The sequence below is a fragment of the Devosia honganensis genome (assembly GCF_042648785.1).
Taxonomy (GTDB): domain Bacteria; phylum Pseudomonadota; class Alphaproteobacteria; order Rhizobiales; family Devosiaceae; genus Devosia; species Devosia honganensis.
This window is the reverse complement of record NZ_JBHRYD010000001.1, coordinates 450,831-507,572: the sequence shown is the minus strand read 5'-3', so window position 1 is coordinate 507,572 and position 56,742 is coordinate 450,831. Positions and strand designations below refer to the sequence as shown.

The window sequence follows — 56,742 nt, the reverse complement described above, 5'->3', positions numbered from 1 at the left end:
GTCGATTACCGCATCACCGAGATCGATACGGCCAGGTCCAATGCCAGTGCCCAGGCGCGGATCAACAACCAGAACGGAGATCTGGTCGCCGTCGGCATCAACATCCTGCACTTCACCTGAGACTGCTTATCCAGCGAATCGTCCATATATCTGGGAGGAAAAAAATGACGAGACGGACGTTGAAAATATCTATCATGGGGGCGCTTGCCGCCTTGCTGGTTTCGGGAAGCGCCCTTGCGGCCGATTACAGCATCAAGCTGGGTTGGGTGACCCCCGATAGCGAGGTCGACCCCTATGCCATCGGGGCCAATGCCTTCAAGCGCCTGGTCGAGGAGCGCTCGGAAGGGCGCATCGAGGTCATCACCTATCCCAATCGCCAACTCGGCGACGAGCGCCAGCTTCTCGAAGGGCTGCGTTTCGGCACGGTGGATGCCGGCGTCATCGTCAATGCCGTGGTGTCCCAGCTCGAGCCGGCGTTCCAGATCAACGACCTGCCATTCCTTTATGGCACCGAGGAGCAGGCCTATGCCGTGCTCGACGGTCATCCGGGCGAAATGCTGGCCGAGAAGCTCGACGCCAAGGGTGTGGTCGTCCTCGGCTACATGGAGGGTGGCTATCGCAGCATGGTCAACAATATCCGTCCCGTCGATACGCCCGACGACGTGACCGGGGTCAAATATCGCGTCATGCAGAACCCGGTTTATATCGACATGTTCTCCATGCTCGGCGGCAATGCCATTCCCATGGAATGGGGTGAAACCTTCATGGCGGTGCAGCAGGGAACTATCGACGGTCTCGAAATGCCCGTGGCTCTTGCCGACGCCGCTAAGTATTACGAAGTGGCCGATTATCTGTCGCTGACCAACCACACCTATTCGGTGGCCAATCTCCTGATGTCCAAACGCAGTTTCGAGCGCCTGCCCGAGGAACTGCAGCAGATCGTGCGCGAGGCGGCAATCGCCGCGGTGGCCGAGCAGCGCATCCGCCAGCAGGAAGTGGAAGCCGAAACGGTCAAGGAACTCGAAGCCAAGGGCATGCAGGTCAACCAGATCACCGACGTCGCTCCCTTCCGCGAGGCGGTGCGGCCCATCTATGAGAAGTACCGCGATGCCATAGGCAGCGAGCTGATGGACGAAGTCTTCGCCATCATCCAGTAGCGGGAGCATCCGGGAGAGGGGCATGATGCGCATCATTGCAGCCATCAGCGATGGTCTGGCGCGGCTGCTGGCGGCGGCGGTCGTCGTTATGACCGGCGTCATGCTCCTCGCCCTGGGCCTGCAGGTGGTGCTTCGCTATGCCTTTTCCATCACGCTGCCCTGGCCCGATGAACTGGCCCTGGCCATGTTCAGCTGGTCGGTGCTGCTCATCGCTCCATTGGGAGTGAAGGAAGGCTTCCATGCCCGGCTGGTCGTGGTGCCGGACAATCTCCCCGAACGCTGGAAGCCGGTGCAGCAGCGTGGCGTCGATCTGCTTTGCGCGATCCTGGGCGTGGCGCTGGCCGTGGCGGGCAGCCGCTATGTGCTCGAATCCTCGGTCATGCGCTCGGCCGCCATAGGCTATCCGCTGGTCTGGCTCTACGCCGCCCTGCCGGTCTCGGGAGCGCTGATGGTGCTGTTCGCCCTGGAGCGCTTGATCTGGGGACCACGCGCCCAGCCCGCCGAGATGCTCGATGTCTGAGGTTTCGCTGGTCCTGACAGGCGGCTTTGCGCTGCTGCTGGTGCTGGGCGTGCCCTTTGCCGTGGCCCTGGGCCTGTGCACCCTCGCCGCGCTGCTGGTCGCCGATATCGACCTCATGGTGCTGCCCCAGATGATGCTGGGCGGCACCCAATCCTTCAGTCTGCTGGCGATCCCCTTCTTCATGCTGGCCGGCGAGATCATGACTCGGGGCGGGCTGTCGCAGCGCATCATCAACGTGGCCGACGTCCTGGTCCGGCATTTGCGGGGCGGGCTCGGTCATGTCACCATCCTGGCCGCCGCCATCTTTGCGGCGATTTCCGGTTCGGCTCCCGCCACCACCGCTGCGGTGGGCTCGATCCTCATCCCCGCCATGGTCGAACGCGGCTTTTCCAAGCCCTTCGCCACCGCGCTCGCCGTCAGTGCCGGGGTGCTGGGCCCCATCATCCCGCCTTCGATCGCCGCCGTCATCTGGGCGGTGATCGCCGAAACGTCGATCGCCCAGCTTTTCGTCGCCGGCGTCGTTCCCGGCCTGCTGATGATCTCAGGCTTCATGGCGATCACCTGGTGGTATGCCAAGCGCCATAATATTCCTGCCCAGCCGAGGGCGGGTTGGAATGAAATCGCCGCTGCCTTCAAGCAGGGCATCTGGGCGCTGCTTGCGCCGCTCCTGGTGCTGGGGGGCATCTATACCGGCGTCTTCACCCCCACCGAGGCCGGCGTTGTGAGCTGCTTTTACGCCATCGTCGTCGGCGTCTTCATCGAGCGGCGCATTCGCCTCGGCGATCTTGGCGGCATCATCATCTCGGCAGCCCGGACCTCGGGGATGATCATGTTCATTATCGCCGCCTCATCCGGTTTCGGCTGGCTGATCGCCCAGGAACGCCTTGCGGTCCGCGCCGCCGAATTCCTGGTCACCGGTATCAGCGAGCCCTGGATGGTGCTCATCGTGCTCAATGTGGCCATTGTCATCGCCTGCGCCGTCATGGACGAGATCGCCATCATGGTCATCCTGGGGCCGATGTTCATCGCCATCGCCCAGCGCATCGGCATGGACCCCATCCAGTTCGGGACCATCATCGTCACCAATGTCGCCATGGGCATGGCCATACCGCCCATCGGCTATTGCCTCTTCGTGGGGATGGCGATTTCCAAACTGTCGCTCGGTGCCATTTCCAAGGCGATCTGGCCGCTATTGGTGGTGATGTTTATCGTGCTGGGGCTGGTGAGCTTCGTGCCCGCCATATCGCTGGCATTACCCACCTGGCTCTATAGATAACGGCGGCGGCCATATCCGCCAGCGCTTGTGCGCAAACCTCGCCTCATCCCAAGCCCGTGGACACGGCGTCCGATCGCTTGACAAAGCCCGGCCAAATCCTGTTAATACGCATAACTTCGCTAATACGTATTAGCAAAATTTGGGGAGGAGAGTGTCGATTGGCAGCGGTCAAGCGCCTGACACAGAGGGATATCGCAAGGCTTGCCGGCGTCAGCCAGGCGACGGTGTCGCTGGTTCTCAACAGCTCGCCCGCCGCCCTGGGCCGCATTCCCGCCGAGACGCGCGAGCGCGTCGGCAGGGTGATCCGCGAGACCGGCTATGTCGCCGATCCGGTCGCCCGCCGCATGGTCAAGGGGCTCAACCGCATCCTGGGCGTCTTCACCTATGAGCCGGCTTTTCCATCCGAGCAGGCGGATTTCTTCACCCCTTTCCTTTTCGGCATCGAGGAGGCGGCGCAGGAACTGGGCTACGACCTGCTGCTGATGACCGGCGCCGGCAGCCGGCGCAAGATTTTCGGCGACAATGCGCGCCTGCGGCTTTCTGATGGCTGCGTCATTCTCGGGCGCCAGTTCGACAGCGCCGAACTGGCGCGGCTGGTGGCAGGGGACTTCCCCTTCGTCGCCGTGGGGCGCCGCGACGATGCGGGCGGGCCCGTGCCCTATGTGGGGGGCGATTATGCCCCGGCGACCGCCGCCCTGGTCGAGCGGGCGCGGGCGCTCGGACATCAGCGCATCGCCTATGTAGGGCTCACCGAAGGGGCCGAATCCACCATCGACCGCTGGCAGGGTTTCGAGCGCGCCATTGCCGGCGCCGATCTCGTCCTCACCGTTCCCGAAGTCGACCGGCCTTCCGGCGAAGTGCTCGATGCGCTGCTCGGCGCCGGGGCCAGTTGCGTGGTCTTCACCGAACTGGCCGACGCCATCGGGCTCGAAGCGCTGGCGCGCCAGCGCGGCGTTTCCATTCCCGGCGATCTCTCCATCGTCGTGCTGGGCAATCACATCAGGGCCGAGCAGACCGGCATACGCTTCACCTCCTTCGTCATCCCGCGCGAGGCCATGGCGCGCGGCGCCACCGAGATGCTGGTGCGCCGCGTCGAGGACGATGCGCCGGTCGAACAGGTGCTGCTGCCCTGCAAGCCGGTCGAGGGGGAAACCCTCGGCCCCGTCAATTCCAAGACCAAGCGGACCAAATGACCAAAGAACTGCAAGCGGATATCCTCATTGTCGGTGGCGGGCTGGGCGGCGTCGCCGCGGCCCTGGGCGCGCTACGCGCCGGGCGCACCGTCATCATGAGCGAGGAATTTGACTGGCTCGGCGGCCAGCTCACCAGCCAGGCCGTGCCGCCCGACGAACATTCCTGGGTGGAGCAGTTCGGCGTCACCCGCTCCTATCGCCAGTTGCGCAACGGCATCCGCCAATATTACCGCGATCATTATCCGCTCACCGCCGCCAGCCGCGCCTGGGGCGATCTCAATCCCGGCGCCGGCTGGGTGAGCCGGCTCTGCGCCGAGCCCCGCGTCGGCGTGGCCGTCATCGAAGCCATGCTGGCGCCCTGGCGCGGCGGCGGCAAGCTCACCGTGTTGCAGCCCTATCGTCCGGTCGCCGCCGATGTCGCGGGCGATCTGGTGCGCTCGGTCACCCTGCAGCACCGCGACAGCGGCGAGCGCATCGAAATCGCCGCGCCTTATGTGATCGACGCCACCGAACTGGGCGACCTGCTGCCGCTCACCGGCACCGAATACGTCACCGGCTTCGAGGCCCAGTCCGATACCGGCGAGCCGAGCGCCCCTGCCGAGGCGCAGCCGGACAATGTGCAGGCCGTCTCCTTCTGCTTCGCTATCGACCATGTCGATGGCAACCACGTCATCGACAAGCCGGACAATTACGATTTCTGGCGCCGGTACCAGCCCGATTTCTGGGGCGGCCCGCTGCTCGGCTTCAAGGCGCCGCATCCGCGCACGCTCGAAATCGTCGAGCGCAGCTTCACCCCCAATCCCGATGACGATCCGCTCCTGGTCGATGCCGACCAGCGCCGCAATCCGGGTGACGGCAATCTGTGGACCTTCCGCCGCATCGCCGCCCGCCGCAATTTCGTGCCCGGTGCCTACCAGTCCGATATCTGCCTCGTGAATTGGCCGATGATCGACTATATGGAAGGCTCGATCATCGACGTTTCCGAGGAAGAAAAGGCCCGCCACCTCAAGGGCGCGGCCGAGCTCTCCCATGCGGTCTTCTACTGGCTCCAGACCGAGGCGCCGCGCGTCGATGGCGGTGTGGGATTCCCCGGCCTGCGGCTGCGCGGCGACGTCACCGGCACCGATCACGGCCTGGCCATGGCCCCCTATATCCGGGAAAGCCGCCGCATCCTGCCGGTGACCCGCATCGTCGAGCAGGACGTGTCGATGACCATTCACGGCAATGCGCTGTCGAAAAGCTACCGCGACAGCGTCGGCATCGGCATGTACCGGATCGACCTGCACCCTTCCACGGGCGGCGACAATTATGTCGACGTGGAATCGGCGCCTTTCGAAATCCCGCTCGGGGCGCTGCTACCGCGCCGGATGCGGAACCTGCTGCCCGCCGGCAAGAATATCGGCACCACCCATATCACCAATGGCTGCTACCGCCTGCATCCGGTGGAGTGGAACATTGGCGAAGTGGCCGGGATGCTGGCCGGACACTGTCTCAATAACGGGCTCACACCGCACCAGGTGCAGGAAAACGATGCCCGGCTCACCGACTTCCAGGCACGTCTCTATGGCGAGGGGATCGAGATCCGCTGGCCGGACGTGCGTGGGTATTGAAGCACATCAAAGGAGGAACCAAGCAATGAAACTCTCTCATCTCAGGACCACGGCGGCGCTGGCCGGCGTTCTCCTGCCGCTCGCCTGGAGCGGCGTCGCCTGGGCCCAGGACGCGGTCAATTTGCGCATGGCCTTGTGGAGCGCCAACGAGGCGCACCTGGCGCTCTTCAACGAGATCGCCGAAGGCTTCACCGCCACCCATCCCAATGTGACGGTGACTTTCGAGCCAATTCCGTTCGACAGCTACACCACGACGCTTACCACCCAGATTGCCGGCGGCAATGCACCGGACCTGGCCTGGATCTTCGAGACCAGCGCCGCCGACTTCGTCAATTCCGGCGCCCTGGCGCCCCTCACCGACGCCTTTGCCGCGACCGAGGGCTATGAACTCGAGGACGTGACCGAGTCGGCGATGGGCCTGTGGAAGCGGGACGGGCAGCTCTATGCCTATCCCTTCTCCACCTCGCCCTTCGCGCTCTTCGTCAATGACGACCTCATCACTGCCGCGGGCGCCAGGACCCCGGCCGAGCTGATCGCCGCCGGCGAATGGAACTGGGACAATGCCCTGGCCAGTGCCAAGACCGTTGCCGATACGGGCGACGCCGACGGCCTCGTCGTGCGCGACTTCAACTTCCAGAACTGGCAGAACCTGACCGCCATGTGGCGCGGCTGGGGCGCCGATTCCTGGAGCGCCGATGGCAAGACCTGCGGCTTCACCAGCCCGGAAATGGTCGATGCCATGAGCCGCATCCATGAGGCGATCTTCGTCGACGGCTCCATGCCGGGGCCGGGCGAGAATGTCGATTTCTTCACCGGCGATGCGGCCATGACCATCACGCAGATTTCGCGCGCTTCGCTGCTGCCGCAGGAAGACCCGTTCGCCTGGGATCTGGTGCCGCTGCCCGAAGGTCCGGCCGGGGCCTATGCCGTGGTCGGCCAGGCCGGGGTGGGCGCCTTCGCCAATCGTCCCAATACCGACGTGGCAGTCGAATTCCTGGCCCATTTCACCAATCCGGAAAATAGCCGCAAGCTGGCCCAGTTCTTCCCGCCGGCCCGCGCCAGCCTGCTCAATACCGAGACGCTGGCCGCCACCAATCCCCTGCTCACGCCCGAGCAGATCGAGAACGTGGTCGTCGACGGCATCACCAATGGGCAGGTGATCTCGGGCCATACCAACTTCGCCCAGATTCAGCAGACCGTCCGCTCCAGCCTCGACGCGCTCTGGGTCGCCGATGCCGACGTGCCGGCGGTGATGCAGTCGGTCTGCGACAGCGTCGCCCCGCTTCTGGCGCGCTGATCGGCAAAGCAAGTCCCGCCCCGTCCGGGAGCGCGCCAGCGCCGCTCGGGCGGGGACCTCAGGAAAAGCCATGACCCAGCCACGCCCTTTCTGGACCATTGAGCGCCGCGACGCGGCGGCCGGCTATCTGTTCATCGCGCCGCAATTCGTGGGCATCGTCACCTTCGTGCTGGTCCCGCTCGGGCTGGTGTTCTGGTATTCGCTGCATGAATGGAACGTGCTGGCTTCGACCTTCAATTTCGTCGGCACGGCCAATTACCGGATGCTGCTCGAGGACAGGAACCTGCCTGCGGTGCTGGCCTCCTCTGCCATCTTCTCGGCGGGCCTCGTCGTCCTCAACATGTCCCTGGCGCTGCTGCTCGCCGTGCTGCTCGACCAGAAGCTCAAGGGCATCGTGGTCTTCCGCACGCTGTTCTTCTCGCCCGTCGTCGTCTCGCTCGTGGCCTGGACCATCGTGTGGAGCTTCCTCCTCCAGAACAATGGCGGCATCAATGGCCTGCTGGCCATGTTCGGCATCGAGGGGCCCAATTGGCTGCGCACCCCCACCACCGCCATGCTTTCGGTCATCGTGGTGCAGGTGTTCAAGAATGTCGGGCTCAACATGATCCTGTTCCTCGCCGCGCTTCAGGGCGTGCCCAAGGAACTCTACGAGGCCGCGCGGGTCGACGGGGCAGGGCGCTTCAAGCAGTTCCGCCGCATCACTCTGCCGCTGATCTCGCCCACCATGCTCCTGACCTCGATCATCACCATTGTCGGTTCGCTCCAGGTCTTTGCCCAGATCGCCGTGCTCACCCAGGGCGGGCCAGGCATGTCCACCACCGTTCTGGTCTATTACCTCTATCAGCAGGCGTTCCAGTTCCACTTCTTCGGCTATGGCTCGACCCTGTCGATCCTGCTCTTTCTCATCGTCGCCGTCCTGACCTTCGCCCAGTGGCAATTGCGCAAGCGGATCGTCTTTTATGAAAACTGAGCTTTCCCCCCGCATGAAGGTCGGCCTTTACGGGCTGATGTGCGTGTTGCTCGTCCCCTTCGTCTTTCCCACCTGGTGGATGGTGACCTCGTCGGTCAAGCCGATCAGCGACATCTTCGCCTTCCCGCCGGACCTCTGGCCGCGCCGTTTCGATTTTTCCACCTATGCCCAGGTGTTCGACCTGCAGCCCTTTGGCCGGCAATATTGGAACTCGGCCTATATCGCGGCGCTGGTCACCATCGGCACCATGATCGTCTCGTCCATGGCCGGCTATGCCTTCGCCCGGATCCGCTTTCCCTTCGCCAATACCCTCTTCATGGTGGTGCTGCTGGGCCTGCTCATCCCCTCCGAAGTCACCATTGTGCCGCTGTTCCAGATCTTCCTCAAATGGGGGATGATCAATACCCACTGGCCGCTGATCCTGGTGCCGATCTTCGGCGCGCCTTCGGTTTTCGCCACCTTCGTCATGCGGCAATTCTTCATCGCGCTGCCCAATGAATTGGAGGAGGCGGCGCGCGTGGACGGGCTGGGGCGCTTCAAGATCTTCTGGACCATTGCCCTGCCTTTGGCCAAGCCGGCGCTGGGGGCGGTGGCGATCTTCACGTTCCTCCATTCCTGGAATCTTTATCTCGAACCCATCGTCTTCCTCTCCTCGACGCAGATGTTCACCCTGCCGCAGGCGCTGACCCAGTTCACCGATGCCTATGGCGGGGCCATGTGGAACATCCAGTTGGCGGCCGCGACCATGACCGCCATTCCGGTGTTGCTGGTCTTCATCGTGGCGCAGAAGCAATTCGTCGAAGGACTTGCCCATACCGGGCTGAAAGGCTGAACCCATGGCACAAGTCACGCTCAGGACCGTCGCCAAGAGCTATGGCGCCACGCAGGTGCTGCACGGCATCGACATCGACATCGCCGATGGCGAATTCGTCGTGCTGGTCGGACCTTCGGGCTGCGGCAAATCAACCCTTTTGCGTATGGTTGCCGGTCTCGAGACCATTTCGGGCGGCGCTGTCGAGATCGGGGGACGCGTCGTCAACGATCTCGAGCCCAAGGATCGCGACATCGCCATGGTGTTCCAGAATTATGCGCTCTATCCGCATATGACGGTCGCCGCCAATATGGGCCTTTCGCTCGAGCATCGCGGCGGCGGCAAGGCCGAGATCGCCGAGCGGGTGAAATGGGCCGCCGACATATTGGGCCTTTCTGCCCTGCTTGACCGCTATCCGCGCCAGCTTTCGGGCGGCCAGCGCCAGCGCGTCGCCATGGGCCGCGCCATCGTGCGCAATCCCCAGGTTTTCCTGTTCGATGAGCCGCTCTCCAATCTCGACGCCAAGCTGCGCGTGGTCATGCGCGGCGAGATCAAGGGCCTGCATCAGCGCCTCGGGGTCACCACCCTCTATGTCACCCATGACCAGATCGAGGCCATGACCATGGCCGACAAGATCGTGGTGATGAATGCCGGCCGCGTCGAGCAGATCGGGGCCCCGCTCGATCTTTACGATCGCCCGGCCAATCTGTTCGTGGCCGGCTTTATCGGCTCGCCGGCGATGAATTTCATCGAAGGGCGTGTCACGCAAGAGGGCTTTGTTGCCGATGGCGCCACCCTGCCGCTGCCGCAAGGCACCGCCCCGGCCGACAGGGCCGTCTATGGCATCCGTCCCGAGCATCTGGCGCTGGCCGAAACCGGCATCGCTGCCGAAGTGCTGCTGGTCGAACCCATGGGCTCGGAAACCCAGGTCACCATGAATGTCGGCGCCCATCAGCTCATCGGCGTTTTCCGCGAGCGCCTCAAGGCGCAGCCGGGGGAAATCATCCACCTCCAGGCCGACCTCGCCAACCTCCATCTCTTCGCCGCCGATGGCACGAGGATCAATTGATGTTTCCCCAAACCCCTTTCTACCGCGCCCTCACCTCGGGCGAGTTCCCGATCATCGTCTCGCTGGCCCGCCACGATCTCGATCTCGCCAGGGCGGCGATCGATGCCGGCGCCACCGCCCTCAAGACCCATCTCAACGCCTATCACCGCGCCACCGGCACGACTTTCGGAACCTTCGCCGAGGAACGCCCCTTTTTCGAGCAATTGGCGAAGCTGGGCTGTCCCTTGCTGGTCATGGCCGGGCAGGAGGTGGTGCCCGACGCCACCGAGATGGATGAGCTGGCCGCGCTCGGCTTCGAGGGCTTCAACGTCTATATCGACCATATGCAGCCGCATCTGCTCGCCTCCAAACTCCGGCCCATGCCGGCGCTTCCGGCCGATGGCACCGTAGAGGATGCCAAGGCGATCGCCGCCACCCCCGGCTGCATTCTTGAAGCCTCGATTCAACCCTTCGAGCGTTATCGCACGCCGATGACGCAGGCCGATCTGGCCCGCTATGCCGCCATTGCCGCGGCGGTGGACGTTCCGGTCATCGTGCCGAGCCAGCTCGCTCTCACCCCCGAGGACGCCGCCGCCCTGCGCGCCGCCGGCCTCGCCGCCCCGCTTCTGGGCGCCATCGTCACCGGCGACAGTCCAACCTCGATGACCAGAGCCGTGCGGGCCTTTGCGGGGCGCTAGATCGGGAAACGATCTAGGTGCGGGCTTTCCCCGTGGTGTTTCGGACCACGATATTGGTGTTGAGCACATAGCGCACGTCCGGCGCCGCTTGGTTCTCGAGGGCGTCTACCAGAAGCGTCAGTGCCGTCTTCCCCGCTTCGATGGATCGATTGGAAACCGTCGTCAGCGAGGGGTAGGTGGTGGCTCCCAGCACGTCATCGCACCCGACCACCGAAAGCTCTTCCGGCACCGATACGCCACGGTCCAGCAGTTCGGCCAGCATGCCCTGGGCGGTGAGGTCGTCGAAGGCGATCACGGCGGTAGCGCCGGATGCGAGCACGTTCGGCACGACCCGGCGCCCCGCTTCGAACGCCGGGTATTCGTTGGCGATGACGCCGACTTCCAGCCCGAGGGCCCGCGCCGACCGGCGGACGGCGGCACGGCGCTGCTTGTTGGACCACGATCCGCGGGGGCCGCCGACATAGACCAGCTTCTTGTGGCCGAGCGAGGCCAGGTGCTCGACGGCCTCGGTCACGCCCGAGGCGCTGTCGATGAGGACGCGTGGAATGCCCTCCACGTCCCGGTTGATGAGAACCACCGGCCGACGGGCCGCATGCTCGACGATCTGTTCGTCGGTGAGGCGCGACGAAACCAGCAGGAATCCCTCCACCTGGCCGCCGAAGCGCCCGATCAGCTTGTCTTCCTGCTTGGGCATCTCATCGGAATTGCCCAGGAAAACGCAGTAGTCGGACCGGTCGGCTTCCGACTGGGCGGCCCGGATCAGCGGGGGGAAGAACGGATTGGCCACGTCGGGCACGATCAGCGCGATATTGCCGTGGCGGCCGGTGCTGAGTGCGCGGGCGGTCCGGTTGGGCACGTAGCCGAGCCTTTCGGCCGCCGCGGAAATCTTGCGGACCGTTTCCTCGCTCAGCATTTCCGGGCGGGTGAAGGCGCGGGACACGCTGGATTTGGTGACCCCCGCGGCTTCGGCTACCTGATTGATCGTCGGTCTGGTCCGGCGAGGCATTATGGGCACTCGTCTCTCGCTTTGCTGTTCGTCTAATGCCACGTCAATTAACCAAAGGATAGTCACTTGACGTGCAACCGGTTGCATCAGATAGTCGCCCTGTCGGGGCTGGCGGCGATGTCGGGCGCCGGACTGCTGGAGGTTTCTCGTGACGTCTGTGGCTCCCACCGCGAAAGCGATTCGCAATGCCGGCCGGATGGTGGTCCGGGTTTTCGATAGCCGCGAAGCGATGGGGGCCGTGGCTGCGCAGGATATCGCCGCTGCCCTGCGGTCGGCCCTGGGCCGACAGGCGGGGGTGCGCATGGTTTTCGCGGCCGCTCCGAGCCAGGCCCAGATGCTTTCGGCCCTGAGCGCGGCGCCCGATATCGATTGGGGCAGGGTCACCGCGTTTCACATGGACGAATATATCGGGCTGGCTCCCGCGGCGCCGGAGCGGTTCGCCAGATGGCTGGACGACAATCTGTTCGACCGGGTGCCGTTCGGGCAGGTTCATCGTCTCGTGCCGGAGCCGGACCCCGTCGCCGCGTCGGCCCGCTATGCCGGCCTTCTTGCCGAAGCGCCGATCGACCTCGTTTGCCTCGGCATCGGCGTCAACGGCCATATTGCCTTCAACGATCCGCCGGTGGCCGATTTCAACGATCCGCTGGACGTCAAGGTCGTCACGCTGGATCATCATTGCCGGCAGCAGCAGGTCGATGACCGGTGCTTTGCCCGAATCGAGGATGTGCCGCGACAGGCGATCACCCTGACCATACCCCGGCTGATGCGCGCGGACAGGCTGTTCTGCGTGGTGCCCGGCGCTCCGAAGCGGGACGCGGTGCGGAGCACGCTTTATGATCCGATAAGCACGCAATGCCCGGCCAGCATCCTGCGCGACCATGCCGACTGCACCCTCTATCTCGATGTGGAGTCCAATCCAGATGCCTGATCCTATCGACGCCGATGCGCTATGCGCAGGCTATTTGTCCGATGTCGCCGCGCTCATGCAGTCCATTCTGGTCGAGGAACGCGACGCTTTGGATCGCGCCGCCGAGCGTGTGGCCGATCAGGTGGTGGCGGACCGGCTGGTCCATGTCTATGGCCCCGGTGGACATTCGAACCTTGCGGCGCAGGAGATTTTCTTCCGCGCCGGCGGCCTGATGCATGTCAGCGCCATTCTCGATGAAGGCACCCTGCTGTCCAATGGCGCGCTGCGTTCGATGGCGATAGAGCGGACCCCGGGCTATGGCAAGGTGGTGATCGAGGATCAGCGCCTTGGCGAAGGGGACCTGCTGATTCTGGCGAATGCCTATGGGATCAATGCGGCGCTGATCGATGCGGCGATCACGGCGCGTCGGCGCGGCGCCTTTCTGATCGGCTTCAATTCGCACTCCCATGCCGATGGCAGCGCGGCGAGCCACCCCGCGCGCCACCCGTCCGGACAGAATCTGCACGATATCGTCGATATCGCCATCGACACCAAGGTGCCGATCGGGGATGCGCTGGTTTCCGTGGATGGCGTCGGCGAGAAGATCGCCGCGGTTTCGACCTTTGCCAATGCCTTCGCACTCAACTGCCTCGTCATCCGCACCGTGGCGAAGCTAGCCGGGCGCGGCGTCGAGCCGCCGATCTGGCGCAGCGGCAACGCCCCGGGGGGCGACGAGGCGAATGCCCTCTTCCTCGCCCGTTTCCGCGATCGGGTCCGCTGGCTATGACCGCCACGGTCCGCATCCTCGGGCGCGACCCGGCAAGTGGGGCGGGGATTGCGGTGGACTGCGTCGACGGGATGATCGCAGCCATCGAGCCGGCGCATGGGCCGGCCCATGCGCCATATGTGTCGGCGGGATTCGTCGACCTGCAGGTAAACGGCTATGGCGGCAACGATCTCAACGCCGGCCCGCCGACGCGCGAGACGCTCGAACGCCTGGCGCGGCATTTGCTGGGGGCGGGGACGACCACCTTCGCCCCCACGCTGATCACGGCCGGCGAGCAGGCCCTGTGCGATAGCCTCGAAGCCATCGCCGCGGCGCGTCGGCAGAGCCCGCTGCTGGCGCAGATGATTCCCTTCGTCCACGTCGAAGGCCCGTCCCTCGACCCTGCGGACGGCCCGCGCGGCGCTCATCCGCTCGAGCATGTGCGGCGGCCCAGCCTCGCAGAATTCGCCCGCTGGCAGCAGGCCGGCGAGGGGCTGGTAGGCCTGGTCACCCTTTCGCCGCATTACGAGGAGGCCCCCGCCTATATCGCGGCATTGGCGGCTCAGGGGGTGCTGGTGTCCATCGGCCATACAGGGGCCACCGCCGAACAGATCGATGCCGCCGTCGCTGCCGGGGCGCGGCTGTCGACGCATTTGGGCAACGGCGCGGCGAGCATGCTGGCCCGGCATCCCAATTTCATCTGGTCGCAACTGGCCAACGACCGGCTGACGGCGAGCTTCATCGCCGATGGCCATCATCTGCCCGCCGCGACGCTCAAGGCGATGCTGCGCGCCAAGACGCTGGACAACGCCATCCTGGTCTCCGACGCCGCAGCCCTTGGCGGGCAGAAGCCGGGGCTCTATCGCAGCCCGATCGGCGGCGAGGTCGAGGTTTCTCCCGATGGGCGGCTGGGGGTGGCGGGCACGCCCTACCTGGCCGGCGCGGGGCATTTGCTTGATCGCAATATCGCCCATGCCATCGAGGCGGCGGGACTGTCACTTGCCGAGGCGCTGCGCCTCGCCACCCGCAATCCGGGTGCCTTCGCCGGGGGGCGGGGCGTGCTGGCGCCGGGGCAACGTGCGGATATCACGCTTTTCGACTGGGCGCCCGGGGATCATCGGCTCGACGTCAAGAATGTGTTCATCGCCGGGGAGAGGTCGTTTCCATGATCAGGGCGGGCGTTTCCTGTGTCGACATAACTCCGCCCGCCGGGCTGCATCTGGCCGGCTTCGCCGCCCGCACCCTGCCGGCCACCGGAGCGCACGACCCGCTGACCGCCAGGGCGATCGCGGTCGAGGATACCGCCATCGTCGCGCTCGACGTGGTGGGCGTGCACGAAAGCATGGCGGAACGGATCAGGCAGCGCTGCTGCCTGCCCGAGGACCGCGTTATCGTCACCGCCACCCATACCCATGGGGCGCCCGTTTCCATGCCGGGCCGGCTGGGGCGCAACGCCAATCCCGCCTTCCTGCAGCAGATGGAGGATGGCGCCGTCGAAGCCATCCGCCTCGCCGTCGAGAACCGGCAGCCGGCCACGATTGCCGCAGGACTGGGCGCCGATCCGGGCGTGGCCTGGAACCGCCGACATGCGGACGGGCCGCTCGACCGCTCCGTTCCCGTCATCCGCATCCGCAATGGCGCTGGCGAATGTCTTGCCGTCATGGCCTCCTATGCCTGCCACCCGGTGGTGCTGGCGGCCGACAATCTGCAGATGACGGCAGACTATCCCTTCTTCGTGCGCCAGGCGCTGGAAGCTGCCCATCCCGGAGCCATTGCCCTGTTCCTCACCGGCTGCGCCGGCGATGCCAATACGGGGCATACGGCACAGGCCTCGTGGACGCTGGCCGCCAATGCGGAGCGCAGCTTCGCAACGGCCGAACGGCTGGGGCGGCGGATAGCCGATGCGGCCCTGGAGGCCCCCGAACAGGCGATGGCCGGGTCGGTGGGGGCAGGGCATCGGCAACTCGATCTTGCCCTGACGCGGCTCGAAGATGCTCCGCTTGACGTGCTCGCCGCACGGTGGCGCGCCGAGCAGGCGGCTGCAGAGCCCGTTCGGGCCATTCTGCTTGGCCACTGGGTCGAGTGGGCGGAGAAATACCGGGATGCGGAGCCGGGGTCCTGGCGCGCCCGCGTCACCCTGCTGGATTGGGCCGGGATTCCGATCGTGGCCATGCCGGGGGAGATATTCAGCGAGACCGGGCTCTCGGTCAGAAGGGCCTGCGAGGGGCGGCCCGCCTTTATTCTCGCCTATGCCGAGGGCACGCCCGGCTATATCCCGCCGCGCGGTGAATATCCTCATGGCGGCTACGAGGTGGACGAGGCGCATCGCTTCATCGGCATGCCCGGCGCTTTCGCTCCAGGATCGGCGGAAGCCTTGGCCGATGCGGCGATAGACCTGCTGCGAGAACGCCACTTGACACCGCAACCGGTTGCATAAACACTCGCATTATCGCCGCAGGGAACGAGCGACAAACAAGGGAGCAGTTATGACACACATATTCGAGCACGGCCGCGCTATGCGGCGGAACGCCTTCAGAGTTTCATTGCTGGGCGGTGTGGCGTTGGCCATGGTTGCCGCCCCCAGCGCGCAGGAAATCCGGGTCTGGAGCGGATATCCGGAACTGGCGCCGTTCTATGAGCACGTCGCCGAGGGCATGAAGGGCGAATATCCCGATCTCAGCGTCCGGGTGGAGGCCATCGCCCTTCGCGAGCACGAGAAGCGCCTGGCGCTGGGCCTGACCTCGGGCGAGGCGGCGGAAGTTATCGAGCTCGGCACGTCGACGGCGACGCGTTATCTCGAGAACGAATTGTTCAACGTCGCCCCGGACGAAATTGCCGCCTTCGTCGAGGACCCGGCCAATTTCAGCGGCTTCTTCCGCGATTCAGCCAGCTATGACGGCACGGTGCACGGCATGCCGCTGTTCCGCGGCCAGAGCGCGCTCTACTACAATACCGACATGTTCGCGGCTGCCGGCCTTACCGAGCCGCCGGCCGACATGGCGGAATACACCACCTATGCCGAGGCGCTGACGCAGCGTGACGCCAATGGCGAGCCGGTCGTGTCGGGCTGGAGCCTGCGCCTAAGCGGTGGCGGGCAGGGTATCGCCGAAAAGTTCTGGATCAACATGTTCCAGTTCGGCGAGAACCTGGTCGAGCAGAATGAAGCGGGCCTGTGGCGCGCGGATTTCGCCAATGAACAGGGCCGCGCCGCGCTGAAGCAATATCTGGAGAACGTGCATACGCTCAAGACCGTGACGGTCGAGATGCCTGCGGACGCCGAAGCCTTCGAGCGCGAGCAGACCGCCATGTTCATCCGCGAATCCTGGGTGATCGGCGACATCGCGGCCAAGGCGCCGGACCTGGCCTATGCCACGGCAACCCTGCCGCGTGGCTCGATCGTGGCGCCCGTGTCCCTGTGGATCACCGGGGAGGGAGAAAAGGCCGATGCGGCGTGGGCCTTCGCCCAGGCGTCCAATGAGCCGGAAAACCTGCTCTGGCTGCTGGACAATGTCGGCTGGCTGCCGAACCGGTCCGGCCTCGACTACAGCGCGATCCTCGAGGCCAAGCCGGCTCTGGCGGCATTTGTCGAGTATCCGGACACCTACGAGTTCTTCTCGCTGCCCAATATCGGTCCGGTCGAGGAAATCCTCACCCGTGCCGCCGCCCGCCTGACCGATGCCTTTGCCAATCCCGCGCTGGCGGCGGATGATGCGGCTATCGATGCGGTGCTTGTCGCCATGCAGGACGAGATCAACGGCCTCTTGCAGCGCGAGGGCCTGCTGGCTGAATAAGCCGGTCGCCTGACACCATCATCGCCGGGAAGGCCAGTCGCCTTCCCGGCCTCGATCAGCGGAGAACCATATGCTCCGGCGCAAGAGATGGCTCTTTGCCGTATCCGCCATCCTCCCCACGCTGGCGATCTTCGCCTGGCTGCGACTCTATCCGATCTTCGAGACGCTGCGTCTCAGCCTGCACAAATGGGATATCCTCTCCAAGAACAAGCCATTCATCGGACTGGCGAATTTTCAGGAACTGATGGGCGACCGGCTGTTCCACGAGGCCCTCCTCAACACGAGCCTCATCGCGTTCGGCGTGCTCATCATCACCATCCCCACCGCCATGGTGCTGGCGGCGCTGATCCACTATCGGACGCGCTCGCGCGTCGCGGGGTTCTACGAGACGGCGATCTTCCTGCCCCATGTGGTGTCGCTGGTGCCCGCGGCGATGGCGTGGAAGTGGATCTTCGACGCGCGCCTTGGCCCGCTCAACGCGCTTTTGAGCTTTTTCGGCATCCAGCCACAGGCGTGGCTGTTCGATCCGACCCTCTCCGTCATCAGCGTCATCGTGCTGTGCTCGTGGCAGGCGCTCGGCTATGCGGTGCTGATCTATCTCGTCGGGTTCAAGAGCCTGCCGGTGTCGCTCTATGAGGCGGCCAAGCTCGATGGCGCGTCGGGCCCGCAATCGTTCTGGTTCCTCTCCATTCCGATGCTGAAGCCGATCACGCTCTATGTGTCCGTGGTGACGCTGGTTTCCGGCTTCAATGTCTATGCCCAGGCCTTCGTGCTGGCCTCCGACGCGCAGGGCGCGCCTGGGCGGCAGGTGCGAGTGCTGGTCCTCGACATGCTGGAAAACAGCTTCCGCAACTATCGCGTCGGCTATGCCGCCTCCGAGGCCGTGGTGCTGCTGCTGATCGTGCTGGTGCTGACGCTGATCCAGTTTTCGCTGCTGCGGGAAAGGGGACGGGCATGACGCACACCTCCGCCGAGACGAGCCGCAGGACCCGCCGCCTGCGCCGCATGCTGGTCGATCGGGGCATCGACGCGGTGCTCATGCTCTTCAGCCTCCTGATGCTGCTGCCGCTGGTGCTCCTGGTGTCCAACGGGTTCAAGACGCCCCAGGAAATGCTCGCCTGGCCTCCCACCATCATCCCGGCCAATCCCACCACCGACAATTTCGAGGCGGTGCTGCGCGAGACGCCGCTCCTGCGCTGGATTCTCAACAGCATCCTGTTTGCGGTGCTCTCGACGCTGGCGATCCTGGCGACCTCGTCCATCGCCGGCTACATCCTGGCGAAGTTCCGCTACACGTCCCTCAACGTGGTGTTCGCCATCATCTTGGCAACGGCCATCGTGCCGTTCGAGGTCTATATGATCCCGCTCTATTTCCAGGCGCAGAGCCTCGGCATCCTCAACAGTCTCTGGGGGCTGCTGCTGGGCTATCTGGTGATGAGTTTCGGCATCTTCCTCATCCGGCAGAACGTCATTCACTCCATCCCCGACGAGCTCATTGAGGCGGCGCGCATCGACGGCGCCGGAGAGCTCTGGATATTCTTCCGCATCGTGCTGCCGCTGCTGCGCGGGGCCTTGGGCGCCCTGGGGGTGCTGGCATTCTTCCAGGCCTGGACGGCCTTTGCCTGGCCCATGATCGTGGCGACCAATCGCGAGGCCTATACGATCGAGGTCGGCCTGGCCCTGTTCCAGACCGGGTTCATGGTCGATCTGGGGCGCCTCAGCGCCGCATCCGCGCTGGTGCTCGTCCCCTCGATCACGCTCTTTGTCATCCTGCGGCGCAACTTCGTTCAGGGCGTCGCCAGCACGGGGCTGAAGGAATGAGTGCCGCACACCCCTTTATCGGCGAGGCAAGCCGGCTCTATGTCGCGGCCAATGTGGCTAGCCTCGACTGGATGCTGGCCCGGCCGGCGCTCGGGCCGGGTTTCCTCAACACCAAGCAGAACAGCATCACCCTGGCCGATTACGGTCCCGATGACGGTCTGCGCGGTCCGGCCTATACCTATGGCTGGATCCAGGGCAGGGGACTCGAGGCGCTGGCGACGCATGCCGGGCTCCTCGCTTCGTCGCATCCCGAACTGGTGGACAGGATCGACGCCGCCGGACGCCGCCTCTACGCCCTGCTGCGTGACCTTTGGGAGCGGGATGGACATGGCTATTTTTGCTACGATGCCGGGATGCAGCCGGTCATCGCCGGGCCCGATGGCAGCACTTCACCCCAGGCGCCGGCCGGTGAGACCCGCACCTATTCCGACATTTTCATCCTCAAGGGGCTGATCGCGGCGGCGGCGCGCTACGACCGGCAGAGTCTCGATGGTCATCTGGCCCGGCTTCCAGCGCTGGTCCATGCCATCGAAGGCGGGCGCTTCCAGATGAACGAGCGCCGCCGCCTCGGGCCCGAGGCGCTGGCCGCGCAGGAAGACGATTTCGGGCCGCGCATGATCCTGCTCGGCGCCGCCGGCATGCTGCAGCGGATCGGCCGGCCCGAGGCGGCCGGCTTTGCCGACCGGTTCCTCGCCCATGTGTTGGACCGTCACCTCGATCGGGCCTCCGGGCTCTTGCGGAACGTGCCGGGTGCCGACGCCTGCAATATCGGGCACGGCATCGAACTGGTGGGCTTTGCCCTCGATTACCTGCCTGCCGACGCCGACAAGGTGTTGGTGCAGCAGTTGGAGCGGGTGCTGCTGGCCTCCTTCACTGCCGGCTTTTCCGGTCCCGGCATCCGGCTGGGCGTGTCGGTCGCGACGGGGGCGCCGCAAAGCCCCTATTGTCCCTGGTGGTCCCTGCCCGAGACCATCCGGGCGGCGGCGCTCTGCCATGAACGCACCGGCAACCCGCAGATATTGGAGGTCTGGCGCCGGGCGCATGAGGCCTTCTTCGACAACTTCTGGCGCAGCGAGGCGGCCCTGGCCTACCAGACCCTGACCGATGAGGGGCCCGTCGATTTCGTTCCGGCCACTCCCGATCTCGATCCCGGCTACCACACGGGCCTCAGCCTGCTCGCCGCCATTCAGGCGGCGGGGCGCATGGGCGTGGCCCGGTCAACTCGCTCGAACACAGGTGCTTAGATGGCTGCCGTAGAAATTCGCAACGTAGCCAAGTCCTACGGTCCTACCGACATCATCCGCGACGTGGATATCGCGGTTCCCGATGGCGCTTTCGTGGTGCTGGTCGGACCCTCCGGCTGCGGAAAGTCGACGCTGCTGCGCATGATCGCGGGCCTCGAGGATATCGACAAGGGCGAAATTTCCATCGGCGGAAGGGTGATCAACGACGTCGAGCCCAAGCATCGCGACATCGCCATGGTGTTCCAGAACTACGCCCTATATCCGCACATGACCATTGCGGAGAACATGGGCTTCTCGCTGCGGCTGGCGCGCCAGCCCAGGCAGGAGATCGACCAGCGCGTGGCGGAAGCCGCCCGGATGCTCGGGCTTTCCGAATACCTGCATCGCTATCCCAAGCAATTGTCCGGCGGCCAGCGCCAGCGCGTGGCCATGGGACGCGCCATCGTGCGCCAGCCCCAGGTGTTCCTTTTCGACGAGCCGTTGTCCAACCTCGATGCCAAGCTGCGCGTGCAGATGCGGGCCGAGCTCAAGGACATGCACGCCCGCTTCAAGACCACCACCATCTATGTGACCCACGATCAGATCGAGGCCATGACCATGGCCGACCTCATCGTGGTGATGCGGGGCGGCGTCGTGGAACAGGTCGGCACGCCGCTCGATCTGTATGACTACCCGGCCAATATGTTCGTGGGCAGCTTCATCGGCTCCCCGGCCATGAACTTCCTGGCCGGCACCGTCCGGTCGCTGGCGGGCGATGTGGAGCTCGAGACCGCGAGCGGCATTCGCCTGAAGCTGGACGGCGGGCTTGCCGCCTTTGCCGACCGTCCGGTGACGCTGGGGATCAGGCCGGAGCATATCGCGCTGGCCGATGCGGATGAGGGACTCAGCGGCACGATCGCCAGCATCGAGCCCACCGGTTCGGAGACGTTCATCATCGTGCAGGTGGGCGAGGACAGGCTGTCGGTGCTGTTGCGCCAGCGCCTGCTCGCCAGCCCCGGAGACCCGATCCGGCTGGCGGCAAACGGGAGCATGCATCTGTTCGACACGGAAACCGGCAAGCGGCTTGCCGCCCGGTAACGGCCCGCAATTGGGGCCGGCGCGGTTCATAGCCCGCCGGCCAATCGGGGCTGCGGCTTAGGCGCTCGGCTTCAGCAGCGCTGCCGAATCCTGGTCGAGATGCAGGGTGACATTGTCGTGCCGCTGCAGGATCGAGGCGGGCACTTGCGGTGACACCGGTCCCTCGGTCGCGGCTTGAACCGCCTTGGCCTTTCTTGCATCGGGCACCGACAGGATGATCGCGGCGCTTTTCAGGATCTGCCGCACGCTCATCGACACGGCCCGGAGCGGCACGTCGTCCAGGGTGGCAAACCATCCCTCGCCCATCTGCTGGGCGCGGCAGGCATCGTCCAGTTCGACGACATGATAGGGTGCTTCCGTGTCGAAATCCGCGGGCGGGTCGTTAAAGGCGAGGTGACCGTTCTCCCCGATCCCGGCAAAACACACGTCGATGTCCAGTTGCGCAATGCGCCGGCCGACGCGGGCCACCTCCGCCTCGAGGTCGCCGGCGTCCCCATCGACATAGATGATTTCGCCCAGATCCGGCAGCTTCTCGGCGAACCGCTCCCGCAGATAGCGGCGGAAGCTGGCGGGATGATCACTGGAAATGCCGACATATTCATCCAGGTGGAAGGCGGTGACCTTGGAGAAGTCCACATCCGCCTTGACCAGGTGTTCCAGCATTTCGAACTGGCTGGCCCCCGTCGCGACGATGATATTGGCGTGACCGCGCCGCGAGATTGCCGCCCTGATGGCCTCTGCGCCCTGATGGGCCGCCGCCTTGCCAAGCTCGTCCTTGGACCTGTGGGTGATGATATGCACGAAACAACCTTCCTACGAACTGGCAGGCCTTAGCCCTTGAAACGTTTGCATCTTCATCGGCAATGCTAACATGCAGGAAAAGTTACGCAACCGGTTGCAAAAGATGAGCGAGTGTAGAACATTCGCCTTTCCATACGGTCGGAGGAGGATCTCATGAAGCTGAAACTCGTTGTCGCCATCGTCGCCGCTGGCACATTGATGAGCCAGACCGCTATCGCCCAGGAGGGGGCGCTGGTCGTCTACAACCCGGCAGGCGACGCCGGCGAACTGATCATCGACGCCTTCCGCGAGAAATATCCCGCGATTTCCATCTCGGCCATCAATGCCGGCGTGGGCGAGTTGTTCACCCGCATGGCGGCCGAAAAGGCGAACCCCCAGGGGGACGCGATCCTGTGCGCGTCGAGCGAAGCCTTCCTCGCCAATCCGGATCTGTTCGAACCCTATGACAGCCCGGAGCTGCCTAATTTCGACGCCAGCGTGGTGGCGGCCGACCACTCTTTCTACGGCTGCTCGATGCCCTTGCAGGCCTTCATCATCAACACCAACTTGCTGAGCGAGGACGAATATCCGCGTAGCTGGGCCGATCTGGCCAAGCCGGAACTGCAGGGCAAGCTGGTGCTGGCAAACCCGTCGCTGTCCGGTTCCGCCTATGCGCAGCTCGCCCAGATCCTGCAACTCCATGGCTGGGAAGTGGCCGAACAGGTCATGAAGAACGCCCGCTTCACCACCTCGTCCCAGAGCGTGTTCCAGGATGTGGGGCGCGGGGAGATCGAAGTGGGCGTGACCGGTGAGGTCAACGTCAAGACCATGATGGATGAGGGCTACCCGGTGGTGGCCGTCTATCCCTCGGATGGCACGGGTCTGCGTTTCGACGCTTCGGCGATCATCGCCGGCGGTCCCAATCCGGACAATGCCCGGCTGTTCCTGGATTTCGCCAATTCCAAGGAAGCGCACGAGCTGATCGTTTCGACGAATCGCCGCTCCGTCCGCACCGATGTCGTGGCCCCCGAAGGGCTGATGCCGACGAGCGAAGTCCCCACCTTCCCTTATGACGACAATCTCGCGGCGAGCACCCGCGACGAGAACCTGGCCAGGTTCGACGAACTCTTCAGCCAGTAACAAGACCATCTGAGGAAGCGCGGCACGGCCGCGCTTCACAGCCCGGGAGGGGCGCCGCTTGCACCATTTCCAAGGGTTCACCGAAGCTAAGAATCCGGACGCGCCGGACACCAATGAAGACCGCATCGTCGCCATTCCCAATCGCCTTTACGCGGTAATCGACGGCGCGACCGACATTAGCGGCATCCGCTATGATGATCGGCTGGGACAGGGCGCCACCGGCGGCTATCTGGCCGCCCAGGCCGTTGCGCAGGCCTGTTCCATCGCGGCGGCGGGCCCGTTTGCCAGCCTGCCTGACGCCACCAAACTGGTTGGAGAACTCAATGAGGCGATCCGGGCCGTCTACGGGCGGCTCGGCATCCCCGAGGAGGACATCGGCTCCGGAAAGGCCCGCTTCCGCGCCGCCTTCTCCGCCGCTGTGGTGGCGCAGGACAAGGTGCGCCTCCTCGCCCTGGGCGATTGCGGCATCCGGGTCAATGGCGATGCCGTGCTGGAGCACCATTTCCCCGGTGACACGGTGCTGGCCAAGGCGCGGTCCGCGGCCTGGTCGATCCTGGCGGCAAGGGGGCTGGCTCCGGACGAGATCCGGCCCGTCGCGCGGCAATTGATCGTTCAGGGACCGGCCTCGGGCGTCGCGCCGCCCGGCCCTCTCACTTCGGCCGATCTGTCCGCCATTCTGGCCAGCGTCAGGGGCGACCGAATGGTGCTCGACGCCTGTGCCGATGATCCGGCGCTTCTCGATCGCATTCTCGCCGCCGGGCTGGAGGGCATCCGGGCCGATCCGAAAGGGTTCCGCGCCGCCGCGCTCGACGGCGTGAGCGATATCGGCGCCTTGGTTCGTGTGCTCGATCTGCCGCGGCTGGACGTCACGACGCTGGAGTTGTTCACTGACGGCTATCCGGCTCAACCGGATACCACCGGCATTGCCGCCTGGGAGCAGGCCCTCGCCGAAGCGGACCGGGTGGATCCGGAGCGCATCGGCTCCTATGCCAGCACCAAGGGCCGTGTCGGCAAGAATTTCGGGGATGATCGCAGCATCCTCATCATATCCACGGGAACTTTCTGATGGCCTCTTCCTCGCCGGCGCCTGCCCAGCTTTCGGTGCGCGACCTCACCAAGATCTTCGAGACGCCGGAAGGCCCCGCCACGGCGGTCAGGAACGCCAGCTTCGATATCGCCCCTTATACGTTCTTCACCATGCTCGGCCCTTCGGGCTGTGGGAAGACCACGACCCTGCGCATGATCGCGGGCCTCGAAACCATCACCAGCGGGCAGATTCTGTTCAATGGCGAGGATTTCCGTCGCAAGAGCGCCTTCGAGCGCAATATCGGCATGGTGTTCCAGTCCTATGCGCTGTTTCCGCATATGACGGTGTTCGAAAACGCCGCCTATGGCCTGCGCCTGCGCGGCGCGGACGAGGCCATGATCAGGCAGCGGGTGACTGAAACCCTGGCCATGCTGCGCCTCGACGGGCTCGCCCAGCGCTATCCGGCCGACCTGTCGGGAGGACAGCAGCAGCGCGTCTCGATCGGTCGGGCGCTGGTCTACCATCCCGGCATGCTGCTGCTGGACGAGCCGCTGGCCAATCTCGACGCCAAGCTGCGCGTCGAGATGCGCGACGAAATCCGCCGGTTGCAGAAGACGCTGGGGGTGATGGCGCTCTATGTCACCCACGACCAGGAAGAGGCCATGGCCATTTCCGACGTGATCGGGGTTTTCTCCAAGGGACAGCTTATGCAGCTCGGCGCCCCCTATGAGATCTATTCCGCCCCCACCTCGCTTTTCGTGGCCGATTTTATCGGCAAGGCCAACTTCTTCCCCGTCGACATCGAGACGAGCGACAAGGATCGTTCCGCAGTGGTGGCGCGGGGGGGAAGCCGGTTCCCCGGAGTGCGGACCATCACTGCGGCACGTGACGAGAGCAGTTGGTTCTGCAAGCCGGAGGCGGCGCTGATGATGTCGCGGCCCGAGAAGATGTGGCTCTCGGCTGCGTCCGAGCGCCTCGACGAGCCCGCTTTCGCCGGACGCGCCGTGCGCATCCAGTTCCTGGGCAGCTTCGTGCGCTATCTGGTCGAGAGCGGCCAGGCGCGCGGCGAGGTCATCATCGACCTGCCGGCCTTCGCCCCCGGCGTTTCGGAGGGCGACGACGTCCGCTTCGGCCTTGTGGGGGAAGGCCTCGTGTTCAAGGAGGCGTCGCAGTGACCGATCTTGCCGCGACGGCTATTCCGTCTCCCACGAGGAAACGGTTCAATATTGCCCCCTTTGTCGCGGGGGGCATCACCATCTTCGTGCTGGTGGCTTTTCTGCTTTACCCGATCGGTACCACCATGGTGAACAGCTTCGCCCCCGCCGGCGAGAGCTTCAACCTGCTGAACGCTACCTTCGAAAATTTCTCGCGCTTCTGGACGTCCGCCTTGTATCAGCGGGCGCTGTTGAACACGATCTTCATCGGCGTGGTGGTCACCGTGCTGGCCACTGCGGTGGCGGTTCCGGCTGCCTATTTCGTGGCGCGCGTCGATATCCCGTTCAAGCCGCTGATCCTGTCGCTGTCGATCATTCCGCTGATCTCGCCCCCCTTTATCGGGGCCTATTCCTGGGTGGTGCTGTTCGGCCGGAGCGGCATCGTCTCGCAATATGCGAACCAGTGGTTCGGCATCCAGATGCCGCCGGTTTACGGATATTTCGGTGTCATCCTGTCGATGGTGCTGTCGAATTTCACCTATGTTTTCCTGTTCGTGCAGGGGGCGCTCACCGCGGTCGATCCGCATCTGGAGGAAAGCGCCCGGGTCATGGGGGCCTCGCGCTGGCGCATTCTGCGCACGGTGGTGCTGCCGCTGGCGATTCCGCCCATGCTGGCGGGCGCCATGATCGTGCTGATCGAGGCGCTTGGCGAGTTCGGCACGCCGGCGGTGCTGGGCGGGGAAATGTACGTGCTCTCCACGCTCATGTATTTCCAGATCCACGGCTTCTTCAATCTCAACGCGGCGTCGGCCATTGCGCTGGTCAATGTGCTGATCACGCTGGTGGCGATCCTGTTCCTGATCCGCGTCAACAAGAAGCGCCGCTTCGTCACCGTGGGCAGCACCACGCGCCGGGCCGCGCTGCAAACCGGCCGGGGCATGAAGATCCTCGCCAATACCTATGTCTGGGGCCTGCTCGCCCTCGCCCTGCTGCCGCAACTGGTGGTGGTGTTCACCTCGTTCGCGGAGAAATGGCCGGGCACGCTGTGGCCCACGCAATATGGATGGGGCAATTACCAATATGTGTTCAGCCGCGTGGTCGAGCCGCTGCAGAACAGCCTGATCCTGGCGGCCATCGCCACCCTGGCCTGCGTCGTTTTCGGGACGCTGACCGGCTATGTCGCCGAGCGGAAGAGTTTTGCGGGGAAATGGGCGCTCGACCTCACCATCATGCTGCCCTTCATCCTGCCGGGCATCGTCACCGGGGTGGCGCTGCTGGTGACCTATAATAGCGGGCCGATCGCTCTCACCGGCACCGCCGCGATCATCGTCATCGGCTATTTCGTCCGGCGCATCGCCTATATCTACCGCTCGGTGGTGGCCGCCGTCACCCAGATCGACCTCAAGATGGAAGAGGCCTCCACCATGGCGGGCGCCACCTGGGGCACGACCATGCGCAAGGTCACCATCCCGTTGATCGCGCCGGGAATCCTGGCGGGCGCGATCATCGTCTTCACGACGCTGATCTCGGAGATGAGCACGACCGTCATGCTCTATTCGGCGCGCTGGAAGACCATTTCGATCGCCATCTACGAGCGCCTCGAAACCCAGGAGATCGCCGCCGCCGCCGCGATCGGATCGATCACCATCCTCGTCACCCTGATCCTGGTGCTGACCGCCACCAAGGTAATCGGCAAGTCCATGTCCGAGCTGTTTTCCTGAGGATGGGAGCGACCTCATTGCCCTATAAGCCGGGCAATGAGGCCGGATGGTTCCGTCAGGCCGGCGACAGCGCGATTTCGCGCTTTTCGCTGTTGGCCAGGTGGACCGCCTCGATGATCTCGACGATGTGGCGGGCATAGGCGCCGGTGACGGGGTTGGGCGCTTCGCCCTTTATGGCGGCGCGCATCGCCTGCCATTCGCGTGCCACAGCGTGGTGCATCCAGTCCGGTTCGATGGAATCGGGCACGGGAGTCCAGGCCGCGTCGCGTCCGATGGAGACGCCGTGGTCGAAATCGATGCGCAGCGTGCCGTTTTCGCAGACCAGGTCCATGGCAAAGCCCATGGCGCCGTTGCGATAGCCGACGCTCTGCACCTGGCCGATGCCGCCATCGGCGAAGCGCAGGCCGAGCAGGGCGCTGTCATCGGCCTCCTGCTCGTGGAAGAAGGTGCCCGCAAGGGCGTTGACGCCAACGACGTTCTGCCCCATCAGCCAGACCAGCCGGTCGAGGGCATGGATGCCGGCGGTCATCAGCATGCCGCCGCCCGAGGCGGTGTCGAGATGCCAGCCGCGCCGATTGCTCTCCATCCACAATTTGATCATCCAGCTCGATCCCAGGACCGGCTTGCCGATCGCCCCGGAATCGATGATCTCCTTGGCCTTGAGGCAGGGCAGGGCGAAGTGCATGACGTGCCCGACCATGAGCTGGACACCGGCCCGCTCGACCGCCGCATTGATGGCATCGCAGGCGCGGGTGGACGGCGCCATGGGCTTTTCGAGCAGGATATGCTTGCCCGCCTCGGCCGCGCCGATGGCAATTTCCTCGTGCAGGTGATGCGGGGTGGCGATGAGCACGGCATCGACCTCGGCATCCTCCAGCAGCGTGCGCCAGCTCTGATAGGATTTGCCGCCATGCTCGCGGGCAAAAGCGGCGGCGGCGGCTTCGTTCTCGCGACAACTGGCGACCAGCTTGACGCCCTCCACCTCGGCCATGGCCCGGGCGTGCACGGCCCCGAAATGGCCGGCGCCGATAATTCCTATTCCGATCATGATTTTGCCTTTTCGTAAGTGGCGTCGATGAGTTGCATCGCAGCCAGGTAGTCGTCGAGAGTGATGGCGGGTGGGCGGCCGTCGCGCAGGCGCCGCAGCGTGTCGGCCGTGAACAGGCGATAGCGGGTCGCCGTGGGTTCGGGGGCGAGGGAGCGCGTGGCGGCGTCGTCGAGCGTGGTGGCAAAGGCCCTGTCGCCGCGGTCGGTGAGGGTGGCGTTGGCGCAGACCAGGCGCCATTCGAATTCGCCGCCCGGGGCCATGGAGGCATAGGTGTATCCCGCCTCCACGGTGAACAGGGTGCCGGCCGCATCGGTCAGGACGATCAGGGCGTGATCCTCCACCGCTTCGTCGTGAATGCGATTGCCGATGCTGGCCGAAACGATGTCCAGCGGCCCCTCCGCCAGGCTGAGGGCCGCGTCTATGCCGTGAATGCCCAGATTGCGCAGCGCGCCGCCCCCGCCGATGGCGGGGTCCAGCAGCCATCCGACGCCGTCGTCCCGATAGCGCTGCGGCGGCCCGTTCACCAGGCGGAAGCTGGCGAGGGCCAGCCGTCCGGACCGCCCCGCTTCGCCCAGCCGGGCATATTCGTGCAGCACCGGGCCGAAGCGGTTGGGCAGGGGCACGCCGACGAAGCCTCCTCCCTTGTCGCGGGCCAGGCGCGCCAGTTCGGAGATAGCGGCGGTGCCGGCGGCGGCCGGCTTTTCCAGAATCAGCGGCACGCCCGCCTCGATCAACTGCCGCGCCTGGGCGGGCACGTGCTGGGGATGGCCCATCAGCACCACCAGATCGGGCCGCAGCGCCAGCCCCTCGGCCATGCTCGCTACCGCGCGAAGGCCGTGCGCCCCGGCAAAGGCGGCCGCCTGCACGGCGTTCTCGTCCCAGACGCAGGCGATCTCCGCCTTGGCGGCGAGAGCGGCGTCCAGATGCATGCTGGCATGCCAGTGGCTGGTGCCGAACAGGGCAATTTTCATGGTTCGTCCATCTTATCCAATATCGACTTGCAGGATATCCTACATGTTGCTACACAACAAGCGTCGACGGTGTTGACTGGGGCCGCGCAAAAGGCGGCGACAGTATACGAGGACGAGCCATGTCGGATTTGAAATCGCTGACGCCGTTGAGTCGCCCGCCGCTGCTGCATGTCACCGTGCAGGAAAGCCTCAAGCAATATATCGAGGATAACCGGCTCAAGGCCGGCGACCCGCTGCCGCCCGAGACTTTCCTCGCCCAGCAGTTGGGCGTGGGCCGCAATTCCATGCGCGAGGCGATCAAGGCGCTCGAATCGCTGGGCATCGTGGAAACGCGGCGCGGAGTGGGCGTTTTCGTCAAGGAATTCTCATTCAAGCCGCTGCTCGACAACCTTGCCTACGGGTTGCAGGACTCGCTGCGCGACGTCGAGGAACTGCGCGAGATCAGGCGCGTTCTGGAAACCGGGTTGATCGGCAAGACCATCGAGATGATCGACGCGGCGGACCTGGCCGAATTGCGCCAGCAGACGGAACTGATGAAGCTGCGCGCGGAGCGGAACGAGAGTTTCGCGGCCGAGGACCAGCGCTTCCACCAATTGCTGTTCCGCTGCCAGAACAATCGCATGCTCAGCATGCTGATCGACATCTTCTGGATCGCCTTCAACAAGGCGTCCGACTTCAACAATCTGGACAACCCCAATCCGCTCGATACCTGGCGGGATCATCACGAAATCGTGGAAGCGATTGCCAATAAGGACGTCGAGCGGGCGCGTGAGCGGCTCGATGCGCATTATCTGGGCATTCAGCAGGTGATCGCCAGGAATCGCGCCGATTATCAAGCAACCTGAATCCATAAGGGAGGTTTATCGTGCACATCAGAACCATCACCCGCGCGCTGGCCGTCAGTGGCCTGCTATTGGGCGCAACGGCGCTCACCGCACCGGCCATGGCGCAGGACGCCAAGACCATCACCGGCGGCTTCGACGTCGGCCCGGGCGGTTTCCCCAAGAATTTCAATCCGCTGGCCGCGACCGGCGGGTTCACCTGGCTCAACACCTATCTGGAGCCGCTGGTAATCTTCAACGCCGAGTTGAGCGCCATCGAGGGCGCCCTGGCCGCCGACTATACGGTGAGCCCGGACCAGTTGACCTATACGTTCAACCTGGTCGAGGAGACCTGGCATGACGGGGAGGCCTTCACCTCCGCCGACGTCAAGTTCACCATCGAACTGGCCCAGAATGCCGCCGCCGGCAGTGTCTTCGCCGGCCGCCTGGGCGCCATCGAGAGCGTCGAGGCGCCCGATGACCGTACCGTGGTGCTGAACCTGTCGCAGGCCGATGGCGGGCTGCTGTCGATCCTGGCCCAGGTCATGATCCTGCCCGAGCACGAGCTGGGCTCGGTGGCGCCCGAGAGCCTTGCCACCAGCACCTGGTGGTCGACCAGCCCCATCGGGACCGGTCCGTTCAAGTTCACCCGCTACGTCACCGATCAATATGTCGAGTTGGCCGCGGACACCGACTACCGCAACGGCACGCCCAAGGTCGAGCGGCTGATCAACCGCTATTTCGAGAACCCCGCTGCCGCCGTGGCCGCCCTGCGCGCCGGCGAGATCCAGTTCACCTATGTCGAGCCCGAAGACGCCAAGACCTTCGAGGGCAATGACGCGTTCCGGGTGATCGAAGGCGATTCCTTCGTCGTCAACTATGTCGGCTTCAACCAGAGGGTCGATCTGTGGAAGGACGTCCGCGTCCGCCAGGCCTTCATGTATGCCATCGATCGCAACGCCATCATCGAATCGCTTTATGGCGGCGCCGCCAAGGTGGCCAATTGCGGTTACGTCGCTCCCCATCTGGTGCCGGACGGCCTCAACGATTACGCCTATGACCCGGAAAAGGCCAAGGCGCTGCTCGAGGAGGCCGGCTGGGCCGAGATCAATGGCGACCAGCCGATCACCTGGCTGACCTATTACAACGCCCCGCAGGCGGCCAATGTGATGGCGGCGGTGCAGGCCATGCTGGCGCAGGTCGGCATCAATGTGGTGCCGCGCGTCGTGGACGTGCCCACTTATAACGGCATTGTCTATAAGGAAGGCACGCCCGACTGGAACGAGTTCCCGCTGGTCTATGCGGGCCTGCAGAACGGCCCGAACCCGGCCGGGATCAATGTCGGCCTCAACAAGTCGCAATTGCCGCCGGCCGGCGCCAATATCATGCGCATCGAGTTCGACGACCTCAGCGCCGCCTTCGACGCGGCCCTGGGGGAGACCGATCCCAGCCAGGTGGATGCCCGCTGGCAGGATGTCTGCCGGGTCATGAACGAGGAACTGCCCTGGGCCACGATGTGGGTGGCCAACCGCTACGGCGTCGCCTCGTCCGACCTGGTCGATTTCGTCTGGACCCCCGCGCCTGCCGGCGGCCCCTATGCCGCCCATCCCGAGAACTGGGACATCCAGTAAACCCGTGAACGAGCCGCGCGCCGTCCTTCCGGCGCGCGGCTCCCCGCTGCAACCGTCTCGTATCGGACCCGGTCATGTTGTCTTTCATCGCCCGCCGCATCGGAATCGGACTGATCATGCTGGTCGCGCTCAGCGTGCTGGTGTTCATTCTGCTGCGCCTGGCGCCCGGCGATCCGATCGACGCCTATATCAATCCTTCCGTGCCGCTCTCGATGGACGAGCTGGCGGCGCTGCGCGAGCGTCTGGGGCTCAACCAGCCCTTGCCGATCCAGTATTTTGGCTGGCTGTCCGCCGCCCTTTCGGGGGATTTCGGCTACTCCACCCAGCGGGCGGGCGTCGCCGTGCTGCCGCTGGTGATCGAGCGCATCTGGCCCACCGTGCTGCTGATGGCCGCCGGGCTCTTCATCGCCATCATCGTCGGCATCGCCGGTGGCATCGTCAGCGCCGTGCGCCGCAATTCGGCTCTCGACGTGGGGTTCTCGGTCGGCGCCTTCATCGGCATTTCCAGCCCCGCCTTTCTCACCGCCCTTGTAGGGCTCTATCTCTTTTCCGTGCAGTTGCGCTGGGCCCCCTCGGGCGGCATGCTGACGCCGGGCGCGCCGTTCTCGATCGGTGACCTTCTCTCGCATCTGATCCTGCCGGCCTGCCTGCTCTCCATCGGCCATGCCGCGCTGATCATGCGCTATATGCGTTCCTCGCTGCTCGAAGTGCTCAACCAGGATTACGTGCGCACGGCGCGCGCCAAGGGCGTCAAGGAATTCTGGGTCATCATCAAGCATGCCACGCGCAATGCCCTGCTGCCCGTCGTGACGCTGATCGGCTCGACCATCGGCATCGCCATCGGCGGGGCGATCTTCCTCGAAAGCGTGTTCAACTGGCCGGGCATGGGCCTGCTGCTGGTGAATGCGGTCAATACGCGCGACTACCCCGTCATCATGTGCGCGACGCTGATCGTGGGCGCCTGCGTCATCGCGGTCAATCTTCTGACCGACATTACCTATGCCGCGGTCGATCCGCGCATCCAGGTGGGTTGAGATGAGCACCGTTTCCGCAATGTCCACGCCGCGGGCCAAGGGGCCGATGCGCCGCTCGCTCGACCGGTTCGTGTCCAATCGCGCCGCCATGATGGGCGTCGCCATCTTCGTGCCGATCCTTCTGGCCATCATCACCTATGACTGGTGGTGGCCCTATGGCCCCAATGCCATCGATCTGAGGTCCCTCAACAAGGGTCCCTCGCCCGAGCACTGGCTGGGCAGCGACGGGGTGGGGCGGGACGTGATGGCGCGGCTCCTCCAGGGCGGACGCGTCTCGATGATCGTCGCCACAGTTTCCGTCGCGATTTCGCTGGTCATCGGTTTCCTCGTGGGGGCCTTCGCCAGCTTTGGCGGCCGGATCGTCGACAGCGGGCTGATGCGGCTGGTCGATCTGGCCATGACGTTGCCGCCGGTCATCTTCCTCTTGGTGCTCGCCTCCATCGCCGGCACCGGCATCATGCCCACCATATTGGTGATTTCGCTGCTGTCCTGGCCGGTGCTGTCGCGCATGGTGCGGGCCCGGCTGCTGGAGCTGCGCGAGCGCGATTTCGTCGTGGCGGCGCGGGGCATGGGCGCCAGCGTTCCCCATCTGCTGTTCAAGCACGGCCTGCCCAACTGCATCGACATTCTCGTGGTCTATGCGACCTTGCAGGTGGCCAATGCCATCCTGCTCGAGGCGGGCCTGTCCTTTCTCGGGCTGGGCATCGCCCCGCCTGAGGCCAGTTGGGGCAATATGCTCAATCTCGCCCGCTCGACGGTCGTTCTGGAGCAATATCCCTGGCAATGGATGTTCCCCGGCGCCGCCCTGGTGCTGACGGTGCTGGCCATCAATTTCATCGGCGACGGCCTCCGCGATGCCTTCGACCCCCGATCCGATCTCAACTAAGCCCTGAAGGTTTTTATCAAATGCCCATGTTTACCGGCGTCGTTCCCCCCGTCGTCACTCCGCTCAACGAGGATTTCAGCGTCGATTACGCGTCGTTCACGCGCGTGCTGGAAAACCTGATCGGTGCGGGCGTGCATGGCCTGTTCGTCCTGGGCTCGACCAGCGAAGTGATTTTCCACGACGCGCCGACGCGCAAGGCGATCACCGAGCACGCCATCAAGATCGCCAATGGCCGCGTGCCGGTGCTGGTGGGGGTGATCGATCCGACCACCGATCGCGTGATCGACCATTCCCTCACCGCCAAGGCGGCGGGCGCCGATGGCGTGGTGGTGACCGCACCCTTCTACACCCGCACCAACCAGGCCGAGACCATCGACCATTTCCGCTATATCAAGGACGCGGTCGACCTGCCGATCATCGCCTATGACATTCCCGTCTGCGTCGGCCTCAAGCTCGAGCGCAAGACCACGGTGACCCTGGCCCGGGAAGGCGCCATCGTCGGGCTCAAGGATTCCAGCGGCGACGACGGCAATCTGCGCTATGTGCTGGCCGACATGGCGGAGGATAAGCAGTTCTTCGGCATGACCGGCTCGGAGATCGTGGTCGACAGCGTTCTGGCCATGGGCGCCCATGGCGTGGTGCCGGGCCTCGGAAACGTCGATCCGCACGGTTATGTCAAGCTGTGGAACCTGGTGCAGGCGGGCGATCTGGCCGCCGCCCGGGCCGAGCAGGAGCGCCTGTGCAAGCTGTTCGAGATCGTGTGGATCTCCACTGGCCGCACCAGCGCCGGCTCCGCCGGCGTCGGCGCCTTCAAGACCGCCATGCGCAGCCTCGGCATCATCGCCACCAACACCATGGCGCGGCCGCAGCGTGCGCTCAACGACGAGGAGACCGGCAAGGTCGACGCCATCCTCAAATCCGTGGGGCTGCTCGGCTGATCATGGACGCACCGACCCTCCAGATCGCCGGCCTGCGCACCGTGTTCCGCATCGCGGGCGGCGACGTCGCCGCCGTGCAGGACATGGACCTGACCATCGCCCCGGGCGAAACCGTGGCGCTGGTGGGGGAATCGGGTTCGGGAAAGTCGGTGACCAGCCTGTCGATCATGGGCCTGCTGCCCAAGCGCGTGGGCCGCATCGCCGAGGGCAAGGTCACGCTATGCCGCAAGAGCGGGGAAGCGGTCGACCTTGCCGGGCTGGACGAGGAAAGCCTGCGCCAGGTGCGCGGCAACGATATCGGCATGGTGTTCCAGGAACCCATGACCAGCCTCAACCCGGTCTATACGGTGGGCGAGCAGATCGCCGAGCCCATCCGCATTCATCTGGGCAAGTCGCATAGGGAGGCCGCGGCCGATGCGGTGCGGCTGCTGGCCGATGTGGGCATTCCCGACCCCGAGCGCCGTGCGGGGCAATATCCGCACGAGCTCTCGGGCGGCATGCGCCAGCGCGTCACCATCGCCATGGCGCTGGCGTGCAATCCCAAGCTGCTGATCGCGGACGAGCCGACTACGGCGCTGGATGTCACCATCCAGGCGCAGATCCTCGATCTTTTGCGCAAGCTGCAGAGCGAGCGGGGCATGGCGATCCTGTTCGTGACCCATAATCTGGGCGTCGTCGCGGAAATCGCCGACCGGGTGGCGGTCATGTATGCCGGGCGGATCGTCGAAACCGGGCCGGTGGCCGAAGTTTTCGCCCGCCCGCGCCATCCCTATACCAAGGGACTGTTGCGGTCGGTGCCGGTGCTGGGCCAGGCGGTGGCGCTCAAGCGGGCGGGGACGCCCCTGCCCACCATAAGGGGCAATGTGCCCTCGCTGCGCAATCTGCCCAAGGGCTGCGCCTTCGCCAATCGGTGCGACTACGCCATCGCGGCGTGCAGCCTCGCCATGCCGCCGCTGGTGGAGGCCACGCCCACGCAGAAAAGCCGCTGCATCAGGTGGCAGGAACTTTGATGAGCCAACAGCCCTATCTTTCGGTCCGGAACCTGTCCAAGCACTTCAAGCCGTCCGCCTTTTCCCGGGGGCCGGTGGTCAAGGCCCTGCAGGACATTTCCTTCGACATCCCGCGCGGCCAGGTGGTCGGGCTGGTGGGCGAATCCGGCTCGGGCAAGACCACGATCGGGCGCTCGATCCTGCGGCTGATCGAGCCGACCTCAGGGGTGGTGGAACTGGGCGGGACGGACGTTACCGCCATGTCGGCCCGCCAATTGCGCGAGCAGCGGCGCAAGATGCAGTATATTTTTCAGGACCCGTTCGCCAGCCTGTCGCCGCGCATGACCATCGGCCAGATCCTGACCGAGGGCCTCGACATCCAGCGCATCGGTACGCGCGCCGAACGCCGGGCGCGGGCGGAAAGGGCGCTGGAGGCGGTGGAACTGCCCGCCGACGCCTTCGACCGCTACGCGCATGAATTCTCCGGCGGGCAGCGCCAGCGGATCGGCATCGCCCGGGCGCTGACGCTGGAGCCCGAATTCATCGTCGCCGACGAGCCGGTCTCGGCGCTCGACGTGTCGATCCAGGCCCAGGTGATCAACCTCCTGCGCGATCTGCAGATCCGCCTGGGGCTGACCATGCTGTTCATCTCCCACGATCTGGCGGTGGTCGAATATATCTGCGACACGGTGATCGTGCTCTATCTGGGGCGCATCATGGAGATCGCGCCCGCCGCCGAGCTCTACGCCAATCCCACCCATCCCTATACGCGGGCGCTGCTATCGGCCATTCCCTCGCCCGATCCGGGCGCCAAGACCCAGCGGCAGATCCTGACCGGGGACATTCCCAGCCCCGCCAATCCGCCATCGGGGTGCGTGTTCCGCACCAGGTGTCCCTTCGCCATCGAGGCCTGCGCCGGCGCCGTGCCGGCCCTGCGCGAAACCGCACCGGGGCATGCGCGGGCCTGCATTCGCGACGATCTGCTCTGAGGTACGAGACATGCCGCGCAATTCCCGCTTCCTAGAGGACCTCGAAGGCGGGCTGATCGTCTCCTGCCAGCCCGTCGATGACGGGCCGATGGACAGCGTCGCCACCATCGTCGCCTTCGCTCTTGCCGCGCGCGATGCCGGGGCGCGGGCGCTGCGGATCGAGGGGGCGGACAATGTCGCGGCCACCGTGGCCGCCTGTGACCTGCCGGTCATCGGCATCGTCAAGCGCGATCTGGCCGACAGCGCCGTGCGCATCACCCCGCTGCTGGAGGACGTTGCGGCGCTGGCCGATGCCGGCGCCAGTGTGATCGCGGTGGACGGCACCGACCGGCCCCGGCCCGTTCCCGTCGCCGTGCTGCTCGAGGCTATTCACGCGCGCGGCTGCCTCGCCATGGCCGATCTGTCCAACGCGGCGGAAGCGGCGGCGGCAAAACAAATGGGCTTCGACATTCTGGGCACCACCATGTCGGGCTATACGGGCGGGGAAATTCCCGTTCGCCCCGATCTCGACTTCGTCTCCGCCTGCCGCCGGCTGGGCGGAACCGTTATCGCCGAAGGCCGTTACAACGCGCCGCACCTGGCGGCCATGGCGATGGAGGCCGGCGCGTCGGCGGTATGTGTCGGCTCGGCCATCACCCGGACCGAGCACGTCACGGAGTGGTTCCGCGAGGCGGTCGAGGGGGCCGCGCGCAAGCGCGAAGCGACCGTACTGGCGCTCGATGTGGGCGGTTCCAAAACCCTGGCCGCACTGGTCAGGGACGGCGTCATCCTGGACCGGCGGACGGTCCCCACTGCGCAGGGCGTGGGAACGGAGGAATGGTTCGCGGCGCTGGCCGCGCTGGGGACGGACTGGCGAGGCGGTTTCGACGTCGTCGGCGCGGCCGTCACCGGCCTCGTCCGGGACGGCGCCTGGTCGGCGCTCAATCCTCGGACCCTGGCCATTCCCCCGCATACGCCGCTGGTGGACAAACTGCACGCCCTGTTCGGCGCGCCGGCAGCCGCCCTCAACGACGCCCAGGCGGCGGCCTGGGGCGAATATAGCCGCGGCGCTGGCCGCGGGCTCGACATGGCGTTCATCACCGTGTCCTCCGGCATTGGCGGCGGCATCGTGCTGGACGGAAAGCTGCTCGAGGGCGCCCGCGGCCTCGCCGGAAGCCTCGGACAGACCGTGGGCGCGAGGGGCCGTGAACGGCTGGAAACCCGCGCCTCCGGCTTTGCCATGGCCGCCTCCGCCGAGGCCATCGGCCAGGCGGCCGACACCCGCGAAATCTTCACCGCCCTCGAACGGGGCCAGTCCTGGGCCGCAGGACTCGTCGATGCCGCCATAGAAGAGCTGGCCGTGGCGCTCCTCGACCTGCAAAGGCTGCTCGATCCGCAAGTGGTCGTGCTGGGTGGCGGCATCGGCCTTCTGGGCCCCTTCCGCGACCGCCTCGAGACCAGACTGGCGTGCGAGCCCGAAATCATGCGTCCCACGATCCGTCCCGCCGCCCTGGGCGGCGATGCCGGCATTGTGGGCATCGCGGACCACGCCGCAAGCCTCGCCTGATCGACCTTTGCAGGCTGGTCAGGCCTGGCCCACCGTCCTTTGCGCGGCAGCGACCGCTTCCCGGAGCAGATCGATCAGCGGCCGGGCGGCATCGGAAACGGCCCGGTTCGGCAGGGTCGCGACCACCAGCATGCGCGAGATTTCCGGCTCCACCAGCCGGTAGGAGCGCAGATCGTGGCGGCGGGCGTCATTGGGGAAGGCGCAGAGCGGCATCAGCGTCGCCCAGCCGGGCCGGCTGATGACCTGGAACACCGTCGCCATAGAGTCCACTTCCATGGAAGGACGATAGGTGAGGCCGACCCGGCTGAACTCCGCATCGATGAGGCTGCGTAGCTGATTGCCGCGCGCCGGCGTGATGATATGGAACCGGTCGATATCGGCGCCGCCGATGGTGGCGGAGCGATGCTCGGTATTCTTGCTCATCACCACGATCAGCGGCTCGACCGCGATCGGTTCATATTTGAGACGCCGGTCGACCTCGTTCATCGACAGGATGGCGAAGTCGATGACGCCTTCGATCAGCCATTCGATGAGATTGGCGCTATAGCCTTCCCGCAACTGGATATTGACGTCGGGGGAGGCGGCGTTGAAATCGAGCAGGACGCTGCCCATGACGGCCTGGGTGACCGAGGACTGTACGCCCACGGTCAGTGTTTCGGCCGAGACGCCCGAATGTTCGCGCAGCGACTGGCGGACCGCCTCGATATTGTCCAGCGTCTTTATGCATAGCGGATAAAGGCGCCTGGCGATGGCATTGGGAATGACCCCGCTCGAGGTGCGGTCGAACAGCTTGACGTTGAAATCCGCCTCCACCTTGCGGATCTGCTGGCTCACCGCCGGCTGCACGACATGGACGCGGCGGGCGGCCTTGGTAATGCTCTGTTCCTCATAGAGCGCTACGAAATAGCGCATCTGCCGCTCGTCCATGGCATCCTCCATCCATAACGCCGCATTATATCACGCCGCGGCCGGGGGGAAGCTCAGTCGCCCGTTCCGAACCGGATTCGTGCGTGCTCGGCCAGCCGGGCCTTGATGACCTTGGAGCTGGCGGTCATGCCGATGGCCTCGAAGCCGTCCACGATGGCGACGTGGCGGGGCACCTTGAACCCGGCCATGCGCTCGGCGCACCAGGCGACGATATCGTCCTCCGCGAGGCTGGCGCCGGGCATGGGCACGACGAAGGCCGCCACCACTTCGGTGAGGCGCGGGTCGGGCACGCCGACCACCTGGGCGAGCTTGACCCCCGGATGGGCGTGCAGCACGTTCTCGACATCGGCGGCGGCGACATTCTCGCCCCCGACCTTGACGATATCCTTCAGCCGTCCCACGAAGCTCAGCCGCCCATCGGCCGTCATCTGCCCCAGATCACCGGTATGCAGCCAGCCGTCCCCGTCGATGGCGGCGGCGGTTTCCTCGTCCATGCCGTAATAGCCGGTCATGGCGTTCCAGCCGCGCACCAGGATCTCGCCCCGGGTGCCGGGCGGCGCGAACTGTCCGGGCCCGTCCCCGGCAATGGCGACTTCGAGGCCCGCATGCGGGCGCATCAGGCCGGCCTTCTTGTCTTCGGCGCTGTCCCACCAGGCCGCCATGGCGATGTTGGAGGCTTCCGACATGCCATAGGCCATGGCGATCTCGTCGGCTCCCAATTGGGCGACGATGCGCTCATAGACCGAAGGCGAAACGGCGCCCCAGCCACCGCGCAGCAGCAGATTGCGCTGTCCCACGGATTCGTGGTTGAGCAGCATCAGCCACAAGGTGTCATTGCCGGAAAACAAGGTGCAGCGCTCGCGCTCGGCCAGCAGCAGGGCCTCGCCGGGATCGAAGCGCACCATGGTCACCAGCCTGGCGCTGTGCTGAAGCGCCGCCAGCAGCGACAGCGTGCTGCCCGAAATATGGAAGAAGGGCCGGGCGCTGAGATAGGACGCGCCGGGTCTGAGGCCGAACAGCAGGCCGGCGGCATGGGCGTTCCAGAGCATGGCGCGCTGGGTGAGCACCGCCCCTTTGGGGAAGGCCGTGGTGCCGGATGTGTACTGGATCAGCAGCGGGTCGCCCGGCCGGACAGCGGCCTCCGGCATCGTGTCGCGGGCCGTTTCCACAAGGAGGGCCGTGGCGTCGTGGGCGGCGCGCGGCACGTCGCTGCCCACCACCACGACGTGGCGCAGGGCGGGCAGGGACGGATCGGGCAGGCTGGTGTCGATGGCCGGCGCCAGTTCGCGCAGCAGGGCGATGAAATCGATCCGCAGCAGCCTGTCGGCCACCACCAGCACCGATATTTCGGCCTGTTCGAGCACATAGCCGATCTCGTCTCTTTTGAGCCGGGTATTGATCGGCACGGCTATGGCGCCGACAAGGCCGATACCGAAAAAGGCGGCCGCCCAATCCACGCCGTTTCCGAGGCATAGCCCCACGCGGTCGCCCTTGGAGACGCCGAGGCGGGTCAGCGCCCGGGCCCAGTTCCCGGCGTGTCGCCGCATGGTGCGGAAGTCGACGCGGACATCGGCGCAAATCAGGTAGTTGTCGCTTCCGGCGAAAGCCGCGGCCCGCGCCAGCGCGGCTGGAATCGTGTCCGGAACGCCGCCGAAAGCGGCCAGGGCATCGGGATGAACCATGATTTCAACGGCGTCCCTGGCCGGCTTCTTGCGGGATCCAGAACAGCAGCCGCTGGCGGATCAGCTTTACCGACAGATTGAACAGCAGGCCGAGTGCCACCAGGATCAGCAGGATGGCGAAGACGGCGGGAATGTTCATCTGGAACTGCGCCTGGACCAGCATGACGCCCAGGCCCTTTTCGGCCCCCACAAACTCGCCCACGATGGCGCCGAGCAGCGAGACCACGATCGCCAGTTCCACCCCGGTGAGGATGTTGGGCATCGCCGCGGGAATGTAGAGATGCACCAATGTGGCGCGGACCGGCGCGCGAATGGCCTGGAACAGTTCGAGATTTTCCCGGCTGACCGAACGCAGGCCGGTAATGGTGTTGACCAGCATGGGGAAGAAGCACAGCAGCGCCACCACCATGATCTTGGAGGTGAGGCCGAAGCCGAACCAGATCACCAGGAGCGGCGCCAGCGCCACTTTGGGCATGCATTGCAGCGCCACGATATAGGGATAGAAGGTCGCCATCAGCAGGCGCGACTGCGATAGCGCGATGCCGAAGATCAGTCCCAGGCCGCCGCCGATCAGCAGGCCGGCAAGGGCTTCGGTCAGCGTCACCAGCGCATTGTCGAAAAAGACCGGGATCGACCTCGTGTCGACCAGCACCGCGACGACGCGCGACAGGCGCGGCAACACGAATTCGGGGATGGAAAAGAGCGTGGGAGCATATTCCCAGGCCACTACGATCAGGAGGAACATGGCCGCGGGAGCCAGATAGCGCCCATGCCGTTCCAGCATCTTGAAGGATGTCTGCATCAGTCTATCGCCAGCTTGGTGAAATAGGGACGGATACGATTGGCCAGCGCGCCGAATTCGGGCGAGCCGATGACCTCGGGCAGCCTGACCACCGGCAGGTCGACGGCGATGTCGTCGACGATTTCGCCGGGGCGCCTGCTCATCACCAGGACCCGCGTGGACAGGAACACCGCCTCCTGGATGGAGTGGGTGACGAGGAGCACCGTCTTGCGGGTGCTGCGCCACAATTCGTTGAACATCACGTTGATGTTCTCGCGGGTCAGTGCATCGAGCGCGCCGAACGGCTCGTCCAGCAACAGGCAGCTGGGGTCGCCGATCAGGGCTCGGCAGATGGAGACGCGCTGCTGCATGCCGCCGGACAGCTCGTGCGGATAGCGCTTCTCGAAATTGGCCAGGCCCAAAACGTCGAGCAGTTCGAGCGCCCGGGCGCGGTCCTTGGCGGTGACCGGCCGGTGGACCTCGATGGGCAGCAGGACGTTCTGCAGCACGGTTTTCCAGGGGAGCAGCACCGCGCCCTGGAAGACGAAGCCGACATCGTCGCGCGGCCCGTTCACCTGTCGCCCGCGCAGGACGATCTCGCCCTGGGTGACGTCTATCAGCCCGCCGATCATCTTGAGCAGGGTGGTCTTGCCGCAGCCGCTGGGCCCGACAATGGACACGAATTCGCCCTCGCGGATGATCGCGCTGGTCGCCGACAGCGCCGGCACGGCACCACCGGCGGTGGGGTAGGTTTTCGCGACCTCATCGAGTTTGATGAACGCCTGGTCTGTCATCAATTCACCTTTCTGTGCCGAACGGCACCGGGGGCCCGCATATCTCATGCGAGCCGAGCGGCGGGGCCGGCGCCGGGCCGGCCCCGCATGATGGCTCAGGGCTGCCAGGCAGCGGCCAGGGCCAGGATCTCGTCACGGTCGAAATCGTTGAAGGCGGCAACGAAGTCATTGGTATAGTGCGCTTCGGTGTCGGCGATGGGCTTGGGAATGATCTCGGTCTGGGTCGCGAACTCATTCCAGATCGCGATGTTTTCCGGATTGCTCCAACCCCAGCCCTGGGCCTCGGAATCGGCGTCGACCATGAGGTCGAGGCGCTTCTGCAGCACGCGAATGCTGCCTTCCATCTGCTCGGCTTCGGGTTTGCCGATTTCGTGGGTGTCGGGATATTGCTTCCACATCATGCGGATGCAGGCTTCGGGATTTTCCACGGCGACTTCCGTGCCCTTGGCGACCGCCCGGCCGAAGCGGGCGATGAAGTCGGGATCCTCGTCCGCCGTCTTGCCCTGCACCACGATCTGGGTGGAAAAGAGCGCCTCCTGGCCCGGTCCGAGGAAATATTTGAGCTTGAGCCCCATATTTTCCAGCGGCGCGAAATTGGTGTCGGAGGTCGCAAGCCCGTCGACGTGGCCGGCGATCAGTGCCTGATAGGCCTGGGCGCCCACCCCGACGGCGAGATATTGGACGTCCTCGGGATCGACGCCGACGCGGGGCAGCAGGGCATTGGTGAGGATGATGTTGCTGGAGCCCAGGGACTGCACGCCCAGGCGCTTGCCGGCAAGGTCCTCGAGCCCGTTGATGGGGCTGTCCTCCGGCACGCCGATGGCGCCGGTCGGCTCGCGCACCAGGTTGTAGACGATGCGGAAGTCGTAGCCCTGGTCGATGGAGGTCAGGATCGGTTCGGGCGTGATGCCGCCGATCTCGATGCTGCCGGCGGCCAGAAGCTGCGCCACCTGGCCGGCGCCGGACATGGTCTGCACCCGCACGTCGAGGCCCTCTTCGGCGAAGAAGCCCAGTTCCGAAGCCACCGCGAACATGCAGAAGGCCGGGGTCATGGCGACATTGGGCAGGCCGAAGGTGACGTGGCGCAGATCCTGTGCCTGTGCCGGCATCGACAGCCCGGCGGCCATCACGGCGGCCACCGCGCAGCCCTGCAAGGCAGGCGTCAGGCGTGAATGTTTGAATATGTTCATGGGTTTCCTCCTCTGCGAAGCGGGCCGTTCATGCCGGCCCAGTTCCGCCTAGAAGACGGAATGGCCTTCCGGGTGGCAAGAAATATGCAATGAAAGACACTATCAGGTTCCGTTATGACCCATTGCCGGTTCTGCCCGGTCCAGCCCCCGCCGCGGTCCATCATCCGCGCTGATAAGGCGCATCATCCGGAATTGATTGACCGCCAACATATCGGTCTTACGCTCCAGCGCCCAGGCATACCTCCATGTCCCCAAGCCTTATTTCGAGAGCCACGATGTTTGTTCGACCCGGCGCCAATCTTTCCGTTACCATTCCCGACGGCATCCGCGCCGCGGCCTCCCGCACGCCGGGCAAGATCGCCCTGGTCGAGCGTGACCGCCAGCTCAGCTATGCGAGCCTGATCGGGCGGATCGACCGCGTCTCCAATCTGGCGGTGCATTTCGGCCTCGCCCATGGCGAGCGGGCCGCGGTGCTGATGGCCAACCGCCTTGAATATGTGGAACTGGTGCTCGGCCTGTCGAGCGCCGGCGTCAGCGCGGTGACCATCGGCCCGGCGTCCAGCGCGGCGGAGATCGCCTTCATCCTCAATGATTGCACGCCGCGCCTGCTTTTCGTCTCGCCGGAACTGGAGGAGCGCGCCCGGGAAAGCGGCCTCGATGGCGTGGAGCGGCTGATCGTGATGGGGGAGGATTACGAGGCGTTGCTGGCGGAGGCGGCGGCGCGTCCCTGTCCGGTCGCCACTAACGCCGAAGACATCTTCATGATCACCTATACGTCGGGGGCTACCGGCACCCCCAAGGGCGTGATGCTGTCGCATCGGGCGCGGGTGAACAGCTTCCATGCCATGGCTTCGGGCCATTCCTGCTACTCGCCGCACGACCTGGCCCTGGCCACGACGCCCATGTTCCACGGCGCCGGGTTCATGATGGCGGCGGCTCCGCTGTTTTTCGGCGGTGCCTGCGAGATCATCCCGCGTTTCGATATCGAGGAACTGATGCGGGCCTTCGACCGCACCAGGGCCAGCAGCGTCTATATGGTGCCGAGCCATTTCAGCGCCCTGTTCGCCGCCGACATCCCCCGGGACCGGTACGATACCAGCGCGCTCAAGGCGATCATTTCGGGCACCGCGCCGCTGGCGCAGGCGACCAAGGAACAGATCATCGACTATTTCGGGCCGGGAAAGCTGTTCGAGCGCTATGGCTCGACCGAAGCATCCATCGTCAGCACCCTGCGGCCCGAGGATCAGCTTCGCAAGATCAAGTGCGTGGGCCAGCCCTTCCCGATGACCCATGTGCGTATCCTCGACCCCGAGGGCAACGAGGTGCCGGCGGGTACGCCGGGCGAGCTCTACAGCACCTCGCCGATGATGTATTCGGGCTATTGGAACCGGCCCGGCCTCGCGGAAAAGTCCGCCCGCGGCGACTGGATCACGGCGGGCGACATCGCCATGCTCGACGAGGAGGGCTATCTCTATCTCATCGACCGCAAGAGCGAGATGATCATCTCGGGCGGGGAAAACATCTATCCGCGCGAGATCGAGGAAGTGCTGCTGGCCCATCCGGCCGTGGCCGAATGCGGCGTGACCGGCGTGCCGCACGATTATTGGGGCGAGGCGGTGACCGCCTTCGTGGTGCTGCGGGCGGGGCGGACTGTTTCCAGCGAGGAATTGCAGCGCCATCTGGGCCTGACGCTGGCCCGCTTCAAGCTGCCCAAGGCGATCCATTTCGTGCCCGACCTGCCGCGCAACAGCATGGGCAAGGTGCTGCGGCGCACCCTGCGCGACGGAAGCTGGACGCCGGGCACGCCATGACCGCGATCACCCGGCATTTCGCCTATACGAGGCGGGGGCGGCGCGTTCACTATCGCCGCGCCGGCAGCGGGCCGCCGCTGGTCCTGCTGCATGCGTCTCCCAGTTCCTCCCGGGTTCAGATCCCGCTGATCGAGGCCTGGGCGCATCGGTTCACCGTTATCGCGCTGGACACGCCGGGCTTCGGGCTTTCCGAGCCGCTGCCGGAAGCCGATGTGGAGATTGCGGATCTGGCCGAGGCGCTGGCCGAAACGCTCGACGCCCTCGATCTGGGGCGGGTCCTGCTCTATGGTCGCCATACCGGGGGATCGATCGCCGTCGAATTTGCCCGGCGTCATCCCCAGCGCGCCGCCTTCGTTCTGACCGACGGCTATACGATCACTCCCCAATTGCCGTCCGCGACCTATCTCGAGGCTTATTTGCCGCCCATCGTTCCCCGCTGGGACGGCGGGCATCTGCTTTGGCTCTGGCATCGCTATCGGGAGCAGTTCGTCTTCTGGCCATGGAACAACCCGGCCGGCGAGCGGGCCGATACCGACCTGCCGGCCCTGGCCGACCTGCAGCGTGGCGTCGTCGAGTTTCTCGAGGCGGGCAGCGGCTATGCCTCGGTCTATGCGGCCGCATTGCGCTATCGCTGGGACGAGCCGCTGCGGCATCTGACAACGCCGGTATGCTTCGGGGTCAGGCCGGGCGACAGCCAATTCCGCAAGGCCGATTATCTGCGTACGGCCGGCATCGAGGTGGAAGTTCTGCCGCGCGCGGCGAAGGAAGCGGCCCGCCACGAATTGGCGATTCTCGAGAAACATGCCGCCGGCCTGCGTTCCGCTCCGGCAGCGCCGTCGGGCCCGCCCGGCGCCATGGACTATGTCGATATCGGGGGAAGCCAGATCCTGCTGCGTCGCAATGATGGGAAGAGCGGCCTGCCTCTGGTCATGCTGCCGCCCTTGCCGGGCGGCTCCGATCAGGTCGTGCCACTGATGCATGCGCTGGAAAGCAGCCGGCCGATCATCGCGCTCGACCCGCCGGGCAACGGCTATTCCGATGATATCGCCGGCGCAGCCTCCGTTCCGGCCTGGGCCGATGCCATTTCGACCGCCCTCGATCGGCTGGGTATCGACCGGGCCGCTCTTTACGGATGCCATGGCGGCGCCGCGCTGGCCGCCGAGCTGGCGCAGGCCTCGCCCGGCCGCTTCGCCAGCATCGTGCTCGATGCCCCCACGACCGTTCCCGCGCCGCAGCGGGATGCGCTGGCGGCGCGATATTGCCCGCAACTGACCCCGCGCTGGGACGGCTCGCATCTCGTGAGCCTTTGGCATTTCGTTCGCGACCAGCGCCTCTGGTGGCCATGGTTCTCCCACGACCGCGCCGGCATCCATCCGAGCCGTCCGGATATCGATGTGGAAAGCCTGCATCGGGAGGCGAGCCTGCTCGCGCTCAATATCGAATCCGTCGCGCCGAGCTGGGAGAGTGTTTTGCGCTACCCTCTGGCGGAACGTCTCCGGTCGCTGCCCCAGCCGCTGATGATCGGGGCTGATGCCAATGACAGCTTCGCTCCCTGCCTGGAGGTGGCCCGGGCCTGCCGGCCCGATGCGGTCCAGGGCGCGTTCGGGGCGGGCAAGCATGCGGCGATCCGCGCCTTCCTGCGCGGTCTTTAGAGTATCGGACTGAAAAGTGTACGCGCGGTTTTCAGAACATCCCATGCGCCAACAAAGAGCCAGAGCGGCAAGCCGCAGTCGATGGAACGCACGCCGCTCCAGGCATTGAGCTGCGCCTATCAGCCAGCGTGATAGGGCGGCTCACCCAAGATTTCTTGTTTCTCTTCCTGCCCTTACGCACAGTGTTCCTGCCGGCGCGATCGCCGGAGACAGAGTTGAAAGGAGTTTCAAATGGTCCAGCCCTGGAGCGCCATCGTTCCGCCCGACGATCTGGCGGTTTATGAAGCAGCCGGCTGGGGCCATAGCACCGGCTTGGGACGCAAGCCGGCCCTCCTCATCATCGACGTCCAATGGCGCACCACCGGCACCCGGCCGCAGCCCATTCTCGATGCGCTCAAGGAATTTCCCACCTCCTGCGGTCAGGTCGCCTGGGATGCGGCCGAACGCATCGGGGTGCTGCTCGAGCTGTTCCGGCAGAAGGACTGGCCGGTCATCTATCCCTATGTCGCGCCCAAGGCGGCGGTGGACGGCGGCCGCTTCGCGGCCAAATTGCCCGGCATCACCGATATTTCGGCCAAGGGCTACGAATTCTTCGAGGCGCTGGCCCCGCGTCCGGGCGAAATCCTCTTGCCCAAGCGGCATCCGAGCGCCTTTTTCGGCACGCCGCTCGCCAGCTATCTGGTGGACCTGGACGTCGATACGCTGATCGTCACCGGCTGCACCACGTCGGGCTGCGTGCGCGCCAGCGTCGTCGACGGCTTTTCCTATAATTACCGGGTGCAGGTGCCCCAGGATGCGGTCTATGACCGCGGCGCGGCCACCCATGCGATGAACCTGTTCGACATGGCGCAGAAATATGCCGATGTCCGTCCGACCTCGGAGCTGGTCGAATTGCTGCGGGCCATCCCGGCCAGGTCCGATGCGGCCCAGACCGCCTGAACTTCAATAGAGATCCTTCCATGACTTTCGACACCAAATTCGACCGCTACGGTTTTTCCGCCATACCCGATCGCCCGGTCTATGATTTCCCCGGCGGCAAGCGGCTCGCGGTCTATTTCGCGCTCAACATCGAAGCCTTCGAGTTCGGCCGCAATCCGGGCAACGACTTCACCTCCATGCCTTCGCCGCCCTTCCATCGCGGCTACGCCTATCGCGACTATGGCAACCGCGTCGGCATCTGGCGCATCCAGCGGCTTTTCGCCGAGTTCGACATTCCGCTCGGCATCATCGTCAACGCCTCGGTCTATGACGCCTGCCCGGATGTGCTGGTGCCGTTCCGCGAGCGTGGCGACGAAATCATCGGCCATGGGCGCACCAATTCGGAGCGGCAGGTCGATATGAGCGCCGAGGAGGAAGCGGCCATGATGGCCGAGGTGGTGGGCCGCATCACCGCGGAGGAGGGGCGGCCGCCGCGCGGCTGGCTGGGCCCCTTCATCTCGCAGAGCCCCCAGACCCCGGAACTGCTCAAGAAGAACGGGTTCGAATACATGCTCGACTGGTTCTACGACGACCAGCCGACGTGGTTCCGCACGGGAGAAGGTCCCATCCTCGCCGTGCCTTATCCGTCCATGGAGCTCAACGACCTGCCGGCCTATGTGAACCGCAAGGCCAGCGACGGCGATTTCACCACCATGCTGATCGATTGCTTCGACGAGCAGTTGGAGGAGTCGAGCCTTTATCCGCAGGTCTTCGCCGCCTCGCTCCACACCTTCCTTACCGGCCAGCCGCACCGGATCCGCCAATTGCGGCGGGTGCTGGCCCATATCGCCGCCCGGCGCGACAGCGTCTGGATCACCACGCCGGGCGAGATCGCCCGCCATGTAGCCGCCTTGCCCCCGGGCACCGTGGTCGGCCCCTGAAGAAGCGACTGGAGAGCGTCATGACCTATAAAGCCATCGACATCATCGCGAACGTCTTCACGCCGGCGGAATTCGACGCCGGCCAGATCGCCACCGACGACTGGTTCCGCAGCAAGACCCGCCAGGACCCGCGTTATATCCGCGGCATCGAGATCGAGGACTACATCGCCAAGATGGACCGCGCCGGCATCGAGCGCTCCCTGCTGGCGGCGGTGCGCAGCGGCGACATGCGCATCAAGGGCTCGGTGGAGGTCCCCTATGAGCGGGTCCACGAGCTCTGCCAGCGTTATCCGGACCGCTTTTCGGGCCTGGCCGGGGTCGACCCGACCCGCGGCATGCAGGGGCTGCGCGATCTCGAGGTGGCGGTGAAGGAATACGGCTTTGTCGGGGCGCATTTCTATCCGCACTGGTTCTCCATGCGCGTCGATGCCGCCCAGATCTATCCCTATTATGCCAAGTGCTGCGAGCTCGATATCCCGATCATGATGCAGGTGGGCAATTGCCTCATCTACCAGCGCGACCGGCGCCTGCCCACCATTGCCCGTCCCATCCATCTCGACCAGGTGGCCATCGATTTCCCCGAACTGAAGCTGATCGGCATCCATATCGGCTACCCCTGGACCGACGAGATGATCGCCATGGCCTGGAAGCATCCCAATGTCTATCTGGCCGGCGACGCCTATGCGCCCAAGCACTGGCCGCAGCAATTGGTGCATTACGCCAATACCTATGGCCAGGACAAATTCCTGTTCGGCACGGACTGGCCGGTGATCGATCCGGAACGGGCGATGAAGGAATTCGACGATCTGCAATTCCGTGACGAGCCGCGCCGCAAGATCCTGCGCGACAATGCGCTCGACCTCTTCAAGCTCTCCTGACGGCTCGCTGAAATGGATGAAGGCGCGGGCCTGGCAGAGCTGATCGGCGCTGCGCATGTGGCGCTCGGCGAGGAGGCGCTTGCCTATTACGCCAGCGACATCATGGTGTGGGAGGAGGCGCGGCCGCCCGTGGCGGCGGTGCGGCCCGGCTCCGCCGCCGAGGTGGCGGCGATCGTCCGCTATGCCGGAGAACGCAAGCTGGCCCTGGTGCCGCGAGGGGCGGGGCTGTCCTATACCGGGGGCGTGGTGGCGGGCGGGCAGCGCGCCATCGTGCTCGATCTCACCCGCCTCGACGGCGTCGACATCGACGCTGAAAACAGGACCGTCCGCGTCGGGGCCGGCCTGTCCTGGGAAGGGCTGGCGCTGGCCCTTGCGGGCGGCGGCTTGCGCCCGTTGCAGCATGGGCCGATCTCGGGCCAGTATTCCACGGTCGGGGGCGCCGTCTCGCAGAACGTGCCCGGCAATCTCGAGGGCGTATTGGGGCTGGAGGTGGTTCTGGCCGATGCGAGCGTCGCGCGTTTCGGCGCCGGCGGCATTAAGGACGCCCCGGGTTTTTACCGCCATTACGGCCCGGATCTCGTGGGCCTGTTCTGTGGGGATTGCGGCAGCTTCGGCATCAAGACGGCGGTGACGCTGCGTCTGGTGCCGGAACGGCCCGCAGCCTTTGCATCCTTCGCCTTTCCCGGCCCCCGGGAGCTGGTGGCGGCGATGGCCACGCTGGGACGGGCCAATCTGGGCCTGCGCCTGTTCGGCATGGACGCCCAGAAAAACCGCGATGCCACCAAGGTCGATGCGCAAACCGCCTTCCAGACCGTTCGGGCGGTTCTGGGCAAGGGCGGCAATCCCCTCGCCCGGGTCGGCGATCTCCTGCAACTGGGGCGCGCCGGGGCCAATACGGCCGGGGCGGGCTGGACCCTGCATGCCACTGCCGAGGCCGCCACGCCGCAAGCCGCCGCATCCCTGCTCGATGCCGCCCGCAGGGAGCTGGCCGGCGCCGGCGTCGAAATCGACAATGTGCTGCCCAAGACCCTGCATGCGAAACCCTATTCGGTACGGGGCTTTGTGGGGCGCGAGGGCGAGCGCTGGGTGCCGATCCACGGCATGGTATCGCTGCAGCGGGCCGTCGGGACGATCGGCGCCATCGAGGATTACCTGGCGGCCAATGCGGAACGGCTCGCCGCCTTGTCGATCACCACGGGCTATTTCTTTTCCGGCGTCGGCCCCTATGTCAGCATGGAGCCGATGTTCTACTGGCCCGACGAGCTCGATCCTATCCACCTGCGCTATCTGTCGAACCGCAACCGGGAGCGCTTCGGCGGCCGGGACAGGAACGCGCCGGCGCGGCAGGCCGTGTGGGAGCTGCGGGACGGCATCCGCGGCATCTTCCGTGAAGCCGGCGCCGTCCACGCCCAGATTGCGCGCTATTACGACTATCTGGGACGCATCGATCCTTCCGCGGCGCAGCTCGTCACGCGCATCAAGGGAGCCCTGGACCCCCAGCGCCTGATCAATCCCGGTTCGCTCGGGCTCTGAGCATTACGCCCCTTCCGTATCGCCTCAGCGCAGCGGCGAGAACGCGCTGGGCCGCAGGATGCGGCTGGACTGGACGTCGATGAGATCGGTCGTCGCCTGCAAATAGTCCTGCCAGCGCCGGTCTTCGAACATCGCCTGGCGGCGGCGGGCGCGATCGTCGAGCGAGTCATAGGCCCAGAGCGAGACGACGTGATTGAGCTCGCCGATATCGGTGGTGAAATGGCCGATCATGCGCCCCAGATACTGGGTCTGGATCGGCAGGCCGAGCGTCTCATAGGCCTCGAGAAAAATCGCGAGCTTACCCGTCTTGATCCGATAGTCGCGCTCTTCGATGAACATGTTTCCCCCAGCCCGGCGTCGCTGCGCCGACACCCCTTAGCGTTCCCGCCCACGTCTTGGCAAGGTAACCCTTGGCAGCAGGGCCGGGGCGGTGGACGGATGCGGGGACCATCGGCGAGCGAGGTCAAAGCCGGCGCAGCAGGTAGTCGGTTCTGACGGTGCTCTTGGGGTTGAGCGGAACGCCGGTTTCGACGAAGACGGATCGCACGCCGGCGCGCTGGCCGGCGAGGATGTCGGTGTCGAGCTGGTCGCCCAGCATGATGGCGGCGTCGGGGCCGATGCCCAGCCGGTCCAGGGCCGCGTGGATGATGGCGGGGCGGGCTTGCCCAGGAACAGCGGAGAGACGCCGGCGGAAACGGCGATGGAATGGGCGATGGCGCCGGCGCCGGGCTCGAAGCCGTCGGCAAGGGGGCGGATGAGGTCGGGATTGGTGCCGATCAGCTCCGCGCCCTCCAGCACGTTGCGCAGGGCCGTTTTCATCATGGCGTAGCTGAACTGCCGGTCGAGCGCCACCAGCACCGCCTTTGCGCCCTCCTCGACGAGGGCGAGGCCCGATGCGGCGGCGCGGTCCTTCAGCGATTGCGAGCCGATGACATAAAGCCCGGTGCCCCGGGGATATTTCGCGGCGATGAAATCCAGGGCGAGATCGCCCGAGGTCACCACCTGCTCGGGCGCGCACTCGACCCCGAGGCGGCGCAGCTTGGCGACGAATTCGCCGGCGGATTTTTCGGCGTTGTTGGTGACGAAGCAATAGGGCAGGCCCCGGTCGTGCCATTGGCCGAAGCGCTCGACGGCGCCGGGAACCGCCTCCTCGCCCCGATAGACGATGCCGTCGAGATCGGAGAGCACGGCGGAGAATTCGAGCTCCTCTATGGAGCGGAGCCGCTGGGGTGCGCCGGTCATCCGCCTTTGCCTTTCAGATCGGGATCGAGCATGTCGCGCAGCCAGCCGTCGCCCGGGCTTATGGCGCGCGGTGAGAAAGATGACGATATCCGCCGGAATGTCCACCCGTTAGGCCGTGGGATGGGCACCGATCCTTCGGGGTAGAAAAATACTACATAACGCTTTACCTAACGTTTTTGATATGAATAGCTTCCAACTGGATAACAAATTCAATAACGACGTTATTCAGTGGAGGGGAAAATGGTTCGCATCAATCGTAGGAAATTCGTGCTCGCCGGTTCCGCCGTGGCGGGATCGTTCATGCTTCCAGGCTGGGCCTGGGCGCAATCGACGCCGGAATCGGGCTTTTTGCAGGCGCAGGTCGACGCGGGGACGCTGCCCGGGGTAGCCGAGCGGCTGCCGGTCAATCCGCTGGTGATCACGCCGTTCGAGCGGCCCGGCCAGCAGGGCGGGGATTGGAACCACGCGCTGGTGGGCGGCGGCTCGCTGTCCATGCTGGTGCGCTATCAGGGCTACGAGCCGCTGGTGCGGTTCGACCCGGAGTGGAACGGCATCATCGAGAACGTCGCGGAAAGCTACGAGGTCAATGACGACGCCACCGAATATACCATAAGGCTGCGCGAAGGGCACAAATGGTCGGACGGCCACCCTTATACGACCGAGGACATCCAGTTCTGGTACGATGCCTATTTCACCGATGCCGAGACCAGCCTCGGGCGCCAGGGCTTCTGGTATGCCGATGGCGAGCCGGGCCGGCTGGAAGTGATCGACGCGCAGACCTTCAAGGTGGTCTTTGCGTCGCCCAACGGCTTTTTCCTGCAGCAGCTCGCCTGGGCGCAGCAGGACCAGCTCACCCGCTGCCCCAAGCATTATCTCGAACAATTCCATATCCGCTACAATCCCGACGCCGACAAGCTGGCGCAGGAGGCGGGCATGGAGAGCTGGATCGCCCTGTTCCAGCGCGAGGTCGGCTTCCAGGACGACAATACCTTCTTCCAGAATTCGCGCCGTCCCACGCTCAATGCCTGGGTATTCGATTCGGCGCCCGGCGAAAGCACGGAACTGGCGATCGCCACCCGCAATCCCTATTATTTCAAGGTCGATACCGAAGGCACGCAGCTGCCCTATTTCGACCGTGTCGTCTATCAGATGGTCGCCGATCCCGAAGTGCTGCTGCTCAAGACGCTGCAGGGCGAGATCGACATCATGGACCAGTACATCGCCACGCCGGCCAACCGCCCGACGCTGTTCGACGGGCAGGAAAGCGGCGATTACCACTTCTATACGCTCAAGGAGACGGCGGCGAACGTCATGGCGTTCCAGCTCAATCTCAACCATGTGGACGAGACCAAGCGGGAATTGTTCAACACGCTGGAATTCCGCCACGCGCTGTCGCTGGCGGTGGACCGGCAGGCGCTGATCGATGCGGTGTTCATCGGCCAGGGCTCCCCGGCGCAGGCCTCGATCCGGGAAGGCGACCCGCTCTACAATGAGCGGCTGGCCAAGGAGTTCACCGAATTCGATCCGGCCCGGGCCAACGAAATGCTCGACGCCATCATCCCGGAACGCGATGGCGAGGGCTACCGCCTCGACAAGGACGGGCGGCGCGTCACCATCATCTTCGAGATCGATCAGACCCGCACCACCTTCCTCGACATGTTCGAGCTGGCCATTCCCATGTTCCAGCAGGTGGGGATCGATGCGCAGATGCGCACCATGGACCGCTCGCTATGGGAGACGAGGGTGCGCCACGGCCGCGAATACGACGCCACGGCGCACCAGTTCGGCGCCAATTCCGGCCTCGCCGCCATGCTCGATGCGCGCTTTTACGTGCCCATCAACAATAACTGCTTCTACGCTCAGGGCTGGGCTCTCTATTACACCCAGCCCGACAATCCGGACGCGGTCGAGCCGCCCGAGGCCGTCAAGGCCCAGCAGCAATTGTATCGCGATCTCAACGCCACGGGCGATCAGGCGCGGCAGCAGGAAATCATGGCGCAGATCCTCGAGAACGCCGCCGACCTGTTCTTCACCTTCGGCGTCAGCCTGCCGGCGGACGGCTATGGGATCGTCAAGAACAACGTCGTCAACCTGATGCCGGAAATGCCGAACTCGTTCGGCTGGCCGACGCCCGGCCCGGCCCGTCCGGAGCAGTTCTTCAAGAGCTGACCGGCTTTCTTTCATCATCCTCCCGAAGACGCTGGCCCATGGGCCGGCGTCACCCTCAACTCGTACCCTGAAGGCCGTCATGCTCGACACCGTCCCCCATTCCACCGCCAATCTACGCCAGCCCGACTGGTACAAATCGGCGACCCGCTGGACGCAACTGACCCTGGCGGAGGACGATCCGGTGCGCTTCGACCCCGCCTTCTGGATCGACGTGTTCAAGCGCACCCGCTCCAATGCCACCTGCATCAGCGCCGGCGGCTACATCGCCTATTACCCCAGCAAGGTGAACCTGCACTATGTCAGCAAGTTCCTCGGCGATACCGATCCGTTCGGCGCGCTCGTCGAGGGAGCGCGAAGCCTCGACATGCATGTCATGGCCCGGGTCGATCCGCATGCGATCCACGAGGATGCCGCCCGTGCCCATCCCGAATGGGTGATGGTGGATCGCGACGGCAATCCTGCCCGCCACTGGGCCTATCCCGACGTCTGGGTCACCTGCGCCTATTCCGACTACAACTTCAAGTTCATGCCGGAGGTGCTGCGCGAGATCACCGCGAATTATGATATCGACGCCATTTTCGCCAATCGCTGGCAGGGCCATGGCGTATGCTATTGCGATGCCTGCCGCAGCGACTTCAAGGCGGCGTCCGGCCACGACCTGCCTCTGACCAATAGTCTCGAGGATCCCGCCTGGCTGGCCTGGGGCGCCTGGCGCCGCACCAAGCTGAGCCGGCTGGTGGTGGAATGGGACGAGGCGATGAAGGCGATCAAGCCCCACACCAGCTTCATCCCCAATATGGGCTCGGTCTCGCTCATGGAGTTCGACCTGCCCATGATCGAGAAATACTGCCCGTTTCTGTGCGTGGACGACCAGGGCCGGCGCGGCACCGAACCGGTGTGGATGGCGGGCCGCAACGGCAAGCGCATGCGCGCCACCTTCCAGGACCGTCCGGCCATCCTCATCACCTCGATCGGCCCGGAGGAGGCCTATCGCTGGAAGGACGCGGTAACGCTGGGTCCCGAGATCCGGGCCTGGATGGATAGCGGCGTCACCCAGGGCCTGCTGCCCTGGTTCACCAAGTTCAACGGCGTCGTGCCGGACCGGCGCTGGGTCGAGCCGGTGGCCGAGAGCTTCGGCCTGCATGCGCTGCTCGAGCCGGCGCTGGCGGCGACCGCTCCGGTGGCCGAGATCGCCATACTCGATCCCACCACGACCCTGCGCCATCACGATCACCATTCGCGCCGCGCCGCCGAAGCGCATGATCTGGGCTTTTATCACGCGCTGGTCGAGGCAAGGCTGCCCTTCGAAATGCTCTCGGACGCCGCCATGACGCCCGAGCGCATGGACCAGTTCAAGGTGCTGATCCTGGCCAATTCCACCTGCCTTTCGGAGGAGCAGGCCGAGGCGCTCGAGGCCTATGTCAAAAGAGGCGGCTCGCTGGTCGTCGCCTATGAGACCGGCACCCGCACACCCGACAACGACAGGCGCCAGACGCCCCTGCTGGCCGATTTGCTCGGCTATGAGGTGACGCGGCCCTCGCGTGGCCCGGTGAAGAACACCTATGTGGCGCTCAATGGCGATCACCCGATCAACCGGGGGTTCGACGGCGCGGCCCGCGTCATGGGCGGCACGCATCTGATCGGGGTCGAGGCGGTGGCCGATGCCGCCCAGCCGCTGCTCTATGTTCCCGACTTCCCCGACCTGCCCATGGAGGAAGTCTATCCTCGCGAGGAGCCGCAAGGCGCCGCGATCGTCGCGCGCGAGCACCAAGGGGGCGGACGCACCGTCTATATCCCGTGGAATATCGGGGCGATCTTCTGGGAGGTCCTTGCCGGCGACCATGGCCGTCTCATCGCCAACAGCGTGCGCTGGGCCCTGGGCAAGCGGCCCGATGTGGAGCTGGAGGGCAGGGGGGTCGTCGATCTTTCGGTGCGCGCGGGTGCGGGCGAGGTGATGGTGCTGGTCAATAATCTCACCAATCCCATGATGATGAAGGGGCCGATCCGCGAGGTCCATCCGATCGGCCCGCTGACCCTGTCGCTGGCCGTGCCCGAGGGACGCTCGGTCGGCCGGGTCCATCTGGTTTCAACCGGGGAAGACCTGCCCTTCACCCTTTCCAACGGGCGCGTCCGTGCCACCATGGGCGAGTTGGCCACGCTCGAGGCGATTCAGGTCGATTGGAACTGAGCGTAGCGGAGGAGGCGGCGGCATGCTGGGCTATGTGATCAAGCGGATCTTCTACATGATCCCGACGCTGTTCGGGCTCTCGCTGATCGCGTTCATGATCATCCAGCTGCCGCCGGGTGACTATGTGACCTCGATGATCGCCTCGATGCAGGATTCGGGGGCCAATGTG

The 56,742-nt window shown here is 65.3% G+C and carries 52 protein-coding genes and 1 pseudogene (2 of these 53 running past the window's edge); 41 read left to right on the top strand and 12 right to left on the bottom strand.

Features of this window, described 5'->3' with window-relative positions; genetic code table 11:
* The 11 genes from ACFOOL_RS02435 to ACFOOL_RS02385 all read left to right on the top strand — a co-directional run.
* Positions 1-120 carry the end of a MaoC family dehydratase gene (locus tag ACFOOL_RS02435; protein WP_380094552.1) on the top strand. It extends 306 nt beyond the left edge of the window, so the window shows 120 of its 426 coding nt (coding positions 307-426); its start codon lies beyond the left edge, outside the window; it ends in the stop codon at positions 118-120.
* Between the two features lie 59 nt (positions 121-179).
* Positions 180-1,157, top strand: a complete 978-nt coding sequence (locus tag ACFOOL_RS02430) for a TRAP transporter substrate-binding protein (RefSeq protein WP_380094551.1) — start codon at positions 180-182, stop codon at positions 1,155-1,157.
* A 22-nt stretch (positions 1,158-1,179) separates the two neighbouring features.
* Positions 1,180-1,677, top strand: a complete 498-nt coding sequence (locus ACFOOL_RS02425) for a TRAP transporter small permease (RefSeq protein WP_380094550.1) — start codon at positions 1,180-1,182, stop codon at positions 1,675-1,677.
* The gene (locus ACFOOL_RS02420) at positions 1,670-2,953 is read left to right on the top strand and encodes a TRAP transporter large permease (RefSeq protein WP_380094548.1); all 1,284 of its coding nucleotides are present in this window, start codon (positions 1,670-1,672) and stop codon (positions 2,951-2,953) included. Before ACFOOL_RS02425 ends, ACFOOL_RS02420 begins: the two co-directional genes overlap by 8 nt.
* A gap of 158 nt (positions 2,954-3,111) precedes the next feature.
* On the top strand, positions 3,112-4,146 hold the full coding sequence (locus ACFOOL_RS02415) for a LacI family DNA-binding transcriptional regulator (protein ID WP_380094546.1): 1,035 nt from the start codon (positions 3,112-3,114) through the stop codon (positions 4,144-4,146).
* Entirely contained in the window at positions 4,143-5,756 is a 1,614-nt protein-coding gene (locus ACFOOL_RS02410; protein ID WP_380094544.1) for an FAD-dependent oxidoreductase, read from the top strand. Before ACFOOL_RS02415 ends, ACFOOL_RS02410 begins: the two co-directional genes overlap by 4 nt.
* 25 nt (positions 5,757-5,781) lie before the next feature.
* Positions 5,782-7,053, top strand: a complete 1,272-nt coding sequence (locus ACFOOL_RS02405; protein WP_380094542.1) for an ABC transporter substrate-binding protein — start codon at positions 5,782-5,784, stop codon at positions 7,051-7,053.
* Positions 7,054-7,123: 70 nt separating this feature from the next.
* Entirely contained in the window at positions 7,124-8,023 is a 900-nt protein-coding gene (locus tag ACFOOL_RS02400) for a carbohydrate ABC transporter permease (RefSeq protein WP_380094540.1), read from the top strand.
* Positions 8,013-8,855 carry a carbohydrate ABC transporter permease gene (locus ACFOOL_RS02395; protein ID WP_380094538.1) on the top strand — a complete coding sequence of 281 codons (843 nt, stop codon included), beginning with the start codon at positions 8,013-8,015 and terminating at the stop codon, positions 8,853-8,855. The genes ACFOOL_RS02400 and ACFOOL_RS02395 overlap by 11 nt, the downstream gene beginning before the upstream one ends.
* A 4-nt stretch (positions 8,856-8,859) precedes the next feature.
* Positions 8,860-9,903 carry an ABC transporter ATP-binding protein gene (locus tag ACFOOL_RS02390; protein WP_380094536.1) on the top strand — a complete coding sequence of 348 codons (1,044 nt, stop codon included), beginning with the start codon at positions 8,860-8,862 and terminating at the stop codon, positions 9,901-9,903.
* Positions 9,903-10,580, top strand: coding sequence for a hypothetical protein (locus ACFOOL_RS02385; RefSeq protein ID WP_380094534.1), 678 nt, complete (start codon positions 9,903-9,905; stop codon positions 10,578-10,580). The genes ACFOOL_RS02390 and ACFOOL_RS02385 overlap by 1 nt, the downstream gene beginning before the upstream one ends.
* Before the next feature lie 13 nt (positions 10,581-10,593).
* Here the strand turns inward: ACFOOL_RS02385 and ACFOOL_RS02380 are convergent, their stop codons facing one another.
* Positions 10,594-11,586, bottom strand: a complete 993-nt coding sequence (locus tag ACFOOL_RS02380; RefSeq protein WP_380094532.1) for a LacI family DNA-binding transcriptional regulator — start codon at positions 11,584-11,586, stop codon at positions 10,594-10,596.
* 148 nt (positions 11,587-11,734) lie between these two features.
* Between ACFOOL_RS02380 and ACFOOL_RS02375 the strand changes: the two genes are divergently transcribed.
* The 9 genes from ACFOOL_RS02375 (at position 11,735) to ACFOOL_RS02335 (ending at position 21,192) form a co-directional block, all read left to right on the top strand.
* On the top strand, positions 11,735-12,514 hold the full coding sequence (locus ACFOOL_RS02375; RefSeq protein ID WP_380094530.1) for a glucosamine-6-phosphate deaminase: 780 nt from the start codon (positions 11,735-11,737) through the stop codon (positions 12,512-12,514).
* Positions 12,507-13,280 carry a sugar isomerase domain-containing protein gene (locus ACFOOL_RS02370; protein WP_380094529.1) on the top strand — a complete coding sequence of 258 codons (774 nt, stop codon included), beginning with the start codon at positions 12,507-12,509 and terminating at the stop codon, positions 13,278-13,280. The genes ACFOOL_RS02375 and ACFOOL_RS02370 overlap by 8 nt, the downstream gene beginning before the upstream one ends.
* Entirely contained in the window at positions 13,277-14,428 is a 1,152-nt protein-coding gene (locus ACFOOL_RS02365) for an N-acetylglucosamine-6-phosphate deacetylase (RefSeq protein ID WP_380094527.1), read from the top strand. The genes ACFOOL_RS02370 and ACFOOL_RS02365 overlap by 4 nt, the downstream gene beginning before the upstream one ends.
* Positions 14,425-15,696 (top strand): neutral/alkaline non-lysosomal ceramidase N-terminal domain-containing protein, encoded by a 1,272-nt coding sequence (locus ACFOOL_RS02360; protein ID WP_380094526.1) that lies wholly within the window; start codon positions 14,425-14,427, stop codon positions 15,694-15,696. Before ACFOOL_RS02365 ends, ACFOOL_RS02360 begins: the two co-directional genes overlap by 4 nt.
* Positions 15,697-15,826: 130 nt before the next feature.
* The gene (locus ACFOOL_RS02355; protein WP_380094524.1) at positions 15,827-17,050 is read left to right on the top strand and encodes an ABC transporter substrate-binding protein; all 1,224 of its coding nucleotides are present in this window, start codon (positions 15,827-15,829) and stop codon (positions 17,048-17,050) included.
* Positions 17,051-17,120: 70 nt separating this feature from the next.
* Positions 17,121-18,008, top strand: a complete 888-nt coding sequence (locus tag ACFOOL_RS02350) for a carbohydrate ABC transporter permease (protein ID WP_380094522.1) — start codon at positions 17,121-17,123, stop codon at positions 18,006-18,008.
* A complete protein-coding gene (locus ACFOOL_RS02345; RefSeq protein WP_380094521.1) occupies positions 18,005-18,871 on the top strand; it encodes a carbohydrate ABC transporter permease in 867 nt (288 codons plus the stop codon). Before ACFOOL_RS02350 ends, ACFOOL_RS02345 begins: the two co-directional genes overlap by 4 nt.
* Positions 18,868-20,115, top strand: a complete 1,248-nt coding sequence (locus ACFOOL_RS02340) for a hypothetical protein (RefSeq protein ID WP_380094519.1) — start codon at positions 18,868-18,870, stop codon at positions 20,113-20,115. Before ACFOOL_RS02345 ends, ACFOOL_RS02340 begins: the two co-directional genes overlap by 4 nt.
* On the top strand, positions 20,116-21,192 hold the full coding sequence (locus ACFOOL_RS02335; RefSeq protein ID WP_380094517.1) for an ABC transporter ATP-binding protein: 1,077 nt from the start codon (positions 20,116-20,118) through the stop codon (positions 21,190-21,192).
* Between the two features lie 57 nt (positions 21,193-21,249).
* On the opposite strand, the gene ACFOOL_RS02330 is transcribed toward ACFOOL_RS02335, so the two are convergent.
* Positions 21,250-21,993 carry a glucosamine-6-phosphate deaminase gene (locus ACFOOL_RS02330; RefSeq protein ID WP_380094515.1) on the bottom strand — a complete coding sequence of 248 codons (744 nt, stop codon included), beginning with the start codon at positions 21,991-21,993 and terminating at the stop codon, positions 21,250-21,252.
* A gap of 153 nt (positions 21,994-22,146) precedes the next feature.
* Here ACFOOL_RS02330 and ACFOOL_RS02325 point away from each other — a divergent pair, with 153 nt between their 5' ends.
* From ACFOOL_RS02325 to ACFOOL_RS02310, 4 genes are read left to right on the top strand one after another with little or no spacing between them, the layout of a single operon-like run.
* Complete coding sequence (locus ACFOOL_RS02325) at positions 22,147-23,112, top strand: extracellular solute-binding protein (RefSeq protein WP_380094513.1); 966 nt, start codon at positions 22,147-22,149, stop codon at positions 23,110-23,112.
* A 58-nt stretch (positions 23,113-23,170) separates the two neighbouring features.
* Positions 23,171-24,178, top strand: coding sequence for a hypothetical protein (locus tag ACFOOL_RS02320; protein ID WP_380094511.1), 1,008 nt, complete (start codon positions 23,171-23,173; stop codon positions 24,176-24,178).
* Positions 24,178-25,314, top strand: coding sequence for an ABC transporter ATP-binding protein (locus ACFOOL_RS02315; protein WP_380094510.1), 1,137 nt, complete (start codon positions 24,178-24,180; stop codon positions 25,312-25,314). Before ACFOOL_RS02320 ends, ACFOOL_RS02315 begins: the two co-directional genes overlap by 1 nt.
* Complete coding sequence (locus ACFOOL_RS02310; RefSeq protein WP_380094508.1) at positions 25,311-27,014, top strand: ABC transporter permease; 1,704 nt, start codon at positions 25,311-25,313, stop codon at positions 27,012-27,014. The genes ACFOOL_RS02315 and ACFOOL_RS02310 overlap by 4 nt, the downstream gene beginning before the upstream one ends.
* 55 nt (positions 27,015-27,069) lie before the next feature.
* On the opposite strand, the gene ACFOOL_RS02305 is transcribed toward ACFOOL_RS02310, so the two are convergent.
* Complete coding sequence (locus ACFOOL_RS02305) at positions 27,070-28,062, bottom strand: Gfo/Idh/MocA family protein (RefSeq protein ID WP_380094507.1); 993 nt, start codon at positions 28,060-28,062, stop codon at positions 27,070-27,072.
* The gene (locus ACFOOL_RS02300; RefSeq protein WP_380094505.1) at positions 28,059-29,033 is read right to left on the bottom strand and encodes a Gfo/Idh/MocA family protein; all 975 of its coding nucleotides are present in this window, start codon (positions 29,031-29,033) and stop codon (positions 28,059-28,061) included. Before ACFOOL_RS02300 ends, ACFOOL_RS02305 begins: the two co-directional genes overlap by 4 nt.
* A 119-nt stretch (positions 29,034-29,152) precedes the next feature.
* Between ACFOOL_RS02300 and ACFOOL_RS02295 the strand changes: the two genes are divergently transcribed.
* The 8 genes from ACFOOL_RS02295 to ACFOOL_RS02260 all read left to right on the top strand — a co-directional run bounded on the left by ACFOOL_RS02295 (position 29,153) and on the right by ACFOOL_RS02260 (position 37,867).
* The gene (locus ACFOOL_RS02295) at positions 29,153-29,878 is read left to right on the top strand and encodes a FadR/GntR family transcriptional regulator (protein WP_380094504.1); all 726 of its coding nucleotides are present in this window, start codon (positions 29,153-29,155) and stop codon (positions 29,876-29,878) included.
* Positions 29,879-29,898: 20 nt separating this feature from the next.
* The gene (locus ACFOOL_RS02290) at positions 29,899-31,485 is read left to right on the top strand and encodes an ABC transporter substrate-binding protein (protein ID WP_380094501.1); all 1,587 of its coding nucleotides are present in this window, start codon (positions 29,899-29,901) and stop codon (positions 31,483-31,485) included.
* A gap of 74 nt (positions 31,486-31,559) precedes the next feature.
* Positions 31,560-32,519: an ABC transporter permease gene (locus ACFOOL_RS02285; RefSeq protein ID WP_380094499.1), complete on the top strand. Its 960-nt coding sequence runs from the start codon at positions 31,560-31,562 to the stop codon at positions 32,517-32,519.
* A gap of 1 nt (position 32,520) precedes the next feature.
* A complete protein-coding gene (locus tag ACFOOL_RS02280) occupies positions 32,521-33,405 on the top strand; it encodes an ABC transporter permease (protein ID WP_380094497.1) in 885 nt (294 codons plus the stop codon).
* A 20-nt stretch (positions 33,406-33,425) separates the two neighbouring features.
* Complete coding sequence (locus ACFOOL_RS02275; protein WP_380094495.1) at positions 33,426-34,343, top strand: dihydrodipicolinate synthase family protein; 918 nt, start codon at positions 33,426-33,428, stop codon at positions 34,341-34,343.
* Complete coding sequence (locus tag ACFOOL_RS02270) at positions 34,343-35,353, top strand: ABC transporter ATP-binding protein (protein ID WP_380095897.1); 1,011 nt, start codon at positions 34,343-34,345, stop codon at positions 35,351-35,353. Before ACFOOL_RS02275 ends, ACFOOL_RS02270 begins: the two co-directional genes overlap by 1 nt.
* On the top strand, positions 35,353-36,321 hold the full coding sequence (locus tag ACFOOL_RS02265; protein ID WP_380094493.1) for an ABC transporter ATP-binding protein: 969 nt from the start codon (positions 35,353-35,355) through the stop codon (positions 36,319-36,321). Before ACFOOL_RS02270 ends, ACFOOL_RS02265 begins: the two co-directional genes overlap by 1 nt.
* Positions 36,322-36,331: 10 nt before the next feature.
* Entirely contained in the window at positions 36,332-37,867 is a 1,536-nt protein-coding gene (locus ACFOOL_RS02260) for a putative N-acetylmannosamine-6-phosphate 2-epimerase (RefSeq protein WP_380094492.1), read from the top strand.
* Between the two features lie 18 nt (positions 37,868-37,885).
* Here ACFOOL_RS02260 and ACFOOL_RS02255 read toward each other — a convergent pair whose 3' ends face one another.
* The 5 genes from ACFOOL_RS02255 to ACFOOL_RS02235 all read right to left on the bottom strand — a co-directional run bounded on the left by ACFOOL_RS02255 (position 37,886) and on the right by ACFOOL_RS02235 (position 43,241).
* Positions 37,886-38,794 carry a LysR family transcriptional regulator gene (locus ACFOOL_RS02255; RefSeq protein ID WP_380094491.1) on the bottom strand — a complete coding sequence of 303 codons (909 nt, stop codon included), beginning with the start codon at positions 38,792-38,794 and terminating at the stop codon, positions 37,886-37,888.
* Positions 38,795-38,847: 53 nt separating this feature from the next.
* Entirely contained in the window at positions 38,848-40,476 is a 1,629-nt protein-coding gene (locus ACFOOL_RS02250; protein ID WP_380094489.1) for an AMP-binding protein, read from the bottom strand.
* 4 nt (positions 40,477-40,480) lie between these two features.
* Positions 40,481-41,278, bottom strand: coding sequence for an ABC transporter permease (locus ACFOOL_RS02245; protein WP_380094487.1), 798 nt, complete (start codon positions 41,276-41,278; stop codon positions 40,481-40,483).
* Entirely contained in the window at positions 41,278-42,051 is a 774-nt protein-coding gene (locus ACFOOL_RS02240) for an ABC transporter ATP-binding protein (protein ID WP_380094486.1), read from the bottom strand. The genes ACFOOL_RS02245 and ACFOOL_RS02240 overlap by 1 nt, the downstream gene beginning before the upstream one ends.
* A gap of 95 nt (positions 42,052-42,146) precedes the next feature.
* The gene (locus ACFOOL_RS02235) at positions 42,147-43,241 is read right to left on the bottom strand and encodes an ABC transporter substrate-binding protein (protein ID WP_380094484.1); all 1,095 of its coding nucleotides are present in this window, start codon (positions 43,239-43,241) and stop codon (positions 42,147-42,149) included.
* Between the two features lie 275 nt (positions 43,242-43,516).
* On the opposite strand from ACFOOL_RS02235, the gene ACFOOL_RS02230 reads away from it, so the two are divergent.
* The 6 genes from ACFOOL_RS02230 to ACFOOL_RS02205 all read left to right on the top strand — a co-directional run bounded on the left by ACFOOL_RS02230 (position 43,517) and on the right by ACFOOL_RS02205 (position 50,974).
* The gene (locus ACFOOL_RS02230; RefSeq protein WP_380094482.1) at positions 43,517-45,052 is read left to right on the top strand and encodes a class I adenylate-forming enzyme family protein; all 1,536 of its coding nucleotides are present in this window, start codon (positions 43,517-43,519) and stop codon (positions 45,050-45,052) included.
* A complete protein-coding gene (locus ACFOOL_RS02225) occupies positions 45,049-46,704 on the top strand; it encodes an alpha/beta hydrolase (RefSeq protein ID WP_380094480.1) in 1,656 nt (551 codons plus the stop codon). The genes ACFOOL_RS02230 and ACFOOL_RS02225 overlap by 4 nt, the downstream gene beginning before the upstream one ends.
* A gap of 231 nt (positions 46,705-46,935) precedes the next feature.
* Positions 46,936-47,643 (top strand): isochorismatase family protein, encoded by a 708-nt coding sequence (locus tag ACFOOL_RS02220; RefSeq protein WP_380094478.1) that lies wholly within the window; start codon positions 46,936-46,938, stop codon positions 47,641-47,643.
* 20 nt (positions 47,644-47,663) lie between these two features.
* Positions 47,664-48,563, top strand: coding sequence for a polysaccharide deacetylase family protein (locus ACFOOL_RS02215; protein WP_380094476.1), 900 nt, complete (start codon positions 47,664-47,666; stop codon positions 48,561-48,563).
* Positions 48,564-48,583: 20 nt separating this feature from the next.
* The gene (locus ACFOOL_RS02210; protein ID WP_380094474.1) at positions 48,584-49,441 is read left to right on the top strand and encodes an amidohydrolase family protein; all 858 of its coding nucleotides are present in this window, start codon (positions 48,584-48,586) and stop codon (positions 49,439-49,441) included.
* 12 nt (positions 49,442-49,453) lie between these two features.
* Positions 49,454-50,974: an FAD-binding oxidoreductase gene (locus ACFOOL_RS02205; RefSeq protein ID WP_380094473.1), complete on the top strand. Its 1,521-nt coding sequence runs from the start codon at positions 49,454-49,456 to the stop codon at positions 50,972-50,974.
* A 24-nt stretch (positions 50,975-50,998) separates the two neighbouring features.
* Here the strand turns inward: ACFOOL_RS02205 and ACFOOL_RS02200 are convergent, their stop codons facing one another.
* The 3 genes and pseudogenes from ACFOOL_RS02200 to ACFOOL_RS02190 all read right to left on the bottom strand — a co-directional run.
* Complete coding sequence (locus tag ACFOOL_RS02200) at positions 50,999-51,313, bottom strand: NIPSNAP family protein (RefSeq protein WP_380094471.1); 315 nt, start codon at positions 51,311-51,313, stop codon at positions 50,999-51,001.
* 124 nt (positions 51,314-51,437) lie between these two features.
* Complete coding sequence (locus tag ACFOOL_RS02195; protein WP_380095896.1) at positions 51,438-51,593, bottom strand: HAD hydrolase-like protein; 156 nt, start codon at positions 51,591-51,593, stop codon at positions 51,438-51,440.
* 278 nt (positions 51,594-51,871) lie between these two features.
* A pseudogene (locus ACFOOL_RS02190) lies at positions 51,872-52,216 on the bottom strand (HAD-IIA family hydrolase); the annotation flags it as partial.
* Positions 52,217-52,456: 240 nt separating this feature from the next.
* Between ACFOOL_RS02190 and ACFOOL_RS02185 the strand changes: the two are divergent.
* From ACFOOL_RS02185 to ACFOOL_RS02175, 3 genes are all read left to right on the top strand, one after another.
* Positions 52,457-54,385, top strand: coding sequence for an ABC transporter substrate-binding protein (locus ACFOOL_RS02185; protein WP_380094469.1), 1,929 nt, complete (start codon positions 52,457-52,459; stop codon positions 54,383-54,385).
* Positions 54,386-54,464: 79 nt separating this feature from the next.
* Positions 54,465-56,573: a family 10 glycosylhydrolase gene (locus ACFOOL_RS02180; RefSeq protein WP_380094468.1), complete on the top strand. Its 2,109-nt coding sequence runs from the start codon at positions 54,465-54,467 to the stop codon at positions 56,571-56,573.
* Positions 56,574-56,595: 22 nt separating this feature from the next.
* Positions 56,596-56,742, top strand: partial view of an ABC transporter permease gene (locus ACFOOL_RS02175; protein WP_380094466.1) — the start only. It continues 840 nt past the right edge of the window; 147 of the gene's 987 nt are visible here — the first part of the coding sequence; it begins with the start codon at positions 56,596-56,598; its stop codon lies off the right edge, out of view.

Excerpts from the sequence above, each read along its gene's own strand:
- ACFOOL_RS02425 (WP_380094550.1), top strand. The coding sequence starts at position 1,180 with ATGATGCGCATCATTGCAGCCATCAGCGATGGTCTGGCGCGGCTGCTG.
- ACFOOL_RS02420 (WP_380094548.1), top strand. The coding sequence starts at position 1,670 with ATGTCTGAGGTTTCGCTGGTCCTGACAGGCGGCTTTGCGCTGCTGCTG.
- ACFOOL_RS02410 (WP_380094544.1), top strand. The coding sequence starts at position 4,143 with ATGACCAAAGAACTGCAAGCGGATATCCTCATTGTCGGTGGCGGGCTG.
- ACFOOL_RS02405 (WP_380094542.1), top strand. The coding sequence starts at position 5,782 with ATGAAACTCTCTCATCTCAGGACCACGGCGGCGCTGGCCGGCGTTCTC.
- ACFOOL_RS02400 (WP_380094540.1), top strand. The coding sequence starts at position 7,124 with ATGACCCAGCCACGCCCTTTCTGGACCATTGAGCGCCGCGACGCGGCG.
- ACFOOL_RS02395 (WP_380094538.1), top strand. The coding sequence starts at position 8,013 with ATGAAAACTGAGCTTTCCCCCCGCATGAAGGTCGGCCTTTACGGGCTG.
- ACFOOL_RS02390 (WP_380094536.1), top strand. The coding sequence starts at position 8,860 with ATGGCACAAGTCACGCTCAGGACCGTCGCCAAGAGCTATGGCGCCACG.
- ACFOOL_RS02385 (WP_380094534.1), top strand. The coding sequence starts at position 9,903 with ATGTTTCCCCAAACCCCTTTCTACCGCGCCCTCACCTCGGGCGAGTTC.
- ACFOOL_RS02380 (WP_380094532.1), bottom strand. The coding sequence starts at position 11,586 with ATGCCTCGCCGGACCAGACCGACGATCAATCAGGTAGCCGAAGCCGCG.
- ACFOOL_RS02370 (WP_380094529.1), top strand. The coding sequence starts at position 12,507 with ATGCCTGATCCTATCGACGCCGATGCGCTATGCGCAGGCTATTTGTCC.
- ACFOOL_RS02365 (WP_380094527.1), top strand. The coding sequence starts at position 13,277 with ATGACCGCCACGGTCCGCATCCTCGGGCGCGACCCGGCAAGTGGGGCG.
- ACFOOL_RS02360 (WP_380094526.1), top strand. The coding sequence starts at position 14,425 with ATGATCAGGGCGGGCGTTTCCTGTGTCGACATAACTCCGCCCGCCGGG.
- ACFOOL_RS02355 (WP_380094524.1), top strand. The coding sequence starts at position 15,827 with ATGGTTGCCGCCCCCAGCGCGCAGGAAATCCGGGTCTGGAGCGGATAT.
- ACFOOL_RS02350 (WP_380094522.1), top strand. The coding sequence starts at position 17,121 with ATGCTCCGGCGCAAGAGATGGCTCTTTGCCGTATCCGCCATCCTCCCC.
- ACFOOL_RS02345 (WP_380094521.1), top strand. The coding sequence starts at position 18,005 with ATGACGCACACCTCCGCCGAGACGAGCCGCAGGACCCGCCGCCTGCGC.
- ACFOOL_RS02340 (WP_380094519.1), top strand. The coding sequence starts at position 18,868 with ATGAGTGCCGCACACCCCTTTATCGGCGAGGCAAGCCGGCTCTATGTC.
- ACFOOL_RS02335 (WP_380094517.1), top strand. The coding sequence starts at position 20,116 with ATGGCTGCCGTAGAAATTCGCAACGTAGCCAAGTCCTACGGTCCTACC.
- ACFOOL_RS02325 (WP_380094513.1), top strand. The coding sequence starts at position 22,147 with ATGAAGCTGAAACTCGTTGTCGCCATCGTCGCCGCTGGCACATTGATG.
- ACFOOL_RS02315 (WP_380094510.1), top strand. The coding sequence starts at position 24,178 with ATGGCCTCTTCCTCGCCGGCGCCTGCCCAGCTTTCGGTGCGCGACCTC.
- ACFOOL_RS02305 (WP_380094507.1), bottom strand. The coding sequence starts at position 28,062 with ATGATCGGAATAGGAATTATCGGCGCCGGCCATTTCGGGGCCGTGCAC.
- ACFOOL_RS02300 (WP_380094505.1), bottom strand. The coding sequence starts at position 29,033 with ATGAAAATTGCCCTGTTCGGCACCAGCCACTGGCATGCCAGCATGCAT.
- ACFOOL_RS02295 (WP_380094504.1), top strand. The coding sequence starts at position 29,153 with ATGTCGGATTTGAAATCGCTGACGCCGTTGAGTCGCCCGCCGCTGCTG.
- ACFOOL_RS02285 (WP_380094499.1), top strand. The coding sequence starts at position 31,560 with ATGTTGTCTTTCATCGCCCGCCGCATCGGAATCGGACTGATCATGCTG.
- ACFOOL_RS02280 (WP_380094497.1), top strand. The coding sequence starts at position 32,521 with ATGAGCACCGTTTCCGCAATGTCCACGCCGCGGGCCAAGGGGCCGATG.
- ACFOOL_RS02275 (WP_380094495.1), top strand. The coding sequence starts at position 33,426 with ATGCCCATGTTTACCGGCGTCGTTCCCCCCGTCGTCACTCCGCTCAAC.
- ACFOOL_RS02265 (WP_380094493.1), top strand. The coding sequence starts at position 35,353 with ATGAGCCAACAGCCCTATCTTTCGGTCCGGAACCTGTCCAAGCACTTC.
- ACFOOL_RS02260 (WP_380094492.1), top strand. The coding sequence starts at position 36,332 with ATGCCGCGCAATTCCCGCTTCCTAGAGGACCTCGAAGGCGGGCTGATC.
- ACFOOL_RS02255 (WP_380094491.1), bottom strand. The coding sequence starts at position 38,794 with ATGGACGAGCGGCAGATGCGCTATTTCGTAGCGCTCTATGAGGAACAG.
- ACFOOL_RS02250 (WP_380094489.1), bottom strand. The coding sequence starts at position 40,476 with ATGGTTCATCCCGATGCCCTGGCCGCTTTCGGCGGCGTTCCGGACACG.
- ACFOOL_RS02245 (WP_380094487.1), bottom strand. The coding sequence starts at position 41,278 with ATGCAGACATCCTTCAAGATGCTGGAACGGCATGGGCGCTATCTGGCT.
- ACFOOL_RS02240 (WP_380094486.1), bottom strand. The coding sequence starts at position 42,051 with ATGACAGACCAGGCGTTCATCAAACTCGATGAGGTCGCGAAAACCTAC.
- ACFOOL_RS02235 (WP_380094484.1), bottom strand. The coding sequence starts at position 43,241 with ATGAACATATTCAAACATTCACGCCTGACGCCTGCCTTGCAGGGCTGC.
- ACFOOL_RS02230 (WP_380094482.1), top strand. The coding sequence starts at position 43,517 with ATGTTTGTTCGACCCGGCGCCAATCTTTCCGTTACCATTCCCGACGGC.
- ACFOOL_RS02225 (WP_380094480.1), top strand. The coding sequence starts at position 45,049 with ATGACCGCGATCACCCGGCATTTCGCCTATACGAGGCGGGGGCGGCGC.
- ACFOOL_RS02220 (WP_380094478.1), top strand. The coding sequence starts at position 46,936 with ATGGTCCAGCCCTGGAGCGCCATCGTTCCGCCCGACGATCTGGCGGTT.
- ACFOOL_RS02215 (WP_380094476.1), top strand. The coding sequence starts at position 47,664 with ATGACTTTCGACACCAAATTCGACCGCTACGGTTTTTCCGCCATACCC.
- ACFOOL_RS02210 (WP_380094474.1), top strand. The coding sequence starts at position 48,584 with ATGACCTATAAAGCCATCGACATCATCGCGAACGTCTTCACGCCGGCG.
- ACFOOL_RS02205 (WP_380094473.1), top strand. The coding sequence starts at position 49,454 with ATGGATGAAGGCGCGGGCCTGGCAGAGCTGATCGGCGCTGCGCATGTG.
- ACFOOL_RS02200 (WP_380094471.1), bottom strand. The coding sequence starts at position 51,313 with ATGTTCATCGAAGAGCGCGACTATCGGATCAAGACGGGTAAGCTCGCG.
- ACFOOL_RS02185 (WP_380094469.1), top strand. The coding sequence starts at position 52,457 with ATGGTTCGCATCAATCGTAGGAAATTCGTGCTCGCCGGTTCCGCCGTG.
- ACFOOL_RS02180 (WP_380094468.1), top strand. The coding sequence starts at position 54,465 with ATGCTCGACACCGTCCCCCATTCCACCGCCAATCTACGCCAGCCCGAC.